General features: G+C 63.7%; 50 protein-coding genes and 1 other RNA gene (1 of these 51 running past the window's edge). 12 read left to right on the plus strand and 39 right to left on the minus strand.

The window, feature by feature from the left end:
* Positions 1-153: 153 nt before the first annotated feature.
* The 3 genes from phaC to AWB75_RS17555 all read right to left on the minus strand — a co-directional run bounded on the left by phaC (position 154) and on the right by AWB75_RS17555 (position 4,534).
* A complete protein-coding gene (gene phaC / locus AWB75_RS17545) occupies positions 154-2,208 on the minus strand; it encodes a class I poly(R)-hydroxyalkanoic acid synthase (RefSeq protein ID WP_087086672.1) in 2,055 nt (684 codons plus the stop codon).
* Positions 2,209-2,528: 320 nt separating this feature from the next.
* Positions 2,529-3,365 carry a peptidoglycan editing factor PgeF gene (pgeF, locus tag AWB75_RS17550; RefSeq protein WP_061125368.1) on the minus strand — a complete coding sequence of 279 codons (837 nt, stop codon included), beginning with the start codon at positions 3,363-3,365 and terminating at the stop codon, positions 2,529-2,531.
* A complete protein-coding gene (locus tag AWB75_RS17555; RefSeq protein WP_235012145.1) occupies positions 3,362-4,534 on the minus strand; it encodes an RluA family pseudouridine synthase in 1,173 nt (390 codons plus the stop codon). Before AWB75_RS17555 ends, pgeF begins: the two co-directional genes overlap by 4 nt.
* A gap of 110 nt (positions 4,535-4,644) precedes the next feature.
* On the opposite strand from AWB75_RS17555, the gene AWB75_RS17560 reads away from it, so the two are divergent.
* Entirely contained in the window at positions 4,645-5,478 is an 834-nt protein-coding gene (locus tag AWB75_RS17560) for an outer membrane protein assembly factor BamD (protein WP_061125369.1), read from the plus strand.
* A gap of 78 nt (positions 5,479-5,556) precedes the next feature.
* Here AWB75_RS17560 and AWB75_RS17565 read toward each other — a convergent pair whose 3' ends face one another.
* The 3 genes from AWB75_RS17565 to AWB75_RS17575 all read right to left on the minus strand — a co-directional run bounded on the left by AWB75_RS17565 (position 5,557) and on the right by AWB75_RS17575 (position 9,022).
* Complete coding sequence (locus AWB75_RS17565) at positions 5,557-7,785, minus strand: ATP-dependent DNA helicase (RefSeq protein WP_061125370.1); 2,229 nt, start codon at positions 7,783-7,785, stop codon at positions 5,557-5,559.
* A 73-nt stretch (positions 7,786-7,858) separates the two neighbouring features.
* On the minus strand, positions 7,859-8,092 hold the full coding sequence (locus AWB75_RS17570) for a DUF465 domain-containing protein (protein WP_061125371.1): 234 nt from the start codon (positions 8,090-8,092) through the stop codon (positions 7,859-7,861).
* Between the two features lie 63 nt (positions 8,093-8,155).
* Positions 8,156-9,022: a flotillin family protein gene (locus AWB75_RS17575; protein WP_061125372.1), complete on the minus strand. Its 867-nt coding sequence runs from the start codon at positions 9,020-9,022 to the stop codon at positions 8,156-8,158.
* 211 nt (positions 9,023-9,233) lie between these two features.
* Between AWB75_RS17575 and AWB75_RS17580 the strand changes: the two genes are divergently transcribed.
* Positions 9,234-11,570, plus strand: a complete 2,337-nt coding sequence (locus tag AWB75_RS17580) for a Tex family protein (RefSeq protein WP_061125373.1) — start codon at positions 9,234-9,236, stop codon at positions 11,568-11,570.
* A 72-nt stretch (positions 11,571-11,642) separates the two neighbouring features.
* Here the strand turns inward: AWB75_RS17580 and AWB75_RS17585 are convergent, their stop codons facing one another.
* From AWB75_RS17585 to ndk, 17 genes are all read right to left on the minus strand, one after another.
* On the minus strand, positions 11,643-13,535 hold the full coding sequence (locus AWB75_RS17585; RefSeq protein WP_061125374.1) for a potassium transporter Kup: 1,893 nt from the start codon (positions 13,533-13,535) through the stop codon (positions 11,643-11,645).
* Between the two features lie 273 nt (positions 13,536-13,808).
* Positions 13,809-14,369, minus strand: coding sequence for a phosphoribosyltransferase (locus tag AWB75_RS17590; protein ID WP_061125375.1), 561 nt, complete (start codon positions 14,367-14,369; stop codon positions 13,809-13,811).
* A 101-nt stretch (positions 14,370-14,470) separates the two neighbouring features.
* Positions 14,471-15,817, minus strand: a complete 1,347-nt coding sequence (locus AWB75_RS17595) for an adenylosuccinate synthase (RefSeq protein WP_061125376.1) — start codon at positions 15,815-15,817, stop codon at positions 14,471-14,473.
* A 152-nt stretch (positions 15,818-15,969) separates the two neighbouring features.
* Positions 15,970-17,121, minus strand: coding sequence for an ATP phosphoribosyltransferase regulatory subunit (locus AWB75_RS17600; protein WP_061125377.1), 1,152 nt, complete (start codon positions 17,119-17,121; stop codon positions 15,970-15,972).
* Between the two features lie 109 nt (positions 17,122-17,230).
* Positions 17,231-17,416 carry a DUF2065 domain-containing protein gene (locus AWB75_RS17605; protein ID WP_407642149.1) on the minus strand — a complete coding sequence of 62 codons (186 nt, stop codon included), beginning with the start codon at positions 17,414-17,416 and terminating at the stop codon, positions 17,231-17,233.
* 58 nt (positions 17,417-17,474) lie between these two features.
* Positions 17,475-18,377 carry a protease modulator HflC gene (hflC, locus tag AWB75_RS17610; protein WP_061125379.1) on the minus strand — a complete coding sequence of 301 codons (903 nt, stop codon included), beginning with the start codon at positions 18,375-18,377 and terminating at the stop codon, positions 17,475-17,477.
* A gap of 11 nt (positions 18,378-18,388) precedes the next feature.
* Positions 18,389-19,786 carry an FtsH protease activity modulator HflK gene (hflK, locus tag AWB75_RS17615; RefSeq protein ID WP_061125490.1) on the minus strand — a complete coding sequence of 466 codons (1,398 nt, stop codon included), beginning with the start codon at positions 19,784-19,786 and terminating at the stop codon, positions 18,389-18,391.
* Positions 19,787-19,845: 59 nt separating this feature from the next.
* A complete protein-coding gene (gene hflX, locus AWB75_RS17620; RefSeq protein WP_061125380.1) occupies positions 19,846-21,114 on the minus strand; it encodes a GTPase HflX in 1,269 nt (422 codons plus the stop codon).
* An 86-nt stretch (positions 21,115-21,200) separates the two neighbouring features.
* Positions 21,201-21,437: an RNA chaperone Hfq gene (gene hfq, locus AWB75_RS17625; RefSeq protein WP_006999489.1), complete on the minus strand. Its 237-nt coding sequence runs from the start codon at positions 21,435-21,437 to the stop codon at positions 21,201-21,203.
* Between the two features lie 160 nt (positions 21,438-21,597).
* Positions 21,598-22,938: a ribosome biogenesis GTPase Der gene (gene der / locus AWB75_RS17630; protein ID WP_061125381.1), complete on the minus strand. Its 1,341-nt coding sequence runs from the start codon at positions 22,936-22,938 to the stop codon at positions 21,598-21,600.
* Between the two features lie 386 nt (positions 22,939-23,324).
* Complete coding sequence (gene bamB / locus AWB75_RS17635; RefSeq protein WP_061125382.1) at positions 23,325-24,470, minus strand: outer membrane protein assembly factor BamB; 1,146 nt, start codon at positions 24,468-24,470, stop codon at positions 23,325-23,327.
* Between the two features lie 117 nt (positions 24,471-24,587).
* On the minus strand, positions 24,588-25,217 hold the full coding sequence (locus AWB75_RS17640) for a tetratricopeptide repeat protein (protein ID WP_061125383.1): 630 nt from the start codon (positions 25,215-25,217) through the stop codon (positions 24,588-24,590).
* A gap of 67 nt (positions 25,218-25,284) precedes the next feature.
* Positions 25,285-26,634, minus strand: a complete 1,350-nt coding sequence (gene hisS / locus AWB75_RS17645; protein WP_061125384.1) for a histidine--tRNA ligase — start codon at positions 26,632-26,634, stop codon at positions 25,285-25,287.
* A gap of 6 nt (positions 26,635-26,640) precedes the next feature.
* On the minus strand, positions 26,641-27,957 hold the full coding sequence (ispG, locus tag AWB75_RS17650; RefSeq protein WP_061125385.1) for a flavodoxin-dependent (E)-4-hydroxy-3-methylbut-2-enyl-diphosphate synthase: 1,317 nt from the start codon (positions 27,955-27,957) through the stop codon (positions 26,641-26,643).
* A gap of 122 nt (positions 27,958-28,079) precedes the next feature.
* On the minus strand, positions 28,080-29,195 hold the full coding sequence (locus tag AWB75_RS17655) for a RodZ domain-containing protein (RefSeq protein ID WP_061125386.1): 1,116 nt from the start codon (positions 29,193-29,195) through the stop codon (positions 28,080-28,082).
* A 178-nt stretch (positions 29,196-29,373) separates the two neighbouring features.
* Entirely contained in the window at positions 29,374-30,516 is a 1,143-nt protein-coding gene (rlmN, locus tag AWB75_RS17660; RefSeq protein WP_061125491.1) for a 23S rRNA (adenine(2503)-C(2))-methyltransferase RlmN, read from the minus strand.
* Between the two features lie 145 nt (positions 30,517-30,661).
* Positions 30,662-31,087 (minus strand): nucleoside-diphosphate kinase, encoded by a 426-nt coding sequence (gene ndk / locus AWB75_RS17665; protein WP_014191612.1) that lies wholly within the window; start codon positions 31,085-31,087, stop codon positions 30,662-30,664.
* Positions 31,088-31,428: 341 nt separating this feature from the next.
* Here ndk and AWB75_RS17670 point away from each other — a divergent pair, with 341 nt between their 5' ends.
* Complete coding sequence (locus AWB75_RS17670; protein ID WP_061125387.1) at positions 31,429-32,127, plus strand: Bax inhibitor-1/YccA family protein; 699 nt, start codon at positions 31,429-31,431, stop codon at positions 32,125-32,127.
* Positions 32,128-32,202: 75 nt separating this feature from the next.
* Here AWB75_RS17670 and rlmD read toward each other — a convergent pair whose 3' ends face one another.
* The 6 genes from rlmD to surE all read right to left on the minus strand — a co-directional run bounded on the left by rlmD (position 32,203) and on the right by surE (position 38,378).
* On the minus strand, positions 32,203-33,618 hold the full coding sequence (gene rlmD / locus AWB75_RS17675; protein WP_061125388.1) for a 23S rRNA (uracil(1939)-C(5))-methyltransferase RlmD: 1,416 nt from the start codon (positions 33,616-33,618) through the stop codon (positions 32,203-32,205).
* A gap of 63 nt (positions 33,619-33,681) precedes the next feature.
* Positions 33,682-34,458 carry a 3'-5' exonuclease gene (locus AWB75_RS17680; protein ID WP_061125389.1) on the minus strand — a complete coding sequence of 259 codons (777 nt, stop codon included), beginning with the start codon at positions 34,456-34,458 and terminating at the stop codon, positions 33,682-33,684.
* A gap of 43 nt (positions 34,459-34,501) precedes the next feature.
* Entirely contained in the window at positions 34,502-35,593 is a 1,092-nt protein-coding gene (gene rpoS / locus AWB75_RS17685) for an RNA polymerase sigma factor RpoS (protein ID WP_061125390.1), read from the minus strand.
* 12 nt (positions 35,594-35,605) lie between these two features.
* The gene (locus tag AWB75_RS17690) at positions 35,606-36,535 is read right to left on the minus strand and encodes a peptidoglycan DD-metalloendopeptidase family protein (RefSeq protein WP_061125391.1); all 930 of its coding nucleotides are present in this window, start codon (positions 36,533-36,535) and stop codon (positions 35,606-35,608) included.
* 5 nt (positions 36,536-36,540) lie between these two features.
* Positions 36,541-37,623, minus strand: a complete 1,083-nt coding sequence (locus tag AWB75_RS17695) for a protein-L-isoaspartate(D-aspartate) O-methyltransferase (protein ID WP_061125492.1) — start codon at positions 37,621-37,623, stop codon at positions 36,541-36,543.
* Entirely contained in the window at positions 37,620-38,378 is a 759-nt protein-coding gene (gene surE, locus AWB75_RS17700; RefSeq protein ID WP_061125392.1) for a 5'/3'-nucleotidase SurE, read from the minus strand. The genes AWB75_RS17695 and surE overlap by 4 nt, the downstream gene beginning before the upstream one ends.
* 113 nt (positions 38,379-38,491) lie before the next feature.
* Here surE and AWB75_RS17705 point away from each other — a divergent pair, with 113 nt between their 5' ends.
* Positions 38,492-39,466 (plus strand): NADPH:quinone oxidoreductase family protein, encoded by a 975-nt coding sequence (locus AWB75_RS17705; protein ID WP_061125493.1) that lies wholly within the window; start codon positions 38,492-38,494, stop codon positions 39,464-39,466.
* Positions 39,467-39,509: 43 nt separating this feature from the next.
* Here the strand turns inward: AWB75_RS17705 and AWB75_RS17710 are convergent, their stop codons facing one another.
* The 10 genes from AWB75_RS17710 to ffs form a co-directional block, all read right to left on the minus strand.
* Positions 39,510-40,484, minus strand: a complete 975-nt coding sequence (locus AWB75_RS17710) for a glycosyltransferase family 9 protein (RefSeq protein WP_061125393.1) — start codon at positions 40,482-40,484, stop codon at positions 39,510-39,512.
* A gap of 271 nt (positions 40,485-40,755) precedes the next feature.
* Positions 40,756-41,580, minus strand: coding sequence for an ABC transporter permease (locus AWB75_RS17715; protein ID WP_061125394.1), 825 nt, complete (start codon positions 41,578-41,580; stop codon positions 40,756-40,758).
* A 12-nt stretch (positions 41,581-41,592) separates the two neighbouring features.
* Positions 41,593-42,423, minus strand: coding sequence for an ABC transporter ATP-binding protein (locus tag AWB75_RS17720; protein WP_061125395.1), 831 nt, complete (start codon positions 42,421-42,423; stop codon positions 41,593-41,595).
* A 3-nt stretch (positions 42,424-42,426) separates the two neighbouring features.
* Positions 42,427-43,464: an ABC transporter substrate-binding protein gene (locus AWB75_RS17725; RefSeq protein ID WP_061125396.1), complete on the minus strand. Its 1,038-nt coding sequence runs from the start codon at positions 43,462-43,464 to the stop codon at positions 42,427-42,429.
* Between the two features lie 54 nt (positions 43,465-43,518).
* Positions 43,519-44,724 carry a CaiB/BaiF CoA transferase family protein gene (locus AWB75_RS17730; protein ID WP_061125397.1) on the minus strand — a complete coding sequence of 402 codons (1,206 nt, stop codon included), beginning with the start codon at positions 44,722-44,724 and terminating at the stop codon, positions 43,519-43,521.
* Positions 44,725-44,744: 20 nt separating this feature from the next.
* Positions 44,745-44,969, minus strand: a complete 225-nt coding sequence (locus AWB75_RS17735; protein WP_061125398.1) for a DUF1653 domain-containing protein — start codon at positions 44,967-44,969, stop codon at positions 44,745-44,747.
* 11 nt (positions 44,970-44,980) lie between these two features.
* Entirely contained in the window at positions 44,981-45,577 is a 597-nt protein-coding gene (gene recR, locus AWB75_RS17740; protein WP_061125399.1) for a recombination mediator RecR, read from the minus strand.
* Positions 45,578-45,617: 40 nt separating this feature from the next.
* Positions 45,618-45,944, minus strand: coding sequence for a YbaB/EbfC family nucleoid-associated protein (locus AWB75_RS17745; protein WP_061125400.1), 327 nt, complete (start codon positions 45,942-45,944; stop codon positions 45,618-45,620).
* Positions 45,945-46,048: 104 nt separating this feature from the next.
* Positions 46,049-48,289, minus strand: a complete 2,241-nt coding sequence (locus AWB75_RS17750; RefSeq protein ID WP_061125401.1) for a DNA polymerase III subunit gamma/tau — start codon at positions 48,287-48,289, stop codon at positions 46,049-46,051.
* Between the two features lie 151 nt (positions 48,290-48,440).
* Positions 48,441-48,539: signal recognition particle sRNA small type (gene ffs / locus AWB75_RS17755), an RNA gene on the minus strand.
* A gap of 333 nt (positions 48,540-48,872) precedes the next feature.
* Between ffs and trxA the strand changes: the two genes are divergently transcribed.
* From trxA to AWB75_RS17795, 8 genes are all read left to right on the plus strand, one after another.
* Positions 48,873-49,199, plus strand: coding sequence for a thioredoxin TrxA (trxA, locus tag AWB75_RS17760; protein ID WP_008349330.1), 327 nt, complete (start codon positions 48,873-48,875; stop codon positions 49,197-49,199).
* Positions 49,200-49,459: 260 nt separating this feature from the next.
* Positions 49,460-50,725, plus strand: coding sequence for a transcription termination factor Rho (rho, locus tag AWB75_RS17765; RefSeq protein ID WP_014191631.1), 1,266 nt, complete (start codon positions 49,460-49,462; stop codon positions 50,723-50,725).
* Between the two features lie 202 nt (positions 50,726-50,927).
* Positions 50,928-52,481: a tetratricopeptide repeat protein gene (locus tag AWB75_RS17770; RefSeq protein WP_061125402.1), complete on the plus strand. Its 1,554-nt coding sequence runs from the start codon at positions 50,928-50,930 to the stop codon at positions 52,479-52,481.
* Positions 52,482-52,545: 64 nt separating this feature from the next.
* Positions 52,546-53,373 carry a M90 family metallopeptidase gene (locus tag AWB75_RS17775; RefSeq protein WP_061125403.1) on the plus strand — a complete coding sequence of 276 codons (828 nt, stop codon included), beginning with the start codon at positions 52,546-52,548 and terminating at the stop codon, positions 53,371-53,373.
* Positions 53,374-53,500: 127 nt separating this feature from the next.
* Complete coding sequence (locus AWB75_RS17780) at positions 53,501-53,755, plus strand: type B 50S ribosomal protein L31 (protein ID WP_061125404.1); 255 nt, start codon at positions 53,501-53,503, stop codon at positions 53,753-53,755.
* A gap of 248 nt (positions 53,756-54,003) precedes the next feature.
* Positions 54,004-55,767 carry an ArnT family glycosyltransferase gene (locus AWB75_RS17785; protein ID WP_061125405.1) on the plus strand — a complete coding sequence of 588 codons (1,764 nt, stop codon included), beginning with the start codon at positions 54,004-54,006 and terminating at the stop codon, positions 55,765-55,767.
* A 4-nt stretch (positions 55,768-55,771) separates the two neighbouring features.
* Positions 55,772-57,169, plus strand: a complete 1,398-nt coding sequence (locus AWB75_RS17790) for an MATE family efflux transporter (RefSeq protein ID WP_061125406.1) — start codon at positions 55,772-55,774, stop codon at positions 57,167-57,169.
* 95 nt (positions 57,170-57,264) lie between these two features.
* Positions 57,265-57,671, plus strand: the 5' end (the start) of a protein-coding gene (locus tag AWB75_RS17795; RefSeq protein ID WP_061125407.1) for an alpha-2-macroglobulin family protein. 5,614 nt of this gene lie beyond the right edge of the window; only the first 407 of its 6,021 coding nucleotides appear in the window; the start codon lies at positions 57,265-57,267; the stop codon falls past the right edge of the window.

Below are 57,671 nucleotides of genomic sequence, written 5' to 3' on the forward strand. Positions count from 1 at the left end.
CGCGATCTTCGCGAGCGAACCGCCGAATTTGCCTACCGCCGTACGCGCGGCCGATACGATCACTACGTCAGTCATTTCAGTTTCCTTTTGGCATCGAATGTTAATGCGGCTTCAGACCGGCATCGTGCGCTCTCACGCACGATCACACGCCGTTCAGAAGTCACGTTCCAGAACGTAGCGGCCGGGTGCAGCCTCGATCACCGGATACTTCTTCGATCCCTGCGATGCGCCCGGCTTGACCTGCTCGCCCGCATTCTCCGCGAGCCACTTCGACCAGGTCGGCCACCAGCTTCCGGGATGCTCCGCCGCGGCGTCGAACCATGCGTCGGGATTGTCGGGCAGGCGCTCGTCGGCGCTGTCGATCATCCAGAAGCTGCGCTTGTTCTTCGACGGCGGATTGATCACGCCCGCGATATGACCCGACGCGCCCAGCACGAATTTCTGCGGGCCCGTGAGAATCGGCGCGGATGCGTAGGCCGATTTCCACGGCACGATATGGTCCTCGCGCGAGCCGTAGATGAAGGTCGGCAGCGCGAGGCTCGACAGGTCGATCGACTCGCCGCACACGGTCAGCGCATTCGGATTCTTCAGCTTGTTCTCGAGATACGTGTTGCGCAGATACCAGACGCACATCGGGCCGGGCAGATTCGTCGAATCGCTGTTCCAGAACAGCAGATCGAAGGCCTGGGGCGTGCGTCCCTTGAGATAGTTGTCGACGACGTAGTTCCACACCAGATCGTTCGGACGCAGATACGAGAACGTGTTCGCGAACTCGACGCCGCGCATGAGGCCGGCCGGCGCGCCATTCTTGCCGCCGATCGCCTGCTCGCGCATCTGCACGTGCGCCTCGTCGACGAACACGTCGAGCACGCCCGTGTCGGAGAAGTCGAGCATCGACGTGAGCAGCGTCATCGATGCGGCCGGCTCTTCACCGCGCGCTTTGGCCACCGCGAGGGCGGTCGCGAGAACCGTCCCGCCGATGCAGAAGCCCAGCGTGTTGATCTTGTCCTCGCCGCTGATGTCCTGCACGACGCCGATCGTCTCGAGCACGCCCTCTTCGACGTAGTCGTCCCACGTCTTGTGCGCGATCGACTGATCCGCATTGCGCCACGACAGGATGAACACCTGATGCCCTTCTTCGAGCGCATAGCGCACGAGCGAGCTTTCCGGCGACAGGTCGAGGATGTAGTACTTGTTGATGCACGGCGGCACGATCAAGAGCGGTCGCGCATAGACCTTCGACGCGCGCGGCTTGTACTGGATCAGTTGCAAGAGCTCGTTCTCGTAGACGACCGAGCCTTCCGTCGACGCAATGTTCTTGCCGACGACAAAGCGCGACTCGTCCGACTGCGAAATCTTGCCGCGCTGCATGTCGTTGAGCAGATTCAGCATGCCCTGACGCAGGCTCTCGCCCTTGCTCTCGATGAGCGTCTTTTGCGCTTCGGGATTGAGTGCGAGGAAATTGCTCGGCGCGGCCGCGGCTGCCCATTGCTGCACCGTGAAGCGGATGCGCTCGCGCGTCTTCGGATCGCTCTGCACCGCGTCAGCGAGCTCCTGCAGATAGCGCGCATTGAGCAGATACCACGCGGCGGTGAACGCGTACGCGGGCGTGGATTGCCACGAGACATCGGTGAAGCGCCGGTCCTTCAGCGCCGATGGGTCGATGGCCTGCGCGCCCGCCTGCTTGAGCAATTCCGACGCATCGCGCGAGTAGTCGCTCTGCAACTGGTGAAGACGCTCGGGTGGAATCGCCGCGGTCGGAATCTTCGGCAGCGTAGGCAAGCCCTGCATCGCCGCGCCGAAGCCAGGCATGCTGCTCGCGAGCTTCGCGAATTCCGCGATGCCACCCATCTTCGTGAGATCGGGCATCTGCGGCATGGCGCCGAGCGTTGGGAATGCATTTGGGAATGCCGACGGAAACCCGTTGGGAAAACCGTTGGTGAACGCGCTGAATGCCGCGAACGGCGACGCCGCAGCGCCGGCCGCATCGCTCGCGGTATTGGCGGTGTCGGCATTCGCGCTATTTGTCTGTTGAGTGAATTTCGCCCATTGCGCGGGATCCGCGACGGAGCGCCACGCGTTCAGCCACTGATCGAACGCTTGCTGCACGCCTTGCTGTACGCCATTCGTTTCGGCAGATGAGGCTTGAGCCGAAGTGCTGTCGGCGGTACGGGAGCGGGAAGAGGAGGAAGTAGATTTGGAAGCCATACCCGCTTTTGACCTGTGAGTCTCGTAAGACCTGGATTGCTAATGCAGGCATCGCCGGGCTTTCCTGACCAGCGCGCAAGTGTTGGTGCGCCTTATGCGCGCGGCAAGAAAAAGCCTTGCTACGCCGTGCCCGATTGAATGAATTCCGGGAACATTCTTGCTCCAGGATGTCAGGCATGTCAATGCTTCGTCCCGATTTTGCCGCAGCGCGGTATTTTTTTAATTATCGTTTTCCCCCATGCGAAATATTGCATTCGCAAAGGGGTTTCGTCATAGGCAAGCAATGATTGTCGGTTAGCATCCAACACGATTGCCGACGGTCAGTCGGCGAGCCAGATCATCGCCGCCATGCGGCCGGTCACACGGTCGCGCCGATACGAATAAAAACGCGCCTTTTCGGTCACCGTGCAATGCGTGCCGCCGTGGATGCGCGCAGCGTCGACGCCCAAGTCCGCCAGGCGCAGGCGCGCAAGCGCGTAGATGTCCGCGAAGTACTTCGCCGGCGCGCCGCCCGCGGCCCTGAACGCCGCTTTCGTCGTGTCGCGGCGATCGGGCTGCGCGGCCGCGGCAAACGCATCGAGCACGTCCTCGCCGACTTCGAAAGCGGCCGGGCCGATCGCCGGCCCGAGAAACGCGTTGAGCTTGGACGCAGGCACGCACGCGAGCGCCGCGACGCGCTCGCCCGTCTTCTCGACGATGCCGCCGGCCAGCCCGCGCCAGCCCGCGTGCGCGGCACCGACCGCGCGGCCTTCGTCATCGCAGAAGAGCACCGGCAGGCAATCGGCCGTCATCACGACGCACACGACGCCCGCGCGGTCGGTCACGCTGGCGTCGGCGCGCGTGCGCTCGCCCTTCGCAAGGCGGTCGATGACCGCGTGCGCGTCCTCGACCTGGGTGCCGTGAATCTGCTCGAGCCACGCGGCATGGCGCGAGGTCGTCAAGGCGAGCGCGCGGCGGCGGTTCTCACGCACGGCGTCCGGCGCGTCGCCCGAGGAAAAACCGAGATTGAGCCCGCCCGCACCGGGCGCGCCGCCATCGAACGGCGCGACGCTCACGCCGCCCGCGCGCGTCGTGACGAACGCCCGCACGCGCGATGACGCGCTCCATTGCGGCCAGAGACAGTCCTTCGGTTGCAGATCGGCGGCATTGCTGGTCATGCTTCGTCGTCCTCGTTCTCGTCGTCTTCGTAGTCTTCGTCGTCCCAGTCCGCTTCGCCCTCGTCCATTTCGTGGGCTTGCGCGAAGTCGTCTTCGTCGAATTCGATTTCCTCGTCCTGCCCGAACCCGAGCTCCGCGGCGAGCGTCGCGATGTCTTCGGGCACGTCCGCGCGCCAATGCACGTCCTTGCCGGTCGCGGGATGGTTCAGGCCGAGCCGCCACGCGTGCAGCGCCTGACGCGCGAATCCGTTGGGCAGCGGCGTCACCGAGCGCCTGCCGCGCACGTGTCCATACACGGGATCGCCGAGCAGCGGATGCCCCGCGTGCGCGCAATGCACGCGAATCTGATGCGTGCGGCCGGTTTCCAGATCGCAGTGAATTGCGCTGACCGGCTGTCCTTGCCACGTCGTGCGGTCGATCGTCTTGAAGTGCGTGCGCGCGGGTTTCCCCGACGCGCTCTGCACGACCGCCATGCGCGTGCGCTCGCGCGGATCGCGGCCGATCGGCGCGTCGATCGTGCCTTCGTCGCGCATATTGCCCCACACGAACGCGACGTAGCGGCGCTTCACCGTGCGCGCCTGCAATTGACGCACGAGGTCGGTTTGCGCCTCGAGCGTGCGCGCGACCACCATCAGGCCGGAGGTTTCCTTGTCCAGCCGATGCACGATGCCCGCGCGCGGCAAGCCAGCGGCCGCATCGCCGTAACGATGCAAAAGACCGTTGAGCAGCGTGCCGCTCCAGTTGCCCGCCGCCGGATGCACGACCATGCCCGCGGGCTTGTTGATGACGACGAGGGTGTCGTCCTCATACACGATATGCAGCGGCACGGCTTCCGGCGCGAATGCGAGCTGCTCGGGCAGCAGGTCCGGAACCAGCCTGATCGTGGCGCCGAGCGGCACGGGCTGACGCACCTTCGCGGGCGCGCCGTCGACGAGCACGCGCCCTTCCTCGATCCAGCCCTGCATGCGGTTGCGCGAGAATTCGGGGAAAATTTTGGCGAGCACCTTGTCGAGCCGCTCGCCCGCGAGCGCATCGGGCACGCGCGCCTCGCGCGGCGCTTCGCGGCCCTCGCCGGCGGCGGAATCGGCGGACGCTGAGTCGTCGCCGGTGGCGCATCGGCTATAATCTTTGAGTTGGTCTTTGGTACGACGAGTACTTGAGCGGGTCATTTGAACGAGAATTCGGCGGCATGAAGCGGGCATGAAGCGGCAAGCCGCGCCGGAAATACAGCTAGAACAGCGAAGAATCTGCAAGAATCAGCCAGGAACAGCAAGCACTGATGCGAGCCTTCAACACCATTCATCACTCGATGCGTCAATCGATCAAGTATCTGGCGCTGGCCGCGAGCGTCGCCATCGTCACGGCCTGTCACGGCCTGCCCGAGAAGACCGACGAAACGGCAACGTGGAACAACAACAAATTATATACGGAGGCTCAGGACGCGCTGTCCGGCAGCGACTGGGGCAAGTGCGCCAAGTACTTCGAAGCGCTCGAGGGCCGCGACCCGTTCGGCCATTTCGCGCAGCAGGCGCAGATCAACGTCGCGTACTGCGACTGGAAGGACAGTGAAACGGCCGCCGCCGACCAGGCCATCGACCGTTTCATCAAGCTGCATCCGGACCATCCCGAGATCGCGTATGCGTACTATCTCAAGGGCATGATCCACTTCAACGACGACCTCGGACTCTTCGGCCGCTTCTCCGGTCAGGACATGAGCGAGCGCGATCCGAAGTCGCTGCGCGAGTCCTACGACGCGTTCAAGGTCGTCGTCGACCGGTATCCGCAAAGCAAGTACGCGCCGGACGCCGCGCAACGCATGCGCTATATCGTGAACGCACTCGCATCGCACGAAGTCCACGCGGCGGATTATTACTATCGCCGTGGCGCATATGTGGCCGCGATCAACCGCGCGCAGCTCGCGATCCGCGAGTACAGAAATGCACCGGCCACGGAAGATGCGCTGCATATCATGATGATGTCGTACGAGAAGCTCGATCAGCCGCAACTCGCCGACGACACCAAGCGCGTGCTCGCTGCGACGTTCCCGGACAGCCCATACGTAACGGGCAAGCGCCGCGCGAACGCCGACAAGCCGTGGTATCAGATCTGGTAAGTCAGGCGCAAAGAAAAAACGGCCGGTTCACATGACCGGCCGTTTTTTTGCAACCATGAATAGTTAGGATTCCGATCCTTACTCCGCCAGCTCCGTTTTCCATTTCGCCGCGTCGGTGAAAAATTCGCGCACCACATCCAGTTCGCGCGTGCGCTTGAACGGCGGCAGGCTTTGCCAGATGCGCCGGCCGTAGGGTTTATCGACGAGCCTCGTGTCGCAAATCATCAGCACGCCGCGATCCGTTTCCGCGCGAATCAGACGCCCCGCGCCCTGCTTGAGCGTGATGACCGCCTGCGGCAACTGATGCACGGCGAACGGGCTCAAGCCTTTCCTGGTGAGCGCATCGAGGCGCGCGGCGAGCACGGGATCGTCGGGCGGCGCGAATGGCAGCTTGTCGATGACGACGAGCGAAAGCGCGTCGCCCCGCACGTCGACGCCTTCCCAGAAGCTCTGACTACCCACGAGAATCGCGTTGCCGTAGGCGCGGAAACGATCGAGCAGTTCGGTGCGGCTCGCGTCGCCCTGCACGAGCAACGGATTGTCCCAGCCGCGCCGCTCGATCAGTTCCCGCAGACGCGTGGCGATGCGATCGACCGCGCGCAGCGTCGTGCACAGCACGAATACGCCGCCGCCCGCCGCTTCGATGACCGGCAGCGCCGCTTCGAACACGGCATCGGTGAACTGCGGCGACGAAGGCTGCGGCAGATTGCGCGGCACGTACAGCAAGCCTTGCGACGGGTAATCGAACGGGCTCGGCAGGGTCATCGAACGGCGCGCGTTCAAACCCATCTGCGCCGCGTAGTGCGTGAAGTCGCCGCGCACGGAAAGCGTCGCCGACGTGAAGATCCACGCGCGCGGCACGCCCGCGCGCTGCTTGGCGAAGATCGGCGCGACCGACAGCGGCGTCTCGTGCAACTGGACCGTATGCGAGAAAACCTCGATCCAGCGCACCATTTCGTTCGGCTCTTCCTTCGCGGCCTCTTTCGCGACGTCTTCATCCGCGACGACGGCGCGCTCGAGCGGCGTCGGCGGCGCGGTCCAGCCCGCGAGGAGGTCTTGCAGCTCGCGCGCGCGGCGCACCAGCGCCTGCAACGATTCCGCGCGCTCCGCGTGCGAACCGAGCGCGGACGCCAACGCCGCGAGATGCGTTTCGAGCGTGTCGAGCGCTTCGAAGAGCGGATGGCCGTCCGGCAACTGGCCGAGCGACAGGCGCACCGAATCTTCCTTGAACGCGAGCCGCACGTCGCGCGCGGCGCGTTCCAGCGCGGCGCCGAGCTTGGTCCAGTCGGCGGCGTCGCGCGCGTGCGAAAGTCCTTCCGCGACGGTATCGCGCGCGAGTTCGAGCAGTTGCGTCGTCGAAAGCGTCTCGCCGAAGAAGAGCGTCGCCGTTTCGGGTAACTGATGCGCTTCGTCGAAGATGATCGTGTTCGCCATCGGCAGGAGTTCGGCCATGCCGGTGTCGCGCAGCATGACATCGGCGAAAAACAGGTGATGATTCACCACGACGATGTCAGCCTGCTGCGCTTCCTTGCGCGCCTGCATTACGAAGCATTCCTTGTACTGCGGGCACTCCTGGCCGAGACAGTTGTCCCGCGTGGACGTGACCATCGGCCACACGGGGGAATTCTCCGGCACGCTCGCGAGTTCGGCCTTGTCGCCGGTGCGCGTGATCTTCGCGAAGCGGATGATCTCCTGCAGATGCGACGTGTCCTGGCGCGAGGGCAGGCGGCCGTTGTCGGCGGTGCGCTCCAGGTAGTAATGGCACAGATAGTTGGCGCGGCCTTTCAGCATCGCGACCGACACCGGCACGGCGAGCGCATCGCGCACCGTGGGGATGTCGCGCTGAAAGAGCTGATCCTGGAGATGCTTCGTGCCGGTCGAGACGATGACCTTGCCGCCCCACAGCATCGCCGGAACGAGATAGGCATACGTTTTGCCCGTGCCCGTGCCAGCTTCGACGATGAGCGTGTTCTCGCCGCCGTCGGCGGCCGTCTTCGCCGTCGCGATGCCGATGTCTTCCGCCGGCTGCTCTTCCGGCGCGTAAGGCTTGTCCGAGGGGCCGAGCTTGCGCGCGGGACGGCGCTGCGCTTCGAACATCGCGGCCTCTGGCATCGCGCGGCCGGACGCTTCCATCGCGGCCGCGACCGAGCGCGCCATTTCGATCTGCGACGCGCGCGAGCGATAACCGTCGATCGCGCGCGCGAGCAGGCCTTCTGCGGAGAAGATGGCGTCGAGTTCGGCGCTGCGCTTGTTCGTCAGCGCGGGCGACGCGTTCGCGTCGTCGCTGGTGTGTGAGCGTGAGTTCAAGGCGTGCTAAATCCTGCGGGTTTCGGCGCGGTCGAGTGTGCGAACTGCCGACATCGATGCCGGCGCGCGGCGCTCAGTGCGCGTCCGAGTCCAGCTGCAACTGCAGCAGGAGAATGGTGTCTTTCACCTTGAGCTTGCGCTTCTTCAGACGCCGCAGCTCCAGGTCGTCGATGCCGGACATTTTGTTGATCAGCGTGTCCAGACTTTGATGCTCGTCCTGCAATTGCGCGATGCGATCGCGAAGCACGGCGGCATCCGTGGCGGGTTGTCGGGGTGCGCGAGGGAACTCACTAAAGCGCTGCTGCATGCTCGCCTCCTTTCATCCTCTTTCGCTAGGGCTTGCCTGGCTCGCGCGGCGAGCCTGCCCGCCCTATTTCCCTTGCTGCGGCTGTTGTTGCTGCTGCGTTTTCAACTGTTCCTGGCGCTCCTGCTCCTGCTGCTGCGCCTGCTGCTGTGCCTGCTGCTGTGCCTTTTCCTGCGCCTTTCTGGCGGCTTCCTTCTGACGCGCCTCGACTTCTGCGCGATGCTGCGCCGCTTCCTGCTGCTTCTGTTCGAAGCGCTGCGCCTTTGCGTCGCGTTGCTGCGCATCCTGCACGCCGCGTGCGCGTGCTTCGTCGAGTTTCTTCTGGTAGTCCGCCTGCTTCTGATCGTATGCCTTTTGACTGGCCGCGCGCTGCGGAGCCTCGGCCTCGCGCTGCGCGGCGGCGAGCGCGTTCTGACGTTGCTTGTCCTCGAAGGCCTTCTGGCTCGTCTGCTCGTTTGCGGCGCGCTGCGGCGCTTCCGCCTGATATTGCGCCTGCTTGATCGCGGTCTGCTGATCGCGCTCTTTCGCGTGCTCGGCGCGCTGCTCGTCGTCGAGCGCAAGCTGTTGCTGCCGGATCTGCTGACGCGTCTCGCGCATTTCGTTGCGTGCGTTGTCGAGGCAGTGATTGACGAAAAACTTGCTATAGCAGTCGTGCTGCTTCACACCGTAACGGTAATTGTTTTCTTCGGTGCGCTGGTCCAGCGCTTTCTGACGCTGGGCGAAACCGGATTTCAGCGCGTCGTCGGCGTTTTGCTCGGACGACGGCGCCGCATCGAGCGGACGCACATTCACGGACGTGCCGGCATCGATCGGCTTGGCGGATTGAGCGCGCGCGTCGCGCGGCGCGGATGCGCCCGTCACGCACAACAGCAAAACAGCCGCCGCAGCCGGCAGGTTCGAAAGGCGAATATTGGGCAAATGAATGAGGGGCAACGTGATAAAGAATCAGGTGCGAAGCGGCTTCGCCGATGCCCAAATTCTATCACCGCGCGCCGGAGCGCTCCGGCATTTATGGCAAAATGCCCGGCTTCAGCCACCCGGTCCGAACCCCGCTCGCCACGCGGCAACCTGCCCGCAGCGCCTCGCTCACGCGAATCCGGCGCATGCGCGCGGACCGCCGCCGAGCCGAAGACAGCGCAGAATCATGACGGAAACCGTAGCACTCAAGATCGTACAGCGCATCGCCACCGAACTCACCGTGCAGCCGCGCCAGGTCGCCGCCGCCGTGCAGCTTCTCGATGAAGGCTCGACTGTCCCGTTCATCGCCCGATACCGGAAGGAAGTCACAGGCAATCTCGACGACACGCAATTGCGCACGCTCGAAGAGCGCCTGCTCTATCTGCGCGAACTCGAAGACCGCCGCGCCGCGATCCTTTCGAGCATCGACGAGCAAGGCAAGCTCACCGACGAATTGCGCGGCGCCATCGAAGGCGCGGACAGCAAGCAGGTGCTCGAAGACTTGTATCTGCCGTACAAACCCAAGCGCCGCACGCGTGCGCAGATCGCCCGCGAAGCCGGACTCGAACCGCTCGCGCAGGCGCTTCTCGCCGATCCGACGCTCGATCCGCAGACCGAAGCGGCAAAGTATGTCGATGCGGACAAAGGCGTCGCCGATACGAAAGCCGCGCTCGACGGCGCGCGCGACATCCTCTCCGAGCAGTTCGGCGAAACCGCCGAGATCCTTGGCAAGCTGCGCGAGCATCTGTTCAGCCAGGGGCTCGTCATGTCGAGCGTGGTGGACGGCAAGCAAGGCGAAGAAGGCGAAAAATTCCGCGACTACTACGACTACAGCGAAACGATCCGCACAGTGCCGTCGCATCGCGCGCTCGCGCTGTTCCGAGGCCGCAACGCGGGCGTTTTGAGCGTGAAGCTCGGTCTCGGCGAAGAGCTCGATGCGCAGATTCCGCATCCGGGCGAAGCGATGATCGCGGGCCATTTCGGCATCGCCAATCGCGGCCGCGCCGCGGACAAATGGCTCTCCGACGTGTGCCGCTGGTGCTGGCGCGTGAAGGTGCAGCCGCATATCGAAACCGAATTGCTCACGCAACTGCGCGAAGAAGCCGAGCACGAAGCCATTCGCGTGTTCGCGCGCAATCTGAAGGACTTGCTGCTCGCCGCGCCCGCAGGCCCGAAGGCCGTGATCGGCCTTGATCCGGGTCTGCGCACCGGCGTGAAGGTCGCGGTCGTCGATCGCACCGGCAAGCTGCTCGCCACCGACACCATCTACCCGCACGAGCCGCGCCGCGATTGGGACGGCTCGCTTGCCAAGCTCGCGCGTATCGCGGCGCAGACGCAGGCCGAGCTCGTATCGATCGGCAACGGCACCGCATCGCGCGAAACCGACAAGCTCGCGAGCGAGCTCATCGCGAAGCATCCGGAGCTGAAGCTGCAGAAGATCGTCGTGTCGGAAGCGGGCGCGTCGGTATATTCGGCGTCGGAGCTGGCGGCGAAGGAATTTCCGGATCTCGATGTTTCCCTGCGCGGCGCGGTGTCGATCGCGCGGCGGCTGCAGGACCCGCTCGCCGAGCTCGTGAAGATCGAGCCGAAGGCGATCGGCGTCGGCCAGTATCAGCACGACGTGAATCAGCGCGAACTCGCGCGCTCGCTCGACGCGGTCGTCGAGGATTGCGTGAACGCGGTCGGCGTCGATGCGAACACGGCGTCTGTCGCGCTGCTCGCGCGCGTATCGGGGCTCAACGGAACGCTCGCGCGCAATATCGTCGATTTCCGCGATGCCAACGGGCCGTTCCCGTCGCGCGAGCATCTGAAAAAGGTGCCGCGTCTCGGCGATAAAACCTTCGAGCAGGCAGCAGGCTTTTTGCGCATCAACAATGGCGAGAATCCGCTCGATCGCTCGTCGGTGCATCCGGAGGCGTATCCGGTCGTCGAACGCATTCTCGCGAAGATCAAGAAGCATATCGGCGATGTGCTAGGCAAGCGCGAAGCGTTGACGGGCCTTTCGCCGACGGAATTCGTCGACGATCGTTTCGGTCTGCCGACCGTGCGCGACATTCTCGCCGAGCTCGAAAAGCCGGGCCGCGATCCGCGCCCCGAGTTCAAGACGGCGACGTTCAAGGAAGGAATCGAGAAGATATCGGATCTCGTGCCGGGCATGATTCTCGAAGGCGTCGTGACGAACGTGGCTGCGTTCGGTGCGTTCGTCGATATCGGCGTGCATCAGGACGGCCTCGTGCACGTTTCGGCGCTGTCGACGAAGTTCATCAAGGACCCGCACGAAGTCGTGAAGGCGGGTCAGGTCGTGAAGGTGAAAGTGCTGGAAACCGATGTGAAGCGCCAGCGCATTTCACTCACGATGCGCCTCGACGACGACCTCGCGCCGGCATCCGCCAACGCCGGATCGCAGTCACGCGGTTCTTCGCAGGATCGTCGACGCGATGGGCGCGACGCGCGTCCGAATCAGCGACGCGAGCCGGAACCGTCAGGCGCAATGGCGGCGGCGTTCGCTAAACTGAAACGCTGAAGCCAGACGCCAAAGCAAAAACCCCACGCTTTCGCGTGGGGTTTTCTTTTTCCGACGCGGTAAAACGCTCCGTCAGATCTCGATTTTCGTTCCCAGCTCGACGACGCGATTCGCCGGAATACTGAAGAAATCCGTCGGCTTCGCGGCGTTCTGATGCATCCATGCGAACACGCGCTCACGCCACACCGACATGCCCGGCAATTCCGTCGGCACGACGGTTTCGCGCGCCATGAAAAACGACGTGTCCATCAGCTCGAAGGTCATCGCGTGCGAGCGCGTGATCTGCTCGAGCACCTCCTTCACATCCGGCGTCTCATTGAAGCCGTAAGCCGCCTTCACAAGGAACAGCCCGCCGCCGATATCCTTCACTTCGAGCCGGTGCGCGTCATCGACATAGGGAATGTCGCGCGTCTTGAAGTTCATGAAGATGGTGCGCTCGTGCAGCACCTTGTTGTGCTTCAGATTGTGCAGCAGACTCACGGGCACGAGCGAATCGCTGCCGGTGAGATAAATGGCCGTGCCCGACACGCGATGCGGCGGATGCGCGAGCAAGCCCTGCAGGAACGGCATGAGCGGGATGCCGTCCGCGGCCGTGCGATCCTTGACGATCATTCGGCCCTTGTACCACGTCATCAGCAGGAAGAAGAGCGCGCCGCCGATGCACAACGGCAGCCAGCCGCCCTGCTCGATCTTGAGCAGGCTCGCGCCAAAGAAGCCTATGTCGATCGCGAGAAACACGGCGATCATCCCGCCGACGAGAAAGCGGTTCCAGCCCCACAGATTCACCATCACGACCGACACGAGAATGGTGGTCGTGAGCATCGTCGCGGTGACGGCGAGACCGTACGCTGCCGCGAGGTTCTCCGAACTCTTGAAGCCGACCACGATGCACAGGATGATGAAGAGCAGCATCCAGTTGACGAGCGGAATGTAGATCTGGCCGATCGCGAGCTCCGACGTATGCAGGATCTTCATGCGCGGCACGTAGCCGAGCTGGATCGCCTGGCTCGTCAGCGAATACGCGCCTGAAATGACCGCCTGCGACGCGATCACGGTCGCGACCGTCGACAAGATCACGAGTGGCAGCAACGCCCAGTCGGGCGCGAGCAGGAAGAACGGGCTCTCGATGGCCTTGGGGTCGTGCATCAGCAGCGCGCCCTGGCCGAAGTAATTCAGCAGCAGTGACGGCATCACGAGGCCGTACCAGCCATAGCGGATCGGCTTCGCACCGAAGTGGCCCATGTCCGCGTACAGCGCCTCGGCGCCCGTCAGCACGAGCACGACAGAGCCGAGCACGATATACGCCTGCAGCACGTGCTGCGCCATGAAAGACATCGCGTAGTACGGATTGAGCGCGGCGATGATGCCCGGCTCCTTCACGATATGCACGACGCCGAGCACCGCGAGCGTCACGAACCACACGACCATGATCGGGCCGAAGAGCTTTCCGACCACCGCCGTGCCATGACGCTGGATCCAGAAGAGCGCAATGAGGATCACGATCGTGATCGGCAGCACATAAGGCGAAAGCTTGGGCGCCGCGATCTCGAGACCCTCGACCGCCGAAATCACCGACATCGCCGGCGTGATGACCGCATCGCCATAGAACATGCACGCGCCGAAGATGCCGAGCATCATCAGCACGCCCGAGATCTTGCCCGACTGATTCACGCTGCGCAGCGCGAGCGTGGTCATCGCGAACACGCCGCCTTCGCCGTTGTTGTCGGCGCGCATGACGAAGAGCACGTACTTGACGGCGACCACCATGACGATCGCCCAGAAGAGCAAGGAGATGACGCCCAGGATCGACGCCTCGGACAAGCCAATGCCATGCGACGGGCTAAAGGCTTCCTTCAACGAATAGAGAGGACTCGTGCCGATATCGCCGAATACGACGCCGATGGCCGCGAGCGCAAGCGAGGACATGGGTTGTTTATGCTCGTGCGCGTGAGTCGTGTTAGTCATAAAAGCGAGATGTCCGTCCAGGGCGGAGTAAAACGAACGCCATTCTATCGAACGTCGCACGGAACGACGCCTTCTCGCGTGTTGCTCACGCGCCACGAGAGACGCGAGTGAGAGAGTTTAGCATCGTGCCCCGCGTGCGTCGGCGGGTGCGCTCGTCATGACTCATCGCGCTCGCCTGCCGGTCGGGGAAACAAAAAAAACGCCGTTGCCCGGCAGCGTGCCAGCCGAACGGCGCTCGTCTCGTCACGCTGTGAAACGATCAGGCGGCGTGAATCATCCGCGGCCGTTCTGCATGCCTCGCTTGATCCATGCGCCGAGGTTATGCGGGCGTACCGTGTCCCACTCCTCGAACGGCTGATGAATCCACGGATTCGTTTCAAGAAACTGAACGTGATAGTCCGGCGTGATCTTGGAGCATGCCTTGTACCAGAGCACCGCCGAGCGCACCGACGTGACGCCCGGGTAGCGCTCCTTCAGATGCTCCTGGACGCGCGCGAGCGTGACGCCGGAGTCGACGAGATCGTCGACGAGCAGCACGTTGCCGGAGAGATCGCCGCGCGTCATCGTGATGTACTGCGCGATGTCGAGCGCGCCCTGCTCCGTGCCCGCGGCTTCGCGATACGAGCTCGTTGCGAGAATGGCGAGCGGCAGGTCGTAGATGCGTGAAAGCTGATCGCCCACGCGCAGGCCGCCGCGCGCGAGACAAAGGATCTTGTCGAACTTCCAGCCCGAATCGTGCACCTTCAGCGCGAGGACTTCGATCAGCCGGTGGTATTCATCCCAGCCGACCCAGAGGTTCTTTTCGTCGTTGCGCGGGTCCGTCATCGCGATCATGGTGAGACTCTTTCAAATGCTTAGGTTATATACGAAATGTGGCCGCAGGAGGCGGCCACATTCTTTACAGCGTCCGGTTCGGGTCGAGGCTCTTCGAGCCCTCAGACCTTGAACGGATGACGAAGCAGGATGGTTTCGTCGCGATCCGGGCCGGTCGACACCATGTCGATCGGCACGCCCGCCACTTCCTGCACGCGCGTGAGATAGGCGCGCGCGTTCGCAGGTAGCGCATCCCATTGCGTGATACCGATGGTGCTTTCCTTCCAGCCGCCGAAGGTTTCGTACACCGGCTCGCAGCGCGCCACTTCCGATGCCCCGCGCGGCAGGATGTCGACCGGCTTGCCGTCGAGCGTGTAGCCCGTGCAGAGCTTCACTTCGTCGAGGCCGTCGAGCACGTCGAGCTTGGTCATGCACAGGCCCGAGATGCCATTGATCTGAATCGAACGACGCAGCGCGGCGGCATCGAGCCAGCCGGTGCGGCGCGGACGGCCGGTCACGGAGCCGAATTCCTTGCCGACGGTCGCGAGGTTCAGGCCGATCTGGTCCTGGCGTTGCGCATTGTCGGCGTCGTACAGTTCGCTCGGGAACGGGCCCGAACCGACGCGCGTGCAATACGCCTTGGTGATGCCGAGAATGTAATTCAGACGCTGCGGACCGATGCCCGCGCCCGCGGTGGCCGCACCCGCGACGCAGTTGCTCGACGTGACGTACGGATACGTGCCGTGGTCGATATCGAGCAGCGTGCCTTGCGCGCCTTCGAACAGCAGATTGCGGCCGGCGTGGTTTTCGTCGTAGAGACGGCGGGAGACGTCGGTGACCATCGGCGCGAGACGATCGGCGTAACCGAGCATCGTGTCGAGCGTTTCCTGATAGTCGACTGCCTTCGCGCCGAGATATTGCGTCAGCACGAAGTTGTGGAAATCGAGCGCTTCACGCAGGCGTTCTTCGAACACCGCACGGTCGAAGAGATCCTGCACGCGCAGACCGCGACGGGCCACCTTGTCTTCGTACGCCGGTCCGATGCCGCGGCCGGTCGTGCCGATCTTGCCCGCGCCGCGCTTGGCTTCGCGCGCCTGGTCGATGGCGACGTGATATGGCAGAACGAGCGTGGCGGCTTCGGAAATGAATAGACGCTTCTGAACGTCGATGCCCACGGCTTCGAGTTCGTCGATTTCCTTGAAGAGCGCTTCCGGCGACAACACGACGCCATTGCCGATGTAACAGGCCGTGCCCGCGCGCATGATGCCCGACGGAATGAGGCGCAGAATGGTTTTCTTGCCGCCGATGATGAGCGTATGGCCGGCGTTGTGACCGCCCTGGAAGCGCACGACGCCCTGGGCGTGGTCCGTCAGCCAGTCGACGATCTTGCCCTTGCCCTCATCACCCCACTGGGTGCCCACCACGACGACGTTGCGCCCGGGGTTCACATTCACTGCGCTGGCAGACATGTTGATTCGTTAGCTGGTTAAAAACGTATTTTACCTATGTTCGCGAAAGGTTCCGAATTTTTCGGGACGCGTTTCGCGATTTCGTCACGCTCGCATGATTGGTATCGGCTAACAAAAAGTCCTTGCCGATCAAGCGACTGTATTCGTCCCGCTCAGGCCCGCGCCTCGACCGTCCACTTGCCGTCACGCTCGACGAGCACGCGGTCGAACGCGAATTCATCGAGCACATGATCGTGGCCGGGCAACGCCTGAATCACCACTTCGCCCGCGCCGCGCAGCGCCTGAATTGCCGCGCGCAGCGGTTCATCGTGCTTCCAAGGCGCGAGGATCGCGCTGCCGCGGGCATCGACGGGCGAGATGCGCGCCACTTCACGCAGGTCGAGCGAAAAGCCCGTCGCGGGTCGCGCACGGCCGTACGCAAGACCGACGTCGTCGTAGCGGCCGCCTCTTGCTACAGCATTCGGCACGCCATCGATGTAGGCGGAGAACATCACGCCGCTGTGGTAGGCGTAACCGCGCAAATCCGCGAGATCGATCATCAACTCCGCGCCTTCGACCTGGCTCGCGAGGAACGCGAGATCGTCGAGCGCACGCGCGATCACCGGCAGATTCGGCAGACGGCCGCGCGCGATCTGCAACACCGAGGCATCGCCATACAGCGACGGCAGCGCGCGCAGCGCCTCGCGCGGCACCTGTCCGAGATGCGCGGTGAGTTCGTTGAGGCGCGGCACGTCCTTGCTCGCGAGCGCGTCGTAAAGCGCTTCGCCGAGCGACGCCGCAGCCGGTTCGAGCTCCAGCAGCGCGGCGACCACCCCCGCGTGGCACAAATCGAGACGCACTTTTCTCAGACCTGCCAGATGCAGCGAATCGAGCATCAGCTGCTGAATTTCGAGATCTGCTTCGAGCCCGGCGTGACCGTAGATTTCAGCGCCGATCTGGATCTGCTCGCGCGTCGCATGCAGCCCGCGCGGCCGCGTATGCAGCACGACGCCCGCGTAGCACAGGCGCGTCACGCCTTGCCGGTTCAGCAAATGCGCGTCGATGCGCGAGACCTGCGGTGTGATGTCCGCGCGCAGCCCGAGCGTACGCCCGGACAACTGATCGACGAGCTTGAAAGTGCGCAGGTTCAGGTCGCTTCCACCGCTCGTCAGCAGCGATTCGAGATACTCGAGCATCGGCGGCATCACGAGTTCGTAGCCGTACGAACGGAACCGATCGAGCAGGCGGCGGCGCAGCTCTTCGATCTTGCGGGCTTCCGACGGCAGAACGTCGGCGATATTCTCGGGAAGTAACCAGGTGGACATCGATGCGATTCCTACGGGACGCGAAGTTCGGCGATCGCGGACTTCAACGGTCAGGGACGAAAAGATAAAGACAAGATAGACGAAACGGCGGCCTGCTGCCCGGTGCAACTCACGTCGCGATCAGCAGCAGGATGAGCCCGAGCACCATCGCGATCAGTCCGCCGATGCGGATATGGTGCGTAGGCCGCTCCGCGATGCGGCGAAAGGTATCGCGCCACGCGGTCGGGAAAACGAAGGGAAACATGCCTTCGATGATCAACATCAACGCAACAGCGAGCAGTAACGTCTCGACCATGTCCAGGGAAATTTAGGCGCCGCGCCGGCCAAAATCCGGTGCGCGGCGCGGGCGGGAATCAGCGCTTCGCCGTGGCGGGGGGCGACGTGTCCGTCGCGCCGCCCGTCGGGCTTTTCATGAAGCGGAAGAAATCGCTGCTCGGGTCGACGACGATCAGATCGCCCGGCTTGAACGTCTTCTTATACGCTTCGAGGCTCTGATAGAACTGGTAGAACTGCGGATCGCGTCCGTACGCATCGGCCGATATCGCCGCCGCCTTGCTGTCTCCTTCGCCCTTGATCGACTGCGCCTGGCTGTAGGCGTCCGCGAGAATCGCCTGCTGCGTGCGTTCCGCGTCGGCCTTGATCTTGTCCGCTTCCGCCGTGCCCTTCGCGCGCTCGTTCGCCGCCGCCTGCTGGCGCGCCGCGATCATGCGCTTGTAGACCGAATCGGCCACCGCCGACGGAAAGTCGATGCGCGTCATTTGCAGATCGACGAGCTGCACGCCGAACGCCGCCGCCGCGCCTTCGACGCTCTTCTGCGCGTCGCTCGCAAGCGCCTGCTGATTGCCAAGGGCATCAGTTAGCGTGCGCTTCGCGAAGCCGCTCGCAAGCGCCGTGCGCCCGAGCGCGACGATGCGCTCCTGGGCCGTCTGCGTGTTCTTCTCGTTGCTCTCGAAGAGCTTCACGGGGTCGGCGACGCGGTACTTGATCACCGTGTTCACCAGCACTTCGTTCTTGTCCGAGGTCGAGAAGCGGTCCGCGCCGGATTCGTCGATGGTGAGCGTGCGTGTGTCGACCAGCGTGAGCGTCTGGAACGGCGGCGGCAGCTTGAAGTGCAGGCCGGGGCCTTCGAGACGCGGATTGCTTTCGCCATGCGCGGCGACGATGGCGGCATGTCTTTCATCGACGGTGAAGATCATCGACGAACCGATGAACAACACGATGACGACGGCAACGACGAGCGCAATGATTCGATTCATGTTCGCGCTCCTTACTGTAAGTCTTCGGAGCGGCTGCGGGAGCGGAACGCATCGCGCGAGCGCAGCGGATCGCCGCCGGCATTCGCGCTCGCACCGCTTGCCGCGCTCGCCGCGCTGGCAGGCGCCGCGGCAGCCGGCGCCGATGCACTCGCCGCACCCTGCGCGCGCGCCTGCGGCCCTTCGGCCGTGGCCGGCGCACCCGGCGCGGCCGCGCCGCTCGCGGGCTGGGCAGACGTCTGCGACGCCTGCTGTCGATTCGCTTCGATGAGCTTGTCGAGCGGCAGATACACGACGTTATTGCCAGCCTTGCTGTCGACGAACACCTTCGTGGTGCGTGAATAGATCTGCTGCATCGTATCCAGGTACATGCGTTGACGGATCACCGCGGGCGCTTTCGAATACTCCGCGTAGACCTCCTTGAAGCGCTCGGCGTCGCCCTGCGCCTGCGTGACTTCGCGGTTGCTGTACGCCCTCGCCTCATCGAGCAGCTTGGCCGCGTCGGCCTTCGCGCGCGGGAGCAACTGATCCGCATAGGCTTGCGCGGTGTCGCGCGCGCGTTCATTGTCCTGACGCACCCGGGACGCTTCCTCGAACGCCGACTGCACCTGTTGCGGCACCTGCACGCTTTGCACCGCGACGCCTGTCACCTGCAGGCCGGTGCGATACGTGTCGAGCGAACGCTGGATCGATTCCATCAGGCGCGAGCGCAGCGCCTCGCGATCCTTGTAGAGCATGTCGTCCGTGGTGAGGCCGCCGGCGATCTCGCGAATCGCCGCTTGCGCGGCCTGCGTGACGCTGTCGTCCGCGTTGACGCTGCGGTAAAGGAAATCGGTAGGCGACTTGATTTGGTACTGCACGGCGAAGCGCACGTCGACGATATCGGCATCGTTGGTCAAGAGCGATGCGTCGCGCACGTTGCCTTGCGAAAGCGCGGCGCCGCGCCCGATCTCGACGGAGCGGATCTGCGATGTATCGACGATATCGTTCGACTGGAACGGATACGGCAGGCGCCAGTGAATGCCCTGCGCGACCGTCTGACGATATTTGCCGAACTGCGAAACGACGCCGACATGACCGTCCTGCACGACGAACACGCCGCTGCCGAGATAGATCGCGATCAGCACGCCGATGACGATCCCGAGGCCGATCTTCGTGCCGCGGCCGTTTTCGCGCGGCGCGCCGTTGCCGGGCTTCTTGCCGAACACGCCGGCGATGCGGCGATTGAACTCGCGCCACATCTCGTCGAGATCGGGCGGACCTTCGTCCTTGCCGTTCGGACGCTTGCCGTCTTGCGGACGCTTCGTGTCGTTCTTCACGCCATTGCCGTCGCCCCGCCCCCAGCGCGGATCGTTCATCGAAAAGACGGCATGCTCAGCTTGCCGGATAGTCCGCTCTTTGTAGTCGTTCACTCGGTGATTCACCATTAGACAGCCGGGTCGATGCGGGGTCGCTGCAGTTCCGGAGCAAGTCAATGCCCGTGCTCGGGAACCTTGTGATCGTCACGTTCTACGGCCTGCCGGTGGTCTTCCGGCTGCGCGTTTGCGTCGTGTATGGCGTTAGACCCGGACTGCGTGGATTGCGTTGCTTCGGACGCCTCTTGCGGTACCGGAAACTCGGCCAGCACGCTGGGTAGGCCCGCGTCGGTTTCTTCGGATTCCGCCGTGGCGATTTCGGCGATGGCAGCGCGCAGCGCATCGAGTCCCTGACCCGTGCGTGCACTCAAGAAAACGCGCGAAATATTACCATACTCGTCCCTTTCAACCGCCTCGCCGCGGGCCGCGAGTTCGGGTACCGCGTCGATCTTGTTGAAGACGAGAATCTGGCGGATATCGTCCGCGCCAATACCGCGCAACACCTCGTTCACCTGATCGATCTGATCGAGGCGCACCGCGCTCGACGCATCGACGACATGCAGCAGCACGTCCGCGTGAATGGTTTCCTCCAGCGTCGCGCGAAAAGCGGCGACGAGCTGGTGCGGCAATTCGCGGATAAACCCGACCGTGTCCGACACGACGACATGGCCCGCCTCCTCGCCGAGAAACACGCGGCGCGAAGTGGTGTCGAGCGTCGCGAAGAGCTGATTGGCCGCGTACGCCTGCGCCTTGGTGAGCGCGTTGAAGAGCGTGGACTTGCCCGCGTTCGTATAGCCGACGAGCGACACCGACATCGTGCGATTGCGCGCGCGCTGACGCCGCTGCGTGCCGTGCTGGCGACGCAGCTTTTCGAGCCGCGACTTGAGCGCCTTGATGCGCTCGCCGATCAGCCGGCGGTCGGTTTCGAGCTGCGTTTCACCCGGACCGCGCAAGCCGATACCGCCCTTCTGCCGTTCGAGGTGAGTCCATGCGCGAATCAGGCGCGTCGACAGATATTGCAGTTGCGCCAGTTCGACCTGCAGCTTGCCTTCGTGGCTGCGGGCGCGCTGAGCGAAGATATCGAGAATGAGGCTCGTGCGATCGACCACGCGGCGATTCAGCGCGACTTCCAGATTGCGCTGCTGCGCGGGCGCGAGCGCGTGATTGAAGATGACGAGTTCGACGTCGTTCGCTTCACATTGCAGGCGCAATTCCTCGACCTTGCCGCTGCCGATGAACATCTTGGCATCGGGACTCTGACGGCGGCCGGTGAGCGTGACGGCGGGATGGGCGCCCGCACTTTGTGCGAGCAGACTGAGTTCTTCGAGACTGGCTTCGAAATCGATCTTGCCGAAGTCGATGCCGACGAGCGCTGCGTTAATCAAATTGATGTTTTCAGATTTTTTGAAGCGACCGGCGAGTTGCTTAATGTTCGTGTTTGGAGTGCAAAGCGCGCCGGTCGCGACGAGGTTTAGGACGATTCAGCGTCCGGGTGGAAATTCACCGGGCGGGCCGGCACGACCGTCGAAATGGCGTGCTTGTAGACCATCTGGGTGACCGTATTTCGGAGCAACACGACGTACTGGTCGAACGATTCGATGTTCCCTTGAAGCTTGATGCCGTTGACCAAATAGATCGACACCGGCACGTGCTCTTTACGCAGTGCGTTCAAAAACGGGTCTTGTAACAATTGCCCTTTGTTGCTCATAGCAAACTCCGTGTTTTTTTGCAGGTTGGAAGTATTGTGGACGAAGAAAAAGAGATCCGCCGACAATCGCTACACTATAGCCGATTTTCGCTGTTTTACGTTTCCGTGCCGGTCGGCCAAATGGCCAGCGGCGCCGTAACGCAAGGCTTCTCGCGGCTCTTTATTCCTTGTCCGCGTAAGGATTTTGGCTCGACCGAAACTCTATGCGCAGTGGAGTGCCCGCGAGACCAAAAGTTTCACGGAAGCGCCCTTCCAGATAACGCTTGTACGTGTCCGTGATCGCGTCGAGCGCGTTGCCGTGCACGACGATGATCGGCGGATTCTGACCGCCCTGGTGCGCATAGCGCAGCTTCGGCCGGACCGGACCGCGACGGCGCGGCTGCTGGAATTCGACCGCTTCGATGAGCGCGCGCGTGAGCTTGGGCGTCGGCAGCTTGGCCATCGCGGCGGCGTAGGCGTCATCGACCGATTTCATCAATGCGCCGATGCCCGTCTTCTCGAGCGCCGAAACGTAGTGGAACTTGGCGAAATCGAGAAACTTGAGCTTGCGCGTCAGATCCGCCTTCGTGCGTTCACGCACGTGCGAATCCAGACCGTCCCACTTGTTCACGCCAACCACGAGCGCGCGGCCCTGCTCGACCACGAAACCCGCGATGTGCGCGTCCTGCTCCGAAATGTCCTGCTGCGCGTCGAGCAAGAGAATCACGACGTTGGCGTCGGCGATCGACTGCAGCGTCTTCACCACCGAGAACTTCTCGATTGCTTCGAACACCTTGCCGCGGCGGCGGAGCCCGGCCGTGTCGATCAATGTGTATTTGCGGCCTTGTCGCTCGAAATCAACGTAGATCGAATCGCGCGTGGTGCCGGGCATGTCGAATGCGATCACGCGCTCCTCGCCGATCAGCGTGTTCACGAGCGTCGACTTGCCGACGTTCGGACGACCGACGATCGCGATCTTCACGCCGTGCTTCGCCTTCTCTTCTTCAGTCTCCTCCGGCTGATCCTTGTACGCGATGTCGAGCGCGTCGTTGATCATCTCGACGACGCCGTCGCCGTGCGCGGACGAGATCGCGCGCGGGTCGCCGAGACCCAGTTCGTAGAAGTCCGATGCGACCGCCGAGTACTTCATGCCCTCGGCCTTGTTGACGACGAGAAAGAGCGGCCGGCCCGTCTTGCGCAGATAATCCGCGATCGCCTTGTCCTGCGGCGCGAGCCCATTGCGCCCGTCGACGATGAACACGACGATGTCGGCCTCTTCGACCGCCTGGCGCGTCTGACGCGCCATCTCGTGCAGGATGCCGTCCTTCGCGACCGGCTCGAAGCCGCCGGTGTCCACGACGAGATACGGCCGCTCGCCGCCCACGCGGCCTTCGCCGTAATGGCGATCACGGGTCAGGCCCGGCAGGTCCGCGACGAGCGCGTCGCGCGAACGGGTGAGCCGGTTGAAAAGAGTCGATTTCCCCACATTGGGGCGCCCGACGAGGGCAATCACGGGTTTCATCTGATGTTGTTCAAGGTTGAACGCCAGGCGAACGCGGAACGGGCGGTAGAAACTTCTCGTTGCGTTCCGCTACGCCGCGCAATGGCTGCGCTTGTCGAAAATTAGCATGGATTTGGCTTGCCGCACGCGAGGTGCGTGGGACCAGCCCTTCGGCGGTCGTCCGCCGGTCGCCTCTCTGGAGGCTCGTTTCGCACGTCGCCTTCGCGCGACGCGCTTCATTCTTGCACCCTGCTTTTGCGTACGGGTCTTATCGCGACGCGCGCGCGGCGCCGCTTCTTTCTCGTGCGGCTCTCTGGGGCGAGCCTGCCGCACCGCCGATTCGACGGCGCGCTTGCTGCTGTCAGCCGCGAACGAGCGTCAAGCTCTATCGCGGCCGATGTTTCCGGTCAGTTGCTCGGGCGGAAACCGTAGAGGTCGCCGTCATGGGTCTGCACGACGAGCGTGTTGCCCGCCAGCACGGGTGCCGCAGTGATTGCGCTGCCGTCGGTCGGCGCACGGCCGACCAGCGCGCCGCTCTCCGTGTTCAGGAAGTGCACGAAGCCCTGGTAGTCGCCCACCACGACCGCGCGGCCGAGAATGAACGGCACGCTGACATTGCGATTCTTGAGCGTTTCCGTCTTCCAGAGCTGCGAGCCATCGGACGCGCGGAATGCGTTGACGACCGACCAGTCGTCGCCCGCCGCGACCACCTGCTCGGCCTGCGCGAGGCCGCTGTCGCTCGAGAAGTTCTTCTCCCACACCGGACGCCCCGAGTTCGCATCGAAGCAGCCGATACGGCCCTGGAACGTCACCGCGCAGGTCTGTGCGCCGACGAGGCCCGGGGCACCGGTCACGTCGTTGATGCGCTCGACTTCCGTCACGCCCTTCGGATACGACACGGGCGCCTGCCAGTAGGCGTCGCCGGTCTGCAGGTTGATCGCCGCGAAGGTGCCGCCGGGGAAGCCCGCGAGCACGGCCTGATTGCCGGCGAACGTCATGCCCGCCGCGACGCGCAGGTTCAGCGGCACGGCGCGCAACTGGAAGACCCACCGTTGCTCGCCCGTCTGTGCATTGAACGCGATGACCTTGCCGTCGATCGTGCGTACGATCACGAGATCGTTGCCGACGAGCGGCGGCGAAATGATCTCGCCTGGCGCCGTGGCGGTCCACAGCAGTTTGCCGTCGGCGCCGAGCACGTCGACCTGGCCCTTCAGTCCGCCCACCGCCGTGAGGTTGCCGTCACTGCCGACACCCGCGGACAGATCGTCCTTGAGCTTCGTGCGCCAGACGTCCTGTCCGGTCTTCGCGTCGATCTTGGCGACGGTGCCGTTCGTGCCCGCAGCGAACACGAAGTCGTCCACCGCGACCGGCGAGAAGAGATAACGGCCGGCCTTGCCGACACTCGCCTTCCACGCCTGATTGACGTTCAACACCGGCTTGAATTCGGCGAGCGGCACCGGCACGCGGCGTTCATCCTTGGTCGACGAGCAAGCAGCCAGCAAGGCGGTCATCGCGCAAGCGAGCGGCACGGCGTAACGTTTCAAAAAAATCATCGGTGGACGCAATATGAATGAGTGAATGAGGTTGATCGGCGCTGGCCGCCGCGTCGCTTCATGGCGACACGCCGGGCCAGCAGCTCCATTGAGCAATGTCGAGTCGATACGGAAACGTCAGCCGCCAAGTGCATCGAGCTTGAACTGAACCAGTTGACGCGCAGACGTGTCGTTCGCGGGCAGCGCGCCGAGCGCGACCTTGTACGCCGCACGCGCGTCGTCGCGCTTGCCTTGCGCGGCGAGCAGATCACCGCGACGATCGGCGATCACGCCCTTGAAGGCATCGAGCGGCTGATCCGCGAGCAGCTTGAGTCCTGCGTCGTAGTTCTTTTCGTCGAGCAGAACGAGCGCGAGGCGCAGCTTCGCAATCTGTTTGTACTCGCCGTCCTTCGCGTGATCGATCGCCCACTGCAGTTGCGCCTTCGCGCCTGCCGTGTTGCCCGCGGCATAGAGCGATTTTGCGGCCGCGAGCGCGGTCATCTGCGCGTAGGCGGTGCCGCCGAACTTGTCTTCCATGTCCGCCGCGACACGCGCGACGAGCGCCTGGTCGTTGCCGTTCACCGCCTGCTGCAAATGGTCGTACAGCACCGAAGCCTCGGCCGCCTGACGACGCTGCCAGTAGTTCCATCCGTTGTAACCGGCCCCGATGATGAGCGCCACGAGCACGATCCAAGTCGTGCTGTTACCCCATCTGGCCCACCAGGCCTTTACGCTTTCGAGTGATTCTTGTTCGTCGTGATAACTCATCGTCCAGCTAGTCCTTCCTGCGTTTCATTTGATCCGGCGCGACGCATGCAGCTTTGCTGCCTAAATCTTAGGCACCCTCGTCGTCGGCGGTTGCAACCATCGCATTGATTAGGTATTCGGTCAAGTATTCCGCCGGAACGTTCACTTGCTCGTTCTTTTGCCCTTCGGACGTTTCGCCGCCCGATCGGCGCAGCGGCTTGACACCGATCATGCCTTGCGCGAGTTCGTCTTCACCGAGTACGACCGCGAAGGCCGCGCCGCTCGCGTCGGCCTTCTTCATCTGCGATTTGAAGCTCGCGGACGCGCCGTCCGGGCTGCAATGAAGAATGACGTCGAGACCCGTGTCGCGCAGACGTTCAGCAACGATGAACGCGTGCTCGGCCGCCTTCTCGCCCTGATGCACGACGTAGACATCCGTACCTTCGGCTTCAGGCGCGAGTTGCTCTTCCTTCAGCAGTTCGAGGATGCGCTCCACGCCTATCGCCCAGCCACATGCCGCGGTGGGCTTGCCGCCGAGCTGCTCGATCAGCGGATCGTAGCGACCGCCGCCCGCGACCGTCCCCTGCGCGCCGAGCTTGTCGGTGATCCACTCGAAGACGGTGAGGTTGTAGTAATCGAGGCCGCGCACGAGACGCGGGTTGATCGTGAACGGAATGTTGTTCGCCTTGAGCAGCCGCTGCACGCCTTCGAAGTGCTTGCGCGACGTCTCACCGAGAAAATCGACGAGCTTCGGCGCGTTCTGCGCGATCTCCTGCATCGCAGGATTCTTGGTGTCCAGCACGCGCAGCGGATTCGTGTAGAGGCGGCGCTTCGCTTCTTCATCGAGCGAATCGACGTGCTTCTCCAGATACGCGATCAATTCCTTGCGATGCGCAGCGCGCTCTTCTGCCTGACCGAGCGAATTCAGTTCGAGGCGAATGCCCGTGAGTCCGAGATCGTCCCAGAGACGCTGGCACATCATGATGATCTCGGCGTCCGTGTCCGGACCCGCGAAACCGAGCGCTTCCACGCCGACCTGATGGAACTGGCGATAACGCCCGCGCTGCGGACGCTCGTGACGGAACATCGGGCCGATGTACCACAGGCGCTTCGGGCCGTCGTACAGCAGATTATGTTCGATGGTCGCGCGCACCACCGCAGCGGTGTTCTCCGGGCGCATCGTCAGATGCTCGCCGTTCAGCGCATCGGTGAAGCTGTACATCTCCTTCTCGACGATGTCGGTCACTTCGCCGATTCCGCGCGTGAACAACTGCGTATGCTCGATGATCGGCGTGCGGATATTCTGATAGCCGTAGGCGCGCAGCATCGACTTGACGGTGCTTTCGAAGAAGTCCCACAACGCGGCATCCTGCGGGAGGATGTCGTTCATGCCCTTCACGCCGCTCAGTCTTTCGAGCCGTTTCTTCTGTTCAGTCATCTGTATTTAGATTGGAGCCGCGGAGGTTTCTTCGCGCTTGCCGTACGTACGCTCCACGTAGTCGGCTACGATTTGCTGGAACTCGACGGCGATATTCTCGCCGCGCAGCGTCTTCACCTTCACGCCGTCGATGAACACGGGCGCCGCCGGATTCTCGCCGGAGCCAGGCAAGCTAATGCCGATATTCGCGTGCTTCGATTCACCCGGCCCGTTGACGATGCAGCCCATCACCGCGACATGCATCTTCTCGACGCCGGGATACTGGTCGCGCCATTCAGGCATCGAGCTGCGCAGATAGTTCTGAATCTGCGACGCGAGTTCCTGGAACAGGGTGCTCGTCGTGCGGCCGCAGCCGGGACACGCGATGACCATCGGCGTGAACGAGCGCAGGCCCATCGTTTGCAGAATTTCCTGGCCCACGACGACTTCGCCCGTGCGCGCGCCGCCGGGTTCCGGCGTCAGCGAAATGCGGATCGTGTCGCCGATGCCTTCCTGCAGCAGCACGGAAAGCGCCGCCGTCGAAGCGACGATGCCCTTCGAGCCCATGCCTGCTTCGGTGAGTCCGAGATGCAGCGCGAAGCTGCAGCGCTTCGCGAGCTCGCGATACACGGCGATCAAGTCCTGCACGCCGCTGACTTTGCACGACAGAATGATCTTGTCGCGGCCGAGACCCAGCTCGACCGCGCGCTCCGCCGAGCCGATCGCCGACTGAATCAGCGCTTCGTACATCACGCTTTGCAGTTCCCACGGCGTCGAGCGCGCGGCGTTCTCGTCCATCATGCGGGCGAGCAGATCCTGATCGAGACTGCCCCAGTTCACGCCGATACGCACCGGCTTGTCGTATCTGATCGCCGCTTCGATCATCTGCGCGAATTGCGTGTCACGCTTCGCACCCTGACCGACGTTGCCCGGATTGATGCGGTACTTCGACAGCGCTTCCGCGCACGCCGGATAGTCGCGCAGCAACAGGTGACCGTTGTAATGGAAGTCGCCGACGAGCGGCACCGTCACGCCCATGCGATCGAGCTGCTCGCGGATATGCGGGACTTCAGCCGCTGCTTCCGGCGTGTTGACCGTGATCCGCACGAGTTCCGAGCCCGCTTGCGCCAGTTCCTTGATCTGGATCGCGGTGCCGATGGCGTCGGCGGTGTCGGTGTTGGTCATCGACTGGACACGCACGGGCGCGTCCCCGCCGATCGTCACGAGCTGGCCGCCCCATCGCACGTCGACCGCATGCGATGCGCGACGCGCGAGCGGTCCGCCGAAAACCGGCTCGGTCGAACAAATCTTGCTGCTGATCAGGGATTGAGCTTCGGATTGCATCGAAAAACCCTTTGGCAATCTGCGCGCCTTGGCAGCGCGGCTGCGTGTGTGGAATCTCAAACGGGCATCACGTCATGCAGACCGTGATGCCCTCGAATGTGTACCGCGCGAACCCGCTGCGCTCAAGGCAGCGAGAGGCGCGCGACGTTTCCGCGTGCGGAGGAATAGCGCTTGGCATCGACCGGTTCGTCGTCGACCGATAGCGACTCGACGCCCTTCACGTTGCCGACGGTCACCTTGAACGGTGCCTCGCCTTCCACGCGCTGCGTGTTGCCGGCGCGAACGAGGCCGGAATACAGTTCCTTGCCGTCCTTGCCGCGCACGCTGAACCAGCTATCTTCCTTTACTTTCACTTCGACGGCGCCGGAACCGCTTCCCGCGACGCCCGGAGCGGACGACGCTGCAGCAGCCGCCGCCGATGCCGCCTTCGCGGTCGTTGCCGGCGCCGCCGCGCCGGGCGCGCTCGCACCCTGCACTGCCGAAAGCGTCGACGACGAAGCCGGGAGCGCGTTCGTGCCGAGCGGACGCGGCATCGGCTGCTCGCCGGGCGCCGCCGCGACTTCCGGCAGCGACGCTTCTCCCGTGTTGGCCGCGGCAGCCTCGTCGGGCGTCGGCGTGGACGATGCCGCGACCGGCTCGTTCGAACCCGGCGTCGACGACAGGCCGACGCCCGTCGTCGCTTTCAGACGTGCGAGCCAGTTGCTCGAGTCGCCGCCGGTGTGCCACATCACGAGCGCCGCCAGCACGACAATGATCGCCAGCACGCCCCACACCCACGATTTGCGACGGCCGGACGAATTACCGAGCGGCACGGACACGCGTGCGCGCGGCAGGCCTGCACCCGACGACGCGGGCACCTTCAGATTGTGCTCGACCGCTTCGCCGTCGCGCCGGAACGCCTGCGTGAACGGCGCCGGATCGGCACCAAGAATCTTCGCGTAACTGCGCACGATGCCTGCGGCAAACGTGCGATCGGGCAACTGGCTGATATCGCCCGCTTCGAGCGCGAGCAGCTTCGGCGGCGACACCTTGAGCCGCGCCGATACATCGTCGATCGACCATGCTTTCGCCTGACGGAGCTGCGCGAGACGCGCGCCGACTGCCTGCACCGAGTCCAGGGCCCCCGCCGGGCTCGCACCGAATGCCGCCCCTTCCGCACCGGTCTGACCGTCGTGCTGGCTGCCGGACCGGTTGCTGGTATGACTGCCGAAAGGCGTCGGGTGCTGCGGCTCACTCATGCCAAATTCCTCGCATCGATTCTTTTCTATAGCGCTGCTGCTGCATTAGGTTCGAAAACTCCGGGCACGATACAACTCCGGCGCCATTGCAGACCGCTTTATAACAAAATGTTCGGCTTTTCGTGCCGCGTCCGGCGCCCTCGCCTCTGTTCCGCGGCTTTTTGATTCGAACGCCCCGTCAGACCGCCCGCACCTCGATCGTCTTGCTTCCTGCCCGGCCGGTGCGCTCCGCTAGACGCGTGCGATCCTGCACCGCGCCCGCGAGCTGGCCACACGCGGCGTCGATGTCGTCCCCGCGCGTTTTGCGCACTGTGGTGACGACGCCCGCATCGATCAGCACCTGCGCGAAGCGCTTGATCTGCTCGTTCTTCGAACGCGTCAGCCCGGATTCCGGGAACGGATTGAACGGGATGAGGTTGAATTTGCACGGCACGTCGCGCGTCACGGCGAGCAATTCGCGCGCGTGCGCTTCGCTGTCGTTCACGCCATCCAGCATGCAATATTCAAACGTGATGAAGTCGCGCGGCGCGACTTTCAGATACCGCTGGCATGCGGCCATCAACTCGCGCAACGGGTACTTCTTGTTGAGCGGCACCAGCATGTCGCGCAGCGGATCGTTCGGCGCATGCAGCGACACTGCGAGCGCCACTGGCAGATCCGCAGCGAGACGGTCCATCATCGGTACGACGCCGGAGGTGGAAAGCGTCACGCGCCGGCGCGACAGGCCGTAGGCGTTGTCGTCGAGCATCAGGCGCATGGCCGGCACGACGGCGTCGTAATTGAGCATCGGCTCGCCCATGCCCATCATCACGACGTTCGTGACGACGCGCTCGCCCTTGCCGGGCCCGCCGACCTCGCGCCCGAGCGAGCGGCGCAGCGCGAACTCCGCCATGCGCAACTGCCCGATGATCTCGCCCGTCGTCAGATTGCGGGAAAAGCCTTGCTTGCCGGTGGAACAGAACCGGCAGTTCACCGCGCAACCCGCCTGCGACGACACGCACAACGTGCCGCGCGTTTCTTCGGGGATGAACACGGTTTCGACCGCGTTGCCGTTGCCGACGTCGATCAGCCACTTGCGCGTGCCGTCGGTGGAAACGTGGTCACTGATGATGTCGGGCATCGCCATGTTGGCGCGGCCCTTGAGTTTTTCGCGCAGCGATTTCGCGAGATCCGTCATGCCGTCGAAGTCTTCGGCGCCATATTGATGGATCCAGCGCTGCAATTGCTTGGCGCGAAACGGCTTTTCGCCCAGGCTCGCGCAATACGCGGTGAGCCCGGCGGCGTCGAGATCAAGAAGGTTGACGGTGGTGCTGCTCGTCATGTCGAGTTCTGCCATTTCAGATTGCGAAGCCCGGAATATCTTTTCCGGGACCGTTCGCGCCGGTTCCTGCTTTCTTACGACTTCTTCTGCGTCGAGGCGCGATACCGGATCGGCCGCACGGCCAACCCGGCGACCAACGCGAAAATTAACGCGAGTAGACGTTCACTTGCGGGAAGAAGAACGCGACTTCCTGCGCTGCCGTTTCCGCTGCGTCCGAGCCGTGCACGGCGTTGGCGTCGATGCTGTCAGCGAAGTCGGCGCGGATCGTGCCCTTGTCAGCCTTCTTCGGATCGGTCGCGCCCATCAGGTCGCGGTTCTTGACGATGGCGTTCTCGCCTTCGAGGACTTGAATCATCACCGGGCCGGAAACCATGAATTCCACGAGGTCCTTGAAGAACGGACGCGCAGCGTGCACGGCGTAGAACTTTTCCGCGTCGGCGCGCGACAGGTGCACCATGCGCGAAGCGATGATCTTCAGGCCTGCGTTCTCGAAACGGCTGTAGATCTGGCCGATAACGTTTTTTGCCACTGCGTCCGGCTTGATAATCGACAGGGTGCGCTCGATCGCCATGAAAAACTCCAGAAAATGAATGGTTTACGGATTAAAACGAATCGACAATTGTAGCACGAAGCAAGGTATGATTGCGATTGAAACCTTACGGCGCAGTAAGAATCAAACCCAGCGAGAGCTTAACCGTCGGCACAGTTGAATCAGCCTTTCGAACTATTGAATTCGGGACGCGCCGGGGCCATATTGGAGCAGAGCGCCGCATTGCAACGGGGAAGGTGCGCCGTACAGCGGAAGCAGCGGAAAACAGTCCTAATACTGGTTTAAGTCCGAGAACTTATCATTCGTGTATGACGGATGTAGCGGGAAGACCGAACGACAGACAATTGGAGCAAGGAGAAACCATGAACGAATCACCTTATAGCTTTGGCCGCAATGGCAGCGTCACTTCGCTGGAGACACGCAACCGCGTGCTGCGCAACACCTACTGGCTGCTCGCGCTCTCGATGGTGCCGACGGTGCTCGGCGCATGGGTCGGTGTCGCGACGGGCTTCTCGCTGTTCGCCGCCACCAGCCCGGCGATGAGCTTCATCGCGTTCCTCGCGATCGCATTCGGCTTCATGTTCGCGATCGAAAAAACCAAGGACAGCGGCATCGGCGTGGTCGTGCTGCTCGGCTTCACGTTCTTCATGGGCCTGATGCTTTCGCGCCTGTTGAGCTTCATCCTCGGGTTCTCGAACGGGCCGCAGCTCATCATGATGGCGTTCGGCGGCACGGGCGTGATCTTCGCCGCGATGGCGACCATCGCCACCGTCAGCAAGCGCGATTTTTCGGGGTTGGGCAAGTTCCTGTTCATGGGCGTGATCGTCATTCTGCTGGCTGCGTTCGCGAACATCTTCCTGCAGTTGCCGGCGCTGATGATGACGATCTCCGTGCTCGCCATCGTGATCTTCTCCGCGTACATGCTCTTCGACGTGCAGCGCGTCGTGAACGGCGGCGAGACGAATTACATCAGCGCGACGCTCGCCATTTATCTCGACCTGTACAACGTTTTCACGAACCTGCTGGCGCTGCTCGGCATTTTCGGCGGCAATCGCAACTGATTTGCTTCACTGCGACGGAAACGAAAAACCGGCCTTCGGGCCGGTTTTTTTGTGCCTGCAATATGCCGCGCGAGATCAGTCGCGCTCGAACAACGCGATCGATTCGACGTGGGACGTGTGCGGAAACATGTTCACCACGCCCGCGCCCTTCATCCGGTAGCCGGCTTCATGGACGAGCAGGCCAGCGTCGCGCGCAAGCGTCGCCGGATTGCACGACACGTAGACGATGCGCTCGGGCAACGGCCCTTCGCCGCTCTGCGCGATCTCCGCGAGCGCCTTCGACACGGCGAGCGCGCCTTCGCGCGGCGGATCGATCAGGAACTTGTCGAAGGCGCCGAGTGCGCGCAGATCGTCGGCGGTGATTTCGAACAGATTGCGGCACGCAAACGACGTATGCCCGTCGACGCCGTTGGCCTTCGCATTCTCCAGCGCGCGGGCAGTCAGCGCCTCGCTGCCCTCGATGCCGACGACTTCGCGCGACACCCGCGCGAGCGGCAGCGTGAAGTTGCCAATGCCGCAGAAAAGATCGAGCACGCGGTCCGATCTTTCGGGCGCGAGCAGACTCAACGCCCGGCTCACCAGCACGCGATTGATCTGATGATTCACCTGCGTGAAATCGGTCGGCTTGAACGGCATGCGGATGTCGAATTCCGGAAGCGTATAAGCCAGCTCGCGGTCGAGCGGATAAAACGGATAAACCGTGTCCGGGCCTTTCGGCTGAAGCCAGAACTGGACGTCATGCTCATCAGCGAATGCGCGGATCAGGGCTTCGTCGGCTTCCGTCAACGGTTCGAGGATGCGCAGCACGAGCGCGGTCACGTCGGAGCCGACCGCCAGCTCGATCTGCGGCATCCGATCACGGATTGACAAGCCAGCCACCAGATGACGCAGCGGCACGAGCATCGCCGACACGTGCGGCGGCAGCACTTCGCAGCTCGTCATGTCGGCGACATAACTGCTCTTGCGCTCATGAAAGCCGACCAGCACGCCGCCCTTTTTCTCGACATGCCGCACCGTCAGCCGCGCGCGATACCGATAGCCCCACGACGGTCCGTGAATCGGCCGGAACATGGTCTCCGCCCGCAGTTTCGACAGATGTTGCAGACTGTCTTCGAGCACGCGCTGTTTCACCGCGATCTGCGCGCGCACATCGAGATGTTGCATCGAGCAGCCGCCGCAGATGCCGAAAAACTGACACTTCGGTTTTGCGCGAATGACGCTTTCACGCAGCACGCGGACCACTTGCGCCTGCTCGAAGCTCGGCTTCTTGCGAAAGCTCGAATAGCTGACACGTTCGCCCGGCAGCGCGCCTTCGACGAAAATGACCTTGCCCGGCTCGCCGTCCTCGTTGACCGTGCGGCCGACGCCGCGCGCTTCCATATCGAGCGACTCGATTTCGAGCTCGGGCGCGACGAAGTCGGGATCGGGCGTGACGGACTTCGCCGGCGCGGCACGACGGCGATGGGGAGTTTTTCGAGCGGCTTCAGACACCTGCGTACTTCCTGACTAACGATTGGCAAAGGCGAGATTGTAGACGAACGTCATCGCGCCGCTTCACTTCCCGAACGCCGCCAGATACTCGGCCCAGTGCGGCGACGTTTCCTGCGCGAGCGCATCCTTCACGAAATTGATTTCGTCGGTGTACTCGTCGGGCGTGAAGCCGCCGCGCATCATCTGGAAGCGGCAGTACATTAAGTACGTGTTGACGACATCCGTCTCGCAATAGTTGCGGATCTCGTCGAGATGGCCGTCGCAATACGCTTCCCACACCTTGCCGCCGTCCATGCCGAGCTTGCCGGGAAAGCCACACAGCTTGGCGAGCGCATCGAGCGGCGCGTTGGCGCGCGCCTGATACATCGCGAGCACGTCCATCAGGTCGATGTGCCGCATGTGATAGCGGCTGATGTAGTTGTTGAACTTGAACTCGCGGTCGTCCTGCCCGAGGTCCCAGTAACGCGGCGCGGCAATGCCGTGCACCAGCGCCCGGTAATGCAGCACCGGCAGATCGAAGCCGCCGCCGTTCCACGACACGAGCTGCGGCGTGTATTTCTCGATCACGCGATAGAACGACTGAATCAGCGCCGCCTCGCCATCGCCAGGAGCGCCGAGGGAGCGCACGCGAAAGCCGTTGTTGTCGCGGAACACGCACGAAATCGCCGCAACGCGTTGCAGATGATGCGGCAGAAAGTCGTTGCCGACGCGCTCGCGGCGCGCCTGGAACGCATGTTCGGCGACTTCGCGGTCGGAGAGATCGTCGGGTAAATCTTCGAGACGGCGAATGCCGTCGACATCGGGGATCGTCTCGATGTCGAAAACGAGAATCGGTGTCATTGAATCCTGGAACGCGACGCCCTCCCGGGGCGCCGTCAAAGCGTTAAAGCACGGCGTCCTTACGAACACCGTTGGAGGCGAAAAAGCGCTTGAGCCGCACCAGCGCCTCTTGCTGGATCTGGCGCACGCGCTCACGCGTGAGGCCCATTTCGTCGGCGAGTTCTTCGAGCGTCGCGGGCTCGATATGGTTCAGCCCGAAGCGCCGTTCGATCACATGCCGATGTTTATCGGACAACCGCGACAGCCACAGGCGCGTGAGCGATTCTAGTTCGCGATGCTGCACTTCCGCGTCAGGCGACTGGCTCTGGTCGTCGGAAAGCAGATCTAGAAGGCTGCTGCCCGGGTCGAGGTCGAGCGGCGCGTCGAGCGAAGCCGTGTGCTCGTTGAGCGCGAGGATGTCTGTGACTTCCTCGGGCGTCTTGCCGGTGAGATACGCGATGTCGTCGATGCTCGCGTCGCGGCGCTCGGGCGCGACGCTGTCGGCCGCGTTGGCGGAACTTTTTTCCAGATGGCGCTTCGCGCGCAGCACCTGATTGAGCTCGCGGATCACGTGCACAGGCAGGCGCACCGTGCGCGCCTGATTCATGATCGCACGTTCGATGCTCTGGCGGATCCACCAGGTGGCATAGGTCGAAAAACGGAAACCGCGCGTCGGATCGAATTTTTCGATCGCGTGCATGAGGCCGAGATTGCCTTCCTCGATCAGATCGAGCAACGGCACGCCGCGATTGAGATAACCCTTCGCGATACTGACGACGAGCCGCAGATTGCGCTCGATCATGACCTGCCGCGCGTCGAATTCGCCCGCCTTTGCGAGCCGCGAGTAGCGCTGCTCTTCCTCAACGGTCAGAAGCGGCTTCACGCTGATGCGGTTCAGGTAATGCTGGATGGTGTCGGCCGTGAGCTCGGCCTGCAGCAGCGAGCGAAAGTCGTCGGCGTCCGGCGCGGAATCGTTTGCGCTTTCACCCGCTTCGTCGCTGCCCTTTCCCCGGCTTTCGCCTTCTTCTTCGGAATCTACGTCGACGTCGACGTTCTCGTCGTCATGCGTCGAAGCACCGTCTTCCACCGACACTTGCAAAGGTCGGCTGATGGTCTCAGTCTCGGCTTGCGGCAGGCGGCGCTTCGTTTTTGGCATGATGGTTTCGCTTTATTGCGGCGGCAAATACTTCAGTGGGTCAACAGGTTTTCCCTGCCGGCGAACTTCGAAATGCAACATCACGCGGTCCGAATCGCTGTTCCCCATCTCAGCGATCTTCTGCCCTTTAGTTACCGCGTCTCCCTCTTTTACCATCAAAGCACGGTTATGTGCGTACGCCGTCAGAAAAGTTGCGTCGTGCTTGATGATAATGAGATTGCCGTAGCCGCGCAGCCCATTTCCGGAGTAAACCACTCGGCCATCCGCCGACGCGTTGACCGCATCTCCCACCGCACCGCCAATATTCAAACCCTTGTTGCTCGCCTCGTTGAACGTGCCGAGAATCGGTCCGCGCGCCGGCCAGATGAACGCCGGCTGGCCCGCTGGCGCCGCGCTCGCGTCAGCGCCCGCAACACCCGGCGCGCCCGGCGCCGACGCCATGCCGGCCGCCGCACCCGCGGTGGCTCCCGGCGCGGCACCCATGCCCGAATTCGGACCGTAGTACGGTGGCTGCGCACCATTGAGCGGCTGTGCCTGCACGCCGCCGCCCACGATCGGCGCGGTCGCCACGCCGGGCGTCGCCGCCGCGACGTTCGCGCCCGGAGGCGCCACGCGCATGAGTTGGCCGACTTCGATCTGATTCGGGTTGGTCAGGTTGTTCCACGTTGCGATGTCGTGATAATTCTGACCGTTTTCCAGTGCGATCCGATATAGGGTGTCGCCCGGTTTCACGCGGTAATAACCGGGGGGCGGCGGGCCGTTGTCCGGCGCCTGCGCAGCGGTAGTGCCGATGGGCGCGCCCGTTCTATCGACGACAGGCGCCATGTCCATGCGCGTCGAACACGCAGCCAGCGCGGACAACGCCAGCACGCACACGCCGCGCTGCATCGCGCTCAGGCGTCGGTCCGCACTTTCTTCTCGCAAAGCACGAAGGATACTCATCGGTGTCAAATCACTCCGGATTTTAAGGGTACAAAGAAAACGCGATCGAGCTGCTCTTCACGCCATTGCGCCGCGGCGACTCGCGTGACGAGCGTCAGCACTTGCGACTGCGCGGCCTGCGATCCGACAGGCGCGACGAGCTTGCCGCCCACCGCCAGCTGATCCAGCAGGGCCTGCGGCACGTCGAGGCCCGCGCAAGCGATCACGATCGCGTCGAACGGCGCGGCCGCGGGCAAGCCGAGGCGCCCGTCGCCGTAATGCAGCCTGATGTTCGGCACGCGCAGCGGCCGAAGGTTGAGCTTCGCGCGCTCCGATAGCGGGCGCACACGCTCGATCGAATAAACCTCAGTGGCGACTTGCGACAGCACCGCCGCCTGATAGCCACAGCCGGTGCCGATTTCCAGCACCTTGCTCAACGTGCGCCCCGCCGCGACCAGCTCGATCATGCGCGCCACGACGGACGGCTTCGAGATGGTCTGGTGATGACCGATCGGCAGCGCGGCATCTTCGTAAGCCTGCGCGGCGAGCCCGGGATCGACGAACATGTGGCGTGGCACCACGGACATCGCGTTGAGCACGCGCGGATCGGTCACGCCGTTCGAACGAAGCCGTTCGACCATGCGTTCGCGCACCCGTTCCGACGTGAGCGTCTGCATACTTGCAAGCGCGACATTGGGCGCGCCTTTGCGCGTGCCGGCCGCGGACGCGTTCAGGGCGCGCTCGGCCGAGCGCGGTGCGGCGCGCAATGCGCTCGTGCGCGGTGCATGATGCGTTTGCGCCGCGCTCTTGTTCGCGCCCGGAACCGCTTTCGTGGCGTTCGCCGCGCCCGGCGCCGGCTTTGCGCCGGAACGCGGGGGAAAAACAGAGGTAGCCGGCTTCGCGGAGGCCGCTGCCGTCGCGGGATTTTTCATCGTCGCGTTCGCCGCACGCGATGGGCCCGGTTTCGCCGGTTGCGCCGGCGCTGGCTTGAGCGCTGAAGCGGCGACTTGCTTGCCGCGGGCATCTTGCCCACGCGCCGCCGGCGAGCGCCGCTCGCGAACCAGATCCGCGAGCGCCAGCGGAAAGCGCTTGGCGCGCTCGTCGGTCATGTGCTGCGGCTCCCGGCGCGCGCCCATTCGCGCGTCTCGGCCATCAGCTTCGTGTGAGTCAGATCGAGTTGCAGCGGCGTAATCGACACGAAGCCGTTCGCGACCGCGTGGAAATCGGTGCCTTCGCTCGCGTCGAGCGCGTCGCCGGACGGTCCGATCCAGTAGATCGGATTGCCGCGCGGATCGCTCTGGCGGATGACCGGCTGCGACGGATGGCGCTTGCCGAGGCGCGTCACCTTCCATTCGCGCAACTGATCGTAAGGCAGGCTCGGGATGTTCACGTTCAGCAACGGATGGCCCGGCATCGGATGGTCGAGGAAATGCGCGACGATCTCCGCAGCGACGCGCGCGGCGTCTTCGAGATGAAGCCAGTCCCGGCCGACGAGCGAGAACGCGATCGCCGGTATGCCGAACATGAAGCCTTCGGTGGCAGCCGCGACGGTGCCCGAATACAGCGTGTCCTCGCCGACGTTCTGCCCGTTGTTGATACCGGACACGACGAGATCCGGCTGCTGGTCGAGCATGCCGGTGAGCGCGATGTGCACGGAATCGGTCGGGGTACCGTTCACGAAATTGAAACCGTTCGGCGCCTGATGCACGCTCAAGGGCCGCGACAGCGTAAGCGAGTTGGACGAGCCGCTGCAGTTTTGCTCGGGCGCCATCACCGTTACTTCGCCGAGCGGCTGCAGGACGTCGTGCAGCACATTGATGCCGCGCGCCAGGTAACCGTCGTCGTTGCTGAGTAGGATTCGCATCCGACGATTGTAACCGAGGAAGCATGGCGCGACGACGACTCGAAGGCCCGGCCGCGCCCCTTCGCGCGCCCTGTCGCGTGCCCTACACTGACGTGATCTCAAAGGAGCAAAACATGCGCGCCGTCAGATGCAACGAACACGGACTGCCCGATACGCTTTCCATCGAAACGCTGCCCGACCTGCATCCGGAAGCAGGCGAAGTCGTCATCGACGTGAAAGCGGCGAGCGTGAATTTTCCCGACGTGCTCATCATCCAGAACAAGTATCAGTTCAAGCCGCCCCTGCCGTTTACGCCCGGCGCGGAGTTCGCGGGCATCGTGCGCGCAGTAGGCGCGGACGTCACGCGCCTCGCGCCCGGCATGCGCGTGGCCGCGTACACGGCGCAAGGCGCGTTCGCCGAACAGGCGCGCGCAAAGGAAGCGGACTGCATCGCGCTGCCCGATGACGTCGATCTCGCCGACGCCGCCGCGTTCACGCTCGCGTACGGCACGTCGTACCACGCGCTCGTCGATCGCGGCGCGTTGCAGGCAGGCGAGACGCTGCTCGTGCTCGGCGCGGCGGGCGGCGTCGGCGTCGCGGCGATCCAGATCGGCAAGCTCGTCGGCGCGCGCGTGATCGCGGCGGCATCGAGCGCGGAGAAGCTCGCTTTCTGTCGCGAGCATGGCGCCGATGACATCATCGACTACGCGAAGGAAGATCTGCGCGAGCGCGTCAAGACACTGACGGACGGCAACGGGCCGGATGTCATCTTCGATCCGGTCGGCGGCGCGTATGCGGAGCCCGCGTTTCGCAGCATCGGCTGGCGCGGACGGTATCTGGTCGTCGGCTTCGCGAACGGCGAGATTCCGAAGCTGCCGCTCAATCTCGCGCTGTTGAAGGGCGCGAGCATCGTCGGCGTGTTCTGGGGCGGTCACATGCAGCGCGAACACGCGCTCGCCGATCACGAGTTCTCGACGATGGTCGACTGGATCAAGGCTGGCAAATTGCGGCCCGTCGTCACGAAGCGCTATTCGCTCGACGAAACGCCGCAGGCGCTCGACGACATGATGAATCGCCGCGTGACCGGCAAGGTCGTGATCGAGCCATAAGGCGGATGGTTCGCAGCGCGCGTTTCGACGTGCGCGCGTCGAACTAGAGGCGCCGCGATTGCGCGCCGGGCAGCATGCCGATGCGCTCCGCCTGCCGTGTTTTCGCGTCGGCGAAATCTGCCGCCACGTAATGGTGCTGCGAGCGAGCATGCTTGTCGTGCAGCATCTGAAACGCCGCCATGACGCGCCGCACCGTGAGCAGACGTTGCCACATGCGCTCCCGGAGGGCGCCGAACGGCAGCACGGAAAGCGGCAGCACGACCGCGCCCGGTCCCCAGCCCGGACGCCAGGAACGCGCGAGGCCCCGGCGCATGAAAAGCGACAACGTCGGCACGCCGATGCACGACGCGAGATGTCCGAGACCCGAATCGTTGCCGATGAACCAGGACGACTCGGCGATCCACGTCGCAACTTCGCCCAACCGCGGCAGCGCGTTGACCTCGCATCCTTCGCTGGAGATATCGCCCCATGCGCCGAACTCGGCAGGCGCGACGAGAAAGCTCGGCTGCCAGTGCCGATATGTGAGTCCCCGCGCGAGCGACAAAAACTTTGCGCGGCCCCACATCTTCTCGGGATGGCTGCCCGTGGGATGGATGACGACGCGATTCGCGAAGCGCCCCTTCACCACGCCGGCCGGCACGACGAGCCCATTCGCGCGCGTGACGTCGCGCAGGCCGAACACCTTCGTCGCCACCTCGACGATACGGTCCACCATGTGCTTCGAGCCGCGGTATTCGGGCAGCGTCGCGAGACACAGCGTCTTGCCGGAACGGCTCAACGCCGATGCGTAGCCGGTCGGCAGCAGTTCGATCACCGTATCGAACGCGCCCTGCCAGGCGCCGGGCTGTGCCACTGTGACGTGAGGAAGCCAGTCCGCAAGCTGCTCCGCGACCCAACCGAACACGACGGGGCGATAACCATTGCGGAGGAGATTGTTGACGAGGACGAGCCCGATGAGGCTGTCACCGATCGGCGATGGCAACACCACCGCAATCGAACTGTCAGTTCGCAGATTCATTCTTGTTCTCGCGAGATCGCGCGGATGAGCGCCGCGCCGATGACGCGCGGCAGCATCCGAATGCAGAGTGTCGCTTGGATTGCGTGACGACCTGATGTGTTCCCGACGCCTGATTCGGACAAGTCACGCGGGATCCGCGTGGACCTGCGGTGCGGCACCGGGATAGCGCAGCATCATAAAGATATCCGCCGTGCGTGACCATAACCGATTCGCCGGAACCGGTGTGGCACGAATTGTCTCGCAAATCGCCCGCGTCTGCCGGACGCGCCCGTCAGAGCTTTTCCGTCTCTCCGCTCTTCGGCTGCCATTTCATGAGGCGGCGCTCGACCAGCGCGACGAGACCGTCGAGCACGAGCGCGAACGCTGTCAGCACGAGAATGCCGGCGAAGACGGTATTGATGTCGAAGGTGCCTTCGGCCTGAAGGATCAGATAGCCGACGCCGCGCGCCGACCCGAGATATTCACCGACCACCGAGCCGACGAAGGCCAGCCCGACCGACGTATGCAAGCTGGAAAACACCCAGCTCGTCGCGCTCGGCAGATAAACGTGCCGCAACAGTTGCTTGCGGTTCGCGCCGAGCATGCGCGCATTGGCGAGCACGACCGGGCTCACTTCCTTCACGCCCTGATAGACGTTGAAGAACACGATGAAAAAAACGAGCGTCACACCGAGCGCAACCTTCGACCAGATCCCGAGCCCGAACCACACGGCGAAGATCGGCGCGAGAATCACGCGCGGCATCGAGTTTGCGGCTTTGATGTAGGGATCGAGGAGCGCGCTGGTCGTCGGTGCGAGCGCGAGCCAGAGGCCGACGCCCAAGCCGGACACCGTGCCGATCACGAACGCCAGCACCGTTTCGATCAGCGTCACCCAAAGGTGGATGTAGATCTCGCCGCTCGTGAACCACTCCCAGATACGTACGAGCACCTTCTGCGGCTCGCCGAAGAAAAATGCGGCCTTGTTGGCGTCGTCGAAATAGAAGGGCGGCAGGAGCGTCGGGCTCGTGAGCGCATACCACAACGCGAAACACACGAGCAGCAACAGCCATTGCCACACGATGAGGTTCGTCCGATTCGGGCGCAGCTTGTTCCACATGGTCGTATCGTCTTATTCGGCGGCGGTGGGCTTCAATTGCTGCTGATAGCCCTTCAACACTTCCTCGCGCAGCACGCCCCAGATCTGCGCATGCAGTTCGACGAAGCGCGGATGCGAGCGGATCTCGGCGACATCGCGCGGGCGCGGCAGATCGATCGCGAATTCGCCGATCGGATGCGTGCCCGGCCCCGCCGACAGCACGATCACGCGGTCGGACATCGAGATCGCCTCATCCAGATCGTGCGTGATGAAGAGCACCGCCTTGCGCTTGGCCGCCCACAGATCGAGCAGTTCGTTTTCCATCAGTTGACGCGTCTGGATGTCGAGCGCCGAGAACGGCTCGTCCATCAGGATGATGTCGGGATCGAGGATGAGCGTTTGCGCCATCGCGACGCGCTTTCTCATGCCGCCCGACAGTTGATGCGGATAGCGGTCGCCGAAGCCGCCGAGACCCACGCGCTTCAACCATTCCTCGCCGCGCGCATCGGCCTCCTGTTTCGACACGCCCTGAAACACGAGGCCGGCGGTCACGTTGTCGAGCGCGGAGCGCCATGGCATCAGCGCATCGGCCTGGAACATGTAGCCCGCGCGCTTGTTGATGCCCGCAAGCTTTTCGCCGAAGACGCTCACGGTTCCCGACGAAGGCTCCAGCAACCCCGCCGATACGTTCAGCAGCGTGGACTTGCCGCAGCCGGTCGGCCCGACCACCGAGACGAACTCGCCCGGCGCGATCCTGAGGCTCGTATCGCGGACCGCCGTGTAGCGGTCCTTGCGGCTCTCGCGCGAGGCGAACGTGCAGGTGACGTCCTCCAGCGCGAGCGCATGATTCGATGTTGCGTTCATCGATCAGACCTTGACGGTGGCGAGCGCCTTCTTCACGAAGTCGTTGGTCCACGTCTTCGACAGGTCGATCGGCTTGCCCTTCACGGTTTCGTCGAAGGCTTGCAGCGTCTTGAGCGAAGTCGCGGGACCGTCGGCGGGCATCAGGCCGTCCGGCGACAGCGCTTCTTTCACGTGCTGCCATGCATCGAGATAGAGCGCGCGATCGCCGAGCAGGTAGCTTTCCGGCACCGTCGCGATCAGATCCTTGCCCGACGCGCCTTGCAGCCACTTCAACGCTCGGACCATCGCGTTGGTGAGCGCCTGCGTGGTGTTCGGATTCTTCGTAATGAAGCTCTGCGATGCGTACAGGCAGCCCGCCGGCATGTTGCCGCCGAACACCTTCACGGTATCGGCGAGCGTGCGCGTGTCCGACACGATGCGGATATCGCCCGCGCGCTCGAGCTTCGTCATGACCGGATCGAGATTGGCGATCGCGTCGATCTGCCCCGACTGCAGCGCGGCGATCGCGCCCGCCCCCGCGCCCACGCCGATGAACGACACGTCGCTCGCCTTGAGCCCGGCCTGCGCGAGCACGAAGCCCGCCATGATCGAAGTCGACGAACCCGGCGCCGTCACGCCGATTTTCTTGCCCTTCAGATCCGCGACCGACTTGTAGTTCGGCATCGTCTTCTTCGATACGGCGAGCACGATCTGCGGCGCGCGCCCTTGCAGCACGAATTCGCGAAAATACTGGCTCTTCGCCTGAAGCAGGAGCGTGTGCTCGAATGCGCCCGACACGACATCCGCGCTGCCGCCGACCGCCGCCTGGAGCGCCTTCGCGCCGCCCGCGAAATCGGCGATCTCGACTTCGAGGCCTTCGTCCTTGAAGTAGTTGCGGCGCTCCGCGATGGTGAGCGGCAGATAGTAGAAGAGATTCTTGCCGCCGACCGCGATGGATACCTTGGCCTGTTCCGGCTTGCCCTGCGCAAACGCGAGCGGCATGCCCGAAAGTGCCCCACCCGCGAGCACGGCGCCGCTCGCGATGAACGTTCTGCGTTTCATCGTCTTTGTCTCCTTGGAATTCTTGTTGTCTGCGAGCGCGTCAAAACACGCGCGTCAAATCACTTTTTCAGCCCGCAGCCGCGCAATATCGTCGGCATCATACCCGAGCGTCTGAAGTACTTCATCCGTGTGTTCACCGAGTTTCGGGCCGAGCCAGCGCGTTTCGCCCGGCGTTTCCGAGAGTTTCGGTGTGACATTGGGCAGCGTGATCTCGCGGCCGTCCTGCCACGGAAAACGCTGCATCATCTGACGCGCGATGTATTGCGGATCGGTGAACATGTCCGCGACGCTGTAGATGCGGCCGGCCGGAACATCGGCGGCGTTGAGCACGGCGAGCGCCTCGTCGATGCCGCGCGTCGAGAGCCATGCGGCGATGGCGTCGTCGATTTCCTGCGTGCGCGGCACGCGGCCGTCGTTCGACGCGAGCGCGGGATCGTTCGCGAGATCCGCGCGGTCGATTGCGTTCATCAGCCGCTTGAAGATCGGATCGCTGTTGCCGCCGATCACGATGCTGCCATCGCGGCAAGGATACGTATTCGACGGCACGATGCCCGGCAGCGACGCGCCCGTGCGCTCGCGCACCATGCCGTACACGCCGTACTCGGGCACGACGCTTTCCATCATGTTGAAGACGGCTTCGTACAGCGCCACGTCGACGACCTGCCCTTTGCCGCCGTTCACGCGCACGTGATGCAGCGCCATCATGCCGCCGATCACGCCGTGCAACGCGGCGATCGAATCGCCGATCGAGATGCCGATGCGCGGCGGCGGCAGGTTCGGATAGCCCGTGATGTGGCGCAGCCCGCCCATCGATTCGGCGATCGCGCCGAAGCCCGGCCGATCGCGATACGGCCCGGTCTGCCCGTATCCGGAAAGCCGCACCATCACGAGGCCGGGATTGTCTTCGGACAGCACTTCGTAGCCGAGCCCGAGCTTTTCGAGCAGGCCGGGTCGAAAATTCTCGATGACGATATCGGCTTCCTTCGCGAGCCGCCGGACGATCGCCTTGCCTTCCTCGGCCTTGAGATTCACCGTCACCGATTTTTTGTTGCGCGCCTGCACCGCCCACCACAGCGACGTGCCGCCCACTTCGGGATACAGCTTGCGCCACTTGCGCAGCGGATCGCCGCCGTTCGGATCTTCGATCTTGATGACGTCGGCGCCAAATTCGCCCATGAAGCGCGCGGCGAACGGCCCCGCGATGAGCGTGCCGAGTTCCAGAACCTTGACGCCGGCGAGTGGTCCCGTCGTTGCGCTCATGGTCTTGTCTCCAGTTGTTTTTAAAGCGGGATATCCAGCGGCGCGAAGCGCGGCGTGCCGTCGGGTAGCGTTTCGTTGAACATCGCGGCGGGCCGCACCCACAGGCCTCGCTCGTGCGGCCACAGATGTTCGTAGACGATCATCGCTTCCTCGGTCTCGGAGTGGCGCGCCACGCCGATCACGCGATACAGTCCGCCCTTGTAGTGACGATGCGTCGCGAGCGCGAGCGCTTCGGTTTCTGTCATTGGATCGATCCTTATACGGAGCGCCGGTCCAGCATCGCGCGGGCGATCGTGCCCGCATCGACATATTCGAGCTCGCCGCCGACCGGCACGCCGCGCGCGAGCCGCGTCACCTTCAGCCCTTTGCTCTTCAACGTCTGCGCGAGATAGTGCGCGGTCGCCTCGCCTTCGTTCGTGAAGTTGGTGGCGAGCACCACTTCCTGCACGATGCCGTCGAGCGCGCGGTTAATCAGTCGCTCGAAGTGAATCTCCTTCGGACCGATGCCGTCGAGCGGACTGAGCCGCCCCATCAGCACGAAGTAGAGCCCGCGATACGTGAGCGTCTGTTCGAGCATGATCTGATCGGCGGGCGTCTCGACGACGCACAGCAAGGCCGGATCGCGCTCCTCGTCGGTGCAGACCTCGCAGATTTCGCTTTCCGTGAAGGTGTTGCACTTCTCGCAGTGCTTCAGATGCTCGGTCGCGAACAGCAGCGATGCTCCGAGCTTTTCGGCGCCCGCGCGGTCGTGCTGCATCAGGTGATACGCCATGCGCTGCGCCGATTTCGGGCCGACCCCGGGCAGCGCGCGCAGCGCCTCGACGAGCGCCGACAGGGCGGAAGGTTGTTTCATGTTTCCTCATGACACGCCGGAATCGCTCCGGCGCGCGGGTTTAGAACGGCAGCTTGAAGCCCGGCGGCATCGGCATGCCGGACGTCATGCCGCTCATCTTTTCCTGCGTGGTGGCCTCGGCCTTGCGCACGGCATCGTTGAACGCGGCGGCGACGAGGTCTTCGAGCATGTCCTTGTCGTCGGCGAGCAGGCTCGGATCGATCGACACACGCTTGACGTCGTTCTTGCAGGTCATCGTCACCTTCACGAGACCGGCGCCGGACTGGCCCTCGACCTCGATCAGCGCGAGCTGGTCCTGCATCTTCTTCATGTTTTCCTGCATCTGCTGAGCCTGTTTCATCAGCCCGGCGAGTTGGTTCTTCATCATGGTTCGGCTCCTTACTGGAAAACGTGTGATGCAAGCGTGCGCCCGGCGCGCGCTCGGAATTTTGTGCGGATGCGCGACGTCGACAACACGCCGCGCGCTTCAGTTCACGACGGACTCGCGCCCGATGCGGCGATCGGCTTGATCGAGCCCTGCACGATGCTCGCGCCGAAGTCGCGGATCAGCGACTGCACGAACGGATCCTGCCTGATTTCCTGCTCGGCTTCCTGCTGGCGGCGCGCGCGGTCCGCGGCATCGAGCGCGGCGGCGGTGCGGCGCGCGGGCGCGACATTCACGCTGACTTCGATCGCGCGGCCAAGCTTCTCGGCGAGCGCGGCCTTGAGCTTCGTGACGTGCGTGGCGTCCGTGTACATCTGGACCGCGACCGCGAGCGTGATGGAGCTCGCGTCGCAGGCGGTCAGTTCGCTATTGAACGCGAGCTGGTAGGCGACGCCCTTCAGCGGCAGATCGACGGCGAGCGCGGGCCATTCGACGGTCACGCCGAGCACGTCGAGCGGCACGGCGGGCGGCAGCGGCGTCGTGTCGATGACGGGCGCGGGTTTTGCTGCCGGCTCTGCGCCGAAACGCATGTCGTCGGAACCGCTGTCGAAGGCGGGCACGAAGCCGTCATCGGGCGGCATGAAATAGTCGTCTGCCGATGCCGCCGGCGAATAGTCGTCGGGCGGCATGTCTTCCCACGGCGGAACGACGTTCGCCTTGGTTGCTTCCGCTGCCGCGGCCTTCGGTTCGGGTGCTGGCGCCGCGCGCTTGGGCGTCGGGACCTGGACTTGCACCGCCGGCTTCGCGACGGCAGGTTTCGGCGCAGCGGGCGCAGCCGCCGGCGCAACCGATGCGCCGCGCGCACCGCGATCGGACGAAAGACGCATGCCCGCGCTGCGCAGCACGTCGAGCGCCGCGCGAGCGCCGCCGCCAGCGCGCGACGACGAGGCTTCGGACTCCGTTGCGCGCGGTGCAGCAGGCGCAGCCGCATCGACGGCCTGCCGCGCGGCGCTCGGCACCGGTGCGGGTTTCGCAGGCACGGGCTCGCTCGCTTCGATGGGCGCGGCAGGCTTCACGCTTTGCGCGGCAGCTTCGACCGGCGGCGCCTCTTCCGCTTTGACGACGACGCCTTCCGCTGAAGGCGCTTTTGCCACCGGCGCCGGCGCGACTGCGCGCTCGGCCATCGCTCCGGCGAGCGCTGCGCTGCGCGCGGGTTTCGCAGCCGAAGGCGCGCTCACCGCGACACCGCCGCCGCCCGGCCCGCTCGCGGGCTCGAATGCAAGCATGCGCAAGAGCGTCATCGTGAAGCCTGCGTATTCGTCCGGCGCGAGACCGAGCTCGCCGCGCCCAACGGTGGCGATCTGATAAAAGAGCTGAACCTGCTCGGCCGACAGCATGTCGGCAAAGCGGCGAATGTCCGCGGCTTCCGGCCATTCATCCAGCACCGAGGACGGCGCGAACTGCGCCCACGCGATTCGATGCAGCAAACTCGCCAGATCCTGAAGCGCCGTCGAGAAAGACAGGCTGCGCAGCGCCATTTCGTCGGCGATCGCGAGCACGAGCGCGCCATCGCCTGAGGCGAGCGCGTCGATGAGGCGAATCAGGTAGCTTTGATCGAGCGCGCCGAGCATGCCGCGCACGGCTTCCTCGGTGACTTCGTTGGCCGAATACGCGATGGCCTGATCGGTGAGCGAGAGCGCGTCGCGCATGCTGCCGTCGGCTGCGCGCGACAGAAGACGCAGCGCCTGCGGCTCGAACGTGATCTGCTCTTCCTGAAGAATGTTCCCCAGATGCGACACGATGTGCCCCGCCGGCATCTGCTTCAGATTGAACTGCAGGCAGCGCGAGAGCACGGTGACCGGAATCTTTTGCGGATCGGTGGTCGCGAGGATGAACTTCACGTGAGGCGGCGGTTCTTCGAGCGTCTTCAACATCGCGTTGAAGGCGTGATTCGTGAGCATGTGCACTTCGTCGATCATATAGACCTTGAAGCGCGCATCGACCGGCGCATACACGGCGCGCTCGAGCAGCGCCGCCATTTCGTCGACACCGCGGTTGCTCGCCGCGTCCATCTCGACGTAATCGATGAAGCGGCCTTCATCGATTTCCCGGCACGCACGGCACACGCCGCACGGCTTCGAGGTCACGCCGGTTTCACAGTTGAGCGCCTTCGCGAAGATGCGCGAGAGCGTCGTCTTGCCGACGCCGCGCGTGCCCGTGAACAGATAGGCGTGATGCAGGCGGCCGCCGTCGAGCGCGTGCGTGAGCGCACGGACGACGTGCTCCTGGCCGACGAGCGATTCGAACGATTTCGGCCGCCATTTGCGTGCGAGAACTTGATAGGTCATGCGCGAAATTGTATCAGCAACGACCTCGTGCAAACGCCGTCCGGCGGGGCCATTGGGCACGAGCGGGCGCACGGAAATACCACGCGCGGAGAGCGTGCTACATGTCGATGAAACAGGGGAAACAAGAGGGAACAGCAGAAGAAAAGCGGAAGGTGACGAGCCCGACCCTCGGCACTGGTGGAAAACGGCTGTGGCTGCTTCGTTCCCGACCTGACCAGGTTGACCGCGCCGCCATGCGAGGAGGCCCGTCACGACGAATTATATCACGGGGCCATGCGATGCCGGAAGGCATCGATCGATTCGCGTCAGCTTTTGCGCCGCCCTCTTGCGCTTCGTGCTTCCGCCCTCAGATGCGCCCTATCGGCACCCGGCAACGGATAGCAAAGTAGGCTAAGATGACCGGTGAATTGTGCGGAAGTGGTGCATTTTGCGCTTTCGCGAGTCATTCGCCGCCGCGTGCGAGTCGTACTGGCGCATGGCGAGCGGGCTTGAACATGCCCGTTGGCGACGAAATTTTTCTCAGTTTGTTGTATCGTGGCGAGCATTCAAACGCGGGCCTCGAATCAATAGAGGTATTCAGACAATGAGCGAATCAATCAAGCACATCAGCGACGCTTCTTTCGAACAGGATGTCGTCAAGTCGGATAAACCTGTCCTGCTCGACTTCTGGGCCGAGTGGTGCGGTCCGTGCAAAATGATTGCCCCGATCCTCGACGAAGTCGCGAAGGATTATGGCGATCGCCTGCAGATCGCGAAGATCAACGTCGACGAGCATCAGTCGACGCCGGTGAAGTTCGGCGTGCGCGGCATTCCCACGCTGATTCTCTTCAAGAACGGCGCAGTGGCCGCGCAGAAGGTCGGCGCATTGTCCAAGTCGCAATTGACCGCGTTCCTCGACAGCAACCTGTAACGGCATCGACGGCGAGCGCCGTCAGCTTCCGGCATCCACGGCGCAATCCACGCGCACAGCGATGCAGCCGATGTTGTCACACGACAACATCGGCCGAAAAGCCCCGCCCAAAGCCCACCCGGGGCTCGTGTGGCGTGTGCTATGCTAGAATCACAAGAGTTCAAGAAGTATTAACTAGCAGTATTAAGTCTAGAGCGGTTCCGCTCACCTCTTCTCCCCAATCTTTCTGTCGCACCTCTTCTCCCCGGCGGGAAATCCGTATGCATTTATCCGAGCTCAAGTCTCAGCACGTCTCCGCACTGATCGAGATGGCCAATGGCCTCGAAATCGAAAATGCGAACCGCCTGCGCAAGCAGGAACTCATGTTCGCGATTCTTAAAAAGCGCGCCAAGGCTGGCGACACGATTTTCGGCGACGGAACCCTCGAAGTGCTGCCCGATGGCTTCGGTTTCCTGCGCTCGCCCGAGACCTCGTATCTCGCGAGTACGGACGATATCTACATCAGTCCGTCGCAAATCCGCCGCTTCAATCTGCACACCGGCGACACGATCGAAGGCGAAGTACGCACGCCGAAGGACGGCGAGCGTTATTTCGCGCTCGTGAAGGTGGACAAAGTCAACGGGCAGCCGCCCGAGGCCTCGAAACACAAGATCATGTTCGAGAACCTCACGCCGCTGCATCCGAACAAGCCGCTGCCGCTCGAACGCGAAATGCGCGGCGAAGAGAATGTGACGGGCCGGATCATCGACATGATTTCGCCGATCGGCAAGGGCCAGCGCGGCCTGCTCGTCGCGTCGCCGAAGTCGGGCAAGACCGTGATGCTCCAGCACATCGCGCATGCGGTGAAGGCGAATCATCCGGACGTCATCCTGTTCGTGCTGCTCATCGACGAGCGTCCGGAAGAAGTAACGGAAATGCAGCGCTCGGTGAAGGGCGAAGTCATCGCGTCGACCTTCGACGAACCCGCCGCGCGTCACGTGCAGGTGGCCGAGATGGTCATCGAGAAGGCGAAGCGTCTCGTCGAAATGAAGCACGACGTCGTGATTCTGCTCGACTCGATCACGCGTCTCGCGCGCGCTTACAACACGGTCGTGCCGGCGTCCGGCAAGGTGCTGACGGGCGGTGTCGACGCCAACGCGCTGCAGCGTCCGAAGCGCTTCTTCGGAGCTGCGCGCAACATCGAGGAAGGCGGTTCGCTCACGATCATCGGCACGGCGCTCATCGAAACGGGCAGCCGCATGGACGACGTGATCTACGAAGAGTTCAAGGGCACCGGCAACATGGAAGTGCACCTCGAACGCCGTCTCGCGGAAAAGCGCGTCTATCCGTCGATCAACCTGAACAAGTCGGGCACGCGCCGCGAGGAATTGCTCATCAAGCCGGATCTGCTGCAGAAGGTCTGGGTGCTGCGCAAGTTCATCCACGACATGGACGAAGTGGAAGCCATGGAATTCCTGCTCGACAAGATCCGTCAGACGAAGAACAACGCCGAGTTCTTCGATATGATGCGTCGCGGCGGAGGCTGATCCATTTCAGCTTTGCGTTCGAACGAAAACCGCCTGCTTTGTCAGGCGGTTTTTTTTCTATGTGCAGATATTTGCCAATTCTGCCTTGCCGCGCATGATCGAGCGTTCGGTAAACTGATTGATTAATCGCAGCCATCGCGACTTCGTTCTTCGACGGTATCCACGGTGCCTGCCGATTCGATCATTCTCCGTGGCAAACCCCTTGAATACCAGCGACACGAAAAGCCGCGCCTTGTATCAGCAGGCGTTGGACGCCTATCAGCGCCGGGGCCTGGGCTCGGCTCTTGAGCATCTCGACCAATGCATCGCGGAATCTGGCGGCAACGCGGACTTGCATAACGCCTTGCTCCTGAAAGGCATGATCTCTCTGGATCTGCAACGCAATGCGGAAGCAAGGCAGTGCTTCGAGCGGGCCGTTGAGATTTCCCCCAGTGTGACATCTCACTATGCCCTTTCCGTATCGCTCGCGAGACTCGAACACTTCGATCTCGCCGCCGCGCAAGCCCGTAAGGGGCTCGCACTGCCGCACGAACAACGACAACCCCTCGAGACGGCGAATCTGCTTCACTGTCTGGGCGACGCGCTGCGACAAGACAAAAGATTCGAAGAAGCGGCGCAAGCATATCGGCAGGCGCTCGACCTCTTTCCGAACAATCGCGACGCGCACCTCAGCCTCGGATTCCTTCTCCTGTCTCAGGATCAGCTCGAAGCCGCAATCGAGCATTTCAGGCAAACGTTAGCTATTGATCCAGATTATCTTCCGGGTCACTCGAACCTTGCGTATGCGCTGCTGGCGACGGGCAGCTTTGAGGAAGCATGGCCGCACTTCGAGCACCGCTGGGTGAGTTTCGTGGATTCGGCCGGAAAGGGTCTGTCGTCGAGACCAGCGTTGCCAATCCGCCGCTGGGAAGGCGAGTTCACTGCACGGAACGATCAACGCCTGCTGGTGCTGGCCGAACAAGGGCTGGGCGACACCCTCCAGTTCTGCCGTTACCTGCCTCGGGTGCTCACGCGATTCCAAACAGTCGGCTTCGTTTGCCCCAAGCCGCTGCGACGGCTGCTCGATCAATCTTTCCGTTCCCGCTGGCCCAATCTGATCCTGCTCGATAAAGTGCCCGCCAGCGTCTGGGAATGGGATGGCTATATCCCGCTGATGTCCATGCCCAAGGCATTCGGGACCGATCTGCACACCATACCAGCCGATATTCCCTATCTTCATGTCGAACCCGGTGCCGTGCGAAAATTCTCCAGTCGGCTGGACAAGCTGGCTGGTGCTTCGTCGCCGCGTATCGGTCTGGTGTGGGCGGGTGGTCATGGCGGCCTCGGTGTCGATCAATGGCGAAGCATCGCGCCAGAGCAACTGGATCCGCTTTTTGCCTGGCCTCACGCGCAATGGGTGAGCTTGCAAAAACCGGAGTCCACCACCAAACGACTCGGGCCGGACCAGCATGCCCGCGTTGTCGACTGGATGAACGAAATCGATGATTTCGCAGCTACCGCCGGACTCGTGGCGTCGCTTGATCTGGTCATCTCGGTAGACACCTCGGTCGCTCATCTCGCGGCGGCAATGGGCAAGCCGGTATGGCTGCTCAATCGCTTTGCCGGCTGCTGGCGCTGGTTGCGTGGCCGGGACGACAGCCCGTGGTATCCGAGCATGCGCATCTTCACGCAGAAAAAACCTGGCGATTGGAAAGAAGTGCTGCAGCGCGTGCTGATCGAACTCGAACGCGCGCGGCACGAACTCACAATCGGTTAGCCGACCCGCGCAACATCGGCTACGGCACAATACGCGACTGACGACAACCGATTCGACCGCCCGAATGGCCAACCTCTTCTCACGCTGGTTAGGCGCGCAGCGCCGCGAGCGCGCGCTGCGCAAATACGCCATCGACGACGCGCTCTGGCGGCGCACGCTCGACGCGTATCCGTGCTTCAGCCATCTGGGCGTGGAAGACCTTCGACGTCTGCGCGAGACCGCGAGCCTGTTTATCGCGCGGAAGGAATTCTCGACCGCGCACGATCTCGAACTGACCGATCAGATGATCGTCTCGATCGCCGCCCAAGCCTGTCTGCCGGTGCTCAATCTCGATCTCGATCTATATCGCGGCTGGGTCGGCGTGATCGTCTATCCGGGCGAATTCGTGATCCGAAAGACAGTCGAGGACGAAGATGGCGTCGTGCACGAGGTCGAGCACGATGCGAGCGGCGAGGCGTGGGAAGGCGGCCCCGTCGTGCTCTCCTGGGAGGACACGCAAATGAGCGACGGCTCGGAGGCCTACAACGTCGTGATCCACGAGTTCGCGCACAAGATCGACATGGTGACGGGCGTCGCCGACGGGCATCCGCCGCTCTTTCGCCGCTGGCACGCACCGCTCGATACGACCGCCTGGGCCGATATTTTCGACAATGCCTACGACCACTTCTGCGCGCGCGTGGACGCGGTGCCGGAGCGCCGCTGGAACCGCTTCGAGCGCGAATCGCTGATCGATCCTTACGCGGCGGACCATCCGTCGGAATTCTTCGCGGTGTGCAGCGAGGCGCTTTTCGTGACACCGAAGGCGTTCGAGGCCGAGTATCCGGAGCTTTACCGGCTACTTGCGCGCTATTACCGGCAGGACCCGGCGGGCGTGGGCGCGCTTGTCGCGTAGGGTCCGAAAAAAGTGTCAAGCAACTGATTTTCTGGCATAATCGCCGTTTTTCGACCCTAGGCAAGTGACTCGCGCGGTCCATGCGAAAGCGCAGCGGGTTGGCTACCGCCAGATACCAGGAAAGACCATGAAACAAGGCATTCATCCGGATTACCGCGAAGTCCTGTTCGTCGACATGTCGAACGACTTCAGGTTTGTGACCCGCTCGACCATCCAGACGCGCGAAACCGCCGAATTCAACGGCAAGAGCTACCCGCTCGCGAAGATCGAAGTGTCGTCGGAATCGCACCCGTTCTATACGGGCCAGCAGAAGATCATGGACACGGCAGGCCGCGTCGAGAAGTTCAACAACAAGTTCGCGCGCTTCTCCACCAAGAAGTAAGTCGGACTCTGGGCTTCAGCAAAAAAGGGCAGCTTTGGCTGCCCTTTTTTGTCGCTGATTGTTTTTCGTCTTTCAGGCGGCGCGCATCGGCACTGCTTTTGCTGCATCGATCGAGCGTCGTCGTGTCTGGTCACGGCGCGCACCGCGATCCGCCTTCAACCCCGCCGCGCGACTACAATGCCGGTTGCTCCGGCCCCGCCCGCACCTTGCGCGAGATGAGCGGCCCCTTATCCAACCAAGCTTCTCGCATGCGATCTGTCGTTCGTCTGACTGCCTCCGCCACCAGCGCCCTGCCGCGCTGGCTTTTGCTCGCCATCTGTATCACCTACGCATCGTTCGGCCTGTTCGGCCGCGATCCGTGGAAGAACGAGGATGCGGCAGGCTTCGGCGTCATGTGGACGATGGCCAACGGCGACGCGCGCGACTGGCTGCTGCCGAACCTCGTCGGTCGTGCGCCGACCGCGGACGGCCCGCTGATGTACTGGCTCGGCGCATCGGCGATCCGACTGCTGAGCCCCTGGGTCGATGCGAGCAACGCGTCGCGCGTGGTCACCGGTCTGCTCTTCTGTCTCGCGTGCGCATTCGTCTGGTATTCGACCTATCTGCTCGGCCGGCGCGACGAAGCGCAGCCGTTCAAATACGCATTCGGCGGGGAACCGGAGCCGCGCGACTATGGCCGCACGCTCGCCGACGGCGCGCTGCTCATCCTGCTCGCGTGTTTCGGCCTCGCCGAACGCGGTCACGAGACCACGCCGCAACTCGCGCAGTTCGCCGGCACTGCAATGCTCATCTACGGTCTCGTGCGCAGCCTCGACAAGCCGATCCACGGCGGCCTCGTCTGGGGCGTGGCGATCGGCGTGGTGGGGCTGTCGAGCTCGCCCGTGCTCGTGTTCGCGCTTTTGCTCTGCACGCTCGCGATGACGATCATCGTGAAGCAGGTGCGCGCCGCGCCACTTCTGATCTTCGGCCTGCCGGTCGCGATCCTGCTGATCGCCGCGTGGGTGCTGCCAACACTGCACTACTTCCCCGAAGACGGCGAATGGTGGCTGCGCCAATGGTGGCGCAACAGCTTCTCGTTCTTCTCCGGCACGCCCGGAGCCATCTTGGGTTACGCGATCAAGAACCTGCCGCTCTTCACGTGGCCTGCGTGGCCGCTCGCGATATGGGCGTTCGTCAGCTGGGGCGGACTGCGCCGCTCGCCGCACGTGGGGGTGCCGCTGTCGATCATCGGGCCGCTGCTCGTGCTCGTCGTCTTGCAGGCGCACGAAACCAACCGGCTCTTCATGCTGCTCCTGCCGCCGCTCTCCGTGCTCGCGACCTTCGCGCTGCCCACGTTGAAGCGCGGCGCGATCAACGCGATCGACTGGTTCGCGATGCTCAGCTTCACCGTCATCGGCTCGCTCGTGTGGCTCGTGTGGACCGCGGGCATGTTCGGCTTTCCCGCGCCGATGGCCCGCAATCTCGCGCGTCTCGCGCCGGGCTTCCACCCCGAGTTCAAGCTGATTTCCTTCGTGTGCGCGGTGGCCGTGACCGTCTGCTGGTTCATGCTCGCGCGCTGGCGTCTCGCGCGTCATCCGAAGGTGTTGTGGCGCAGCGTCGTGCTGTCGAGCGCGGGCACCACGCTCATGTGGGTGCTGCTCATGACCCTGTGGCTGCCGGTGGTGAACTACAGCCGGACGTATCGCGATGTCGCGGAGCGGATCGCCGATCACCTGCCGCCCGACTACACCTGCATCTCGCCCGTGCGCCTGGGCGACGCGCAGATCGCGACCTTCGCCTATTTCGGCGGCATGCACTTCGCGTTCGACGAGGACTGCGACGTGATCCTGCGCCAGGACCGGGCGGACTTCGGCGAGCCGTCGTCGATGTCGGCGTTCCAGTGGAAGCTCGTTTGGGAAGGCCGGCGCGTCGCCGACCGCGACGAGCGTTTCCGCCTTTACGTGCGCATCGAGCGTCCCACGCCGCCGGCGAAGAAACCGCTGCGTCCGAAGAGCCTGCGCCAGGCGCAATAACGCGATGCGCGCGACCCCGACATCGACCGGCACGACCGGCACGCTGCGCGACGCGCGCAAGATCGCTGCGCTCGCATGGCCGGTGCTGATCGGCCAGTTGGCGGTGATCGCGTTCGGCGTCATCGACACCGCGATGGTCGGCCGCTTCTCCGCCACCGATCTCGCCGCGCTCGGGCTGGGCGGCTCCGTCTATATCTCGGTGTATATCGGGCTGACGGGGATTCTCGTCGCGTTGCAGCCGATCGCCGGACAGCTTTTCGGCGCGGGCCGCGAAAGCGAGATCGGCGAGGAAACGCGGCAGGCGTTGTGGCTTGCCGCGGCGCTCACCGTCATCGGCTTCGTGCTGCTCTACTTTCCCGAGCCGATTCTCTCGCTCGCGAAAACGCCGCCCGCGCTGCACGAGCGCACCGTCGACTATCTGCGGATTCTGTCGTTCGGCCTGCCCGCGAGCCTCGCGTTTCGCGTCTACAGTTCGCTCACCAACGCGGTCGGCAAGCCGCGGCTCGTGATGTTTCTGCAAGTCGGCGGCCTGTTGCTCAAGTTTCCGCTCAACACGTGGTTCATCTTCGGCGGCGCGGGCGTGCCCGCGCTCGGCGGCCCCGGCTGCGCGCTCGCGAGCACGCTCATCAACTGGGCGCTGGCGATCGTCGGCATGACGGTGCTCTTCAAAGTCGAGTTCTTCCGACCGTTCGGCATCTTCTCGCGCTTCTGCTGGCCGGTCTGGCGACGGCAGTTTGCGCTCCTGCGTCTCGGCATTCCGATGGGACTGTCGTATCTCATCGAAGTGACGTCGTACACGTTCATGGCGCTCTTCATCTCGCGCTTCGGCACGACCACGCTCGCCGGCCATCAGATCGCGGGCAATCTCGGCGCGGTGCTGTATATGACGCCGCTGTCGATCGGCATTGCATCGTCGACGCTCGTGTCGCAGGCGCTCGGCGCGCAGCGCTTCGACGACGCGCGCTCGATCGGGCGTCACGGCATCGGCATGGCGTGCGTGCTCGCGCTCGTGTACGGCGTGGCGCTGATCGCCGCCCGCCCGCACGTGATCGCCGCCTATACGCCCGACGCGCACGTGATCGCCGCCGCGATGCCGCTCGTGCTCATCATCTTCTTCTATCACCTTGGCGACGCGCTCCAGATCACCGTCGCGTTCATCCTGCGCGCGTACAAGGTGACGGTCGTGCCGACCGTGATCTATGCCGTCGCGCTGTGGGGTATCGGGCTCGGCGGCGGCTATCTGCTCGGCTTCGATGTCGGCGGCGGCGTGCCCGAATGGTTGCAGGGCGCGCGCGGCTTCTGGATCGCCAACTCGGCGAGCCTGGGTGTCGCGGGCGTCGGTCTCTTCGTCTATTGGCGACGCGTGAGCGCGCGGCATGTGTCGCGGGTCGACGCCGACTGAGCGATTCTCGCAATGCGTCGCCCGATCGACGCGATCAGAAAGAATGACGTAAGGCTCAAGTAGAATTTCGCGTCGAGGAATCTCGGAGCGAGTGGATGAGCCGCATAACAACGTCACAAAAAAAATGGATTCTGGCCGCAAGCACGCTGATCGCCGCGCTTGGTTTTAGCACCGTGCTTCATCGGGCCGATGCCGCGCGCATCGCGAGCGTGTCGCCGCAGGGCAAGGTCGCGCAGGTGCGGCAGGTCGTCGCCAAATTCGACGAACCGATGATCGCCTTCGGCAGCGCGTCGGCGGCCGCTCCGGCCAAGGTCGCCTGTAGCGGCGCGAGCGCCTCGGCGCTGGCGGGCTCGGGCCGCTGGATCGATCAAAAAACCTGGGCCTTCGACTTCGAGCACGATCTGCCGCCCGGCGTGCGCTGCGCGCTCGATCTCGCGGACGGGCTCAAGTCAGTCGCGGGCAACGCGCTTTCCGGCCCGCGCCATTTCGCATTCCAAACGGG

This window comes from Caballeronia catudaia, from assembly GCF_001544755.2.
Classification (GTDB): Bacteria; Pseudomonadota; Gammaproteobacteria; order Burkholderiales; family Burkholderiaceae; genus Caballeronia; species Caballeronia catudaia.

Coding starts and splice junctions, on each gene's coding strand:
- phaC (WP_087086672.1), bottom strand. CDS start 2,208: ATGGCTTCCAAATCTACTTCCTCCTCTTCCCGCTCCCGTACCGCCGAC.
- pgeF (WP_061125368.1), bottom strand. CDS start 3,365: ATGACCAGCAATGCCGCCGATCTGCAACCGAAGGACTGTCTCTGGCCG.
- AWB75_RS17555 (WP_235012145.1), bottom strand. CDS start 4,534: ATGACCCGCTCAAGTACTCGTCGTACCAAAGACCAACTCAAAGATTAT.
- AWB75_RS17560 (WP_061125369.1), top strand. CDS start 4,645: ATGCGAGCCTTCAACACCATTCATCACTCGATGCGTCAATCGATCAAG.
- AWB75_RS17570 (WP_061125371.1), bottom strand. CDS start 8,092: ATGCAGCAGCGCTTTAGTGAGTTCCCTCGCGCACCCCGACAACCCGCC.
- AWB75_RS17580 (WP_061125373.1), top strand. CDS start 9,234: ATGACGGAAACCGTAGCACTCAAGATCGTACAGCGCATCGCCACCGAA.
- AWB75_RS17585 (WP_061125374.1), bottom strand. CDS start 13,535: ATGACTAACACGACTCACGCGCACGAGCATAAACAACCCATGTCCTCG.
- AWB75_RS17590 (WP_061125375.1), bottom strand. CDS start 14,369: ATGATCGCGATGACGGACCCGCGCAACGACGAAAAGAACCTCTGGGTC.
- AWB75_RS17595 (WP_061125376.1), bottom strand. CDS start 15,817: ATGTCTGCCAGCGCAGTGAATGTGAACCCCGGGCGCAACGTCGTCGTG.
- AWB75_RS17600 (WP_061125377.1), bottom strand. CDS start 17,121: ATGTCCACCTGGTTACTTCCCGAGAATATCGCCGACGTTCTGCCGTCG.
- AWB75_RS17605 (WP_407642149.1), bottom strand. CDS start 17,416: ATGGTCGAGACGTTACTGCTCGCTGTTGCGTTGATGTTGATCATCGAA.
- hflC (WP_061125379.1), bottom strand. CDS start 18,377: ATGAATCGAATCATTGCGCTCGTCGTTGCCGTCGTCATCGTGTTGTTC.
- hfq (WP_006999489.1), bottom strand. CDS start 21,437: ATGAGCAACAAAGGGCAATTGTTACAAGACCCGTTTTTGAACGCACTG.
- der (WP_061125381.1), bottom strand. CDS start 22,938: ATGAAACCCGTGATTGCCCTCGTCGGGCGCCCCAATGTGGGGAAATCG.
- bamB (WP_061125382.1), bottom strand. CDS start 24,470: ATGATTTTTTTGAAACGTTACGCCGTGCCGCTCGCTTGCGCGATGACC.
- AWB75_RS17640 (WP_061125383.1), bottom strand. CDS start 25,217: ATGAGTTATCACGACGAACAAGAATCACTCGAAAGCGTAAAGGCCTGG.
- hisS (WP_061125384.1), bottom strand. CDS start 26,634: ATGACTGAACAGAAGAAACGGCTCGAAAGACTGAGCGGCGTGAAGGGC.
- ispG (WP_061125385.1), bottom strand. CDS start 27,957: ATGCAATCCGAAGCTCAATCCCTGATCAGCAGCAAGATTTGTTCGACC.
- AWB75_RS17655 (WP_061125386.1), bottom strand. CDS start 29,195: ATGAGTGAGCCGCAGCACCCGACGCCTTTCGGCAGTCATACCAGCAAC.
- rlmN (WP_061125491.1), bottom strand. CDS start 30,516: ATGACGAGCAGCACCACCGTCAACCTTCTTGATCTCGACGCCGCCGGG.
- ndk (WP_014191612.1), bottom strand. CDS start 31,087: ATGGCGATCGAGCGCACCCTGTCGATTATCAAGCCGGACGCAGTGGCA.
- AWB75_RS17670 (WP_061125387.1), top strand. CDS start 31,429: ATGAACGAATCACCTTATAGCTTTGGCCGCAATGGCAGCGTCACTTCG.
- AWB75_RS17680 (WP_061125389.1), bottom strand. CDS start 34,458: ATGACACCGATTCTCGTTTTCGACATCGAGACGATCCCCGATGTCGAC.
- rpoS (WP_061125390.1), bottom strand. CDS start 35,593: ATGCCAAAAACGAAGCGCCGCCTGCCGCAAGCCGAGACTGAGACCATC.
- AWB75_RS17690 (WP_061125391.1), bottom strand. CDS start 36,535: ATGAGTATCCTTCGTGCTTTGCGAGAAGAAAGTGCGGACCGACGCCTG.
- AWB75_RS17695 (WP_061125492.1), bottom strand. CDS start 37,623: ATGACCGACGAGCGCGCCAAGCGCTTTCCGCTGGCGCTCGCGGATCTG.
- surE (WP_061125392.1), bottom strand. CDS start 38,378: ATGCGAATCCTACTCAGCAACGACGACGGTTACCTGGCGCGCGGCATC.
- AWB75_RS17705 (WP_061125493.1), top strand. CDS start 38,492: ATGCGCGCCGTCAGATGCAACGAACACGGACTGCCCGATACGCTTTCC.
- AWB75_RS17710 (WP_061125393.1), bottom strand. CDS start 40,484: ATGAATCTGCGAACTGACAGTTCGATTGCGGTGGTGTTGCCATCGCCG.
- AWB75_RS17715 (WP_061125394.1), bottom strand. CDS start 41,580: ATGTGGAACAAGCTGCGCCCGAATCGGACGAACCTCATCGTGTGGCAA.
- AWB75_RS17720 (WP_061125395.1), bottom strand. CDS start 42,423: ATGAACGCAACATCGAATCATGCGCTCGCGCTGGAGGACGTCACCTGC.
- AWB75_RS17725 (WP_061125396.1), bottom strand. CDS start 43,464: ATGAAACGCAGAACGTTCATCGCGAGCGGCGCCGTGCTCGCGGGTGGG.
- AWB75_RS17730 (WP_061125397.1), bottom strand. CDS start 44,724: ATGAGCGCAACGACGGGACCACTCGCCGGCGTCAAGGTTCTGGAACTC.
- AWB75_RS17735 (WP_061125398.1), bottom strand. CDS start 44,969: ATGACAGAAACCGAAGCGCTCGCGCTCGCGACGCATCGTCACTACAAG.
- recR (WP_061125399.1), bottom strand. CDS start 45,577: ATGAAACAACCTTCCGCCCTGTCGGCGCTCGTCGAGGCGCTGCGCGCG.
- AWB75_RS17745 (WP_061125400.1), bottom strand. CDS start 45,944: ATGATGAAGAACCAACTCGCCGGGCTGATGAAACAGGCTCAGCAGATG.
- AWB75_RS17750 (WP_061125401.1), bottom strand. CDS start 48,289: ATGACCTATCAAGTTCTCGCACGCAAATGGCGGCCGAAATCGTTCGAA.
- trxA (WP_008349330.1), top strand. CDS start 48,873: ATGAGCGAATCAATCAAGCACATCAGCGACGCTTCTTTCGAACAGGAT.
- rho (WP_014191631.1), top strand. CDS start 49,460: ATGCATTTATCCGAGCTCAAGTCTCAGCACGTCTCCGCACTGATCGAG.
- AWB75_RS17775 (WP_061125403.1), top strand. CDS start 52,546: ATGGCCAACCTCTTCTCACGCTGGTTAGGCGCGCAGCGCCGCGAGCGC.
- AWB75_RS17780 (WP_061125404.1), top strand. CDS start 53,501: ATGAAACAAGGCATTCATCCGGATTACCGCGAAGTCCTGTTCGTCGAC.
- AWB75_RS17785 (WP_061125405.1), top strand. CDS start 54,004: ATGCGATCTGTCGTTCGTCTGACTGCCTCCGCCACCAGCGCCCTGCCG.
- AWB75_RS17790 (WP_061125406.1), top strand. CDS start 55,772: ATGCGCGCGACCCCGACATCGACCGGCACGACCGGCACGCTGCGCGAC.